We start from the raw sequence: 55210 nt of genomic DNA on the forward strand, positions 1-55210 counted from the left end.
CTGTCGAAAGAGTCTTTGCTCTCTCCAACGCCCCAGTATACGCCATTTAAAAAGGTGATGGCGCTTGTTTTGGTAGCCGTTGCCTCCCGCTCATCGGTGGCCTTTAAGGTATAGGTCTTATTGCTTTTTAAGTTGGCTCCTTCGATGGTTTTGGTCGTCAGGGACTTGTCGATTCCTTCCCCGTCCAGGGTCAGGGTTGTCGGCGTTTTGTTGGTTTTCCAGGTCAGGACTACGGTATTGACAGTGCTGCCCATCTCTACGGTGTTGACGTTGTTGGTAAAGGATATGATCTGGATGGCTTCATACAGGACTTCTTCCATCTGCTCTTTCAAGGCGTCTAAGGCATCTTTTACCGTTCCTTCCTCGTAAGATACCCCATCCGCGGATGTGGCTCCCGGATCCCCTTTTTCTCCTTTTTCTCCTTTCTCTCCAGTATCGCCTTTCGGCCCCTTTAAGGCTGCAAGCTGTTCCTCTGTAAAATCCTCGTAGGTAAATGGATCCCCTTTTGGTCCGATGACGCTCCCTAAATCAATTTCTCTTGCCATATGGTTTCCTCCTTTATTCTTTATAAATGGCTATCAAATGGCCATTTGTCCGGATCTCAAAGTCCGGGGTCTGGCCGTCTTTCCCTTTTAGTTGCTCCAGTAAGACTAAATCCTGCCAGTCGTTACTGTCTGTGTACCGCCACTGGATGGCTGTCCCGTTGTTTTTCAGTTCGATTTCCCGTCCACCGCCCTCCCCGCCGGATGGGAGGCGGATTCTGGTTCCGATTTCCTTTCCTTCCGAAAGAAGGGACAGCATCCCTCCGTCCAGTTTCAGATCATCCGCTTTTGCCCCCAGTTTTTCCAATATCTGCTGGTAAACATCCTGAGAAGGAGGCGCCGGCGTCTCTCCCTCCCGGTAGCCGGAGGCGGCGATGTAGACGCTCTCCTTATTTGCAGTTATGAGGTTCCCGCAGAAGACCGATACCTGGCCGTGGCAGCTCTGGTCTGTGTCCAGAAACTCCCAGGGAACCAGGCAGGCATCCTTTTCTAGAAGCTGCGCCCAGCATTTCCCATCCCGTTCAAACAGGGCAGTCTTGGGATCGGCCCATTCCGGCGTATCAAAGATAAACTCCGCTTTTAGGTAATTCCGGGACTTTGCCACCACCGGGAACCGGTCTGTCCGGGTGATAATCTGGTTTGTAACATGAAAGGTGAGGACTGGATCCATACGTTTCACCTCCTACTTTTCCTCCACATAAAGCCCAATCAGGTCTGCAAGGGCCTGATAAACCGGCTGTCCGGTATCCCGATTACAAAGGTATACTTTTCCGCCCTGGGTGTAGTATGTTCCATTCTCTAATGCCATGTTACCGTTATACGGAATCGGATCCTCCTTCGTCCCGGCGTGGGTTTCGTCAATCACCGCATACAGGCTTTCCGTCCCCTGCCCCGGAACATACTGCTCCTGTATCAGGAGGGTATCCTGTAAGGTCTTATACAGCGTTCCTTCATAGGTAAACTTGTAGCCTCTTTCTATCGTCTGGCCGATCACGGTTTTCCATTCTGGGTACAGGTTCTTCACCGTGATTGCCTGTACATCGGTCAGAGACTGCGCCTGCATCTGCGCCACCAGTACCGCACTTTCGTACATTGACTGGCGTTTCTGGATGGCTTTCACTCCCCTCTCGGCCGGGGTTAAGTCTTCCAGATTATAAACAACAAGCAGCCCTTCGGGAGTTTCCTCCGTCTCTGACTGCTCTGTTATAGATACCCGTTTTACTTTCCGGTTTCCTCGTATCTCCCGGGATTCTCCGCTGACAATTGTGTACTCTTCCAGGTTCTCTTCCGTCATTTTTGTGTGGAAGACTGTAAATGCCTCCATATCTTTCAAATACAGGCTGAAACTGTACTCGGTGGCTCCGGACAGGATTTCCTGTTCTGTCCTGTCTGCAAAAATAATCTTGTTTTCCATTTTCTTTTATCCTCCTTTATATACTCGCTATCCAGGAAGCACGTGGCTGGCATCCACTTCCGGAATCATTAAACACTCGCAAATTAAAGCCAGTTTTTGTTACAGAACCCTCTTCAACCGTCGCTGTAAGCCCTCCATAATTCGCATTTTCGGATTCTGCTGGACATACAATCCCTACCACCACGTTAGGGATCGACGGGAACGCTTTCGGGAAGGTAATCTGAACGATTCCATACGACTGATCGGGGATGTTCTCTTTTCCTGACGCATTGATAAGTCCCGTCTTTCCACTTTGAATCCTGGCGTGTTCCTCATTGATTGCCTCAACCAGATTGTCCTTTCCATCCGTATCCAAATCGCTCAAATCGCCCTGGTTGTCTGCCAACTGTTTTCCCATCGCCGCCGACAGGCCGGAGTCCGTGGAAGTACTGGTAAGATTGTTTACGATGGACGGAATCGTTGGTTTATCCTTTAAATCGCTATAACTCCCAGAAAATGCCACCGTGTGCAGGTCTGCGAAGAATTTCTTAATCTTCCCGAGGATTACTTTCAGGGTGTCCGTTGAAAGAATGTTACTCCGGGTAGATGCCTGGGTAAAATTGACGGTTGCCGTATCCAGGTTTTCAATCTCCCCTGTATCCCCTCTCGGGATCGTGAAATCAAAAACAGCAGCACCGGAAGTTCCCCTGTTGCTTACCTTGGCTTCTGTCCCCGGTTCTCCGGTTGTTACTGTCCCCACGGTGATTGTGGCTGCCGCTCCCGTTGCTCCGGTCGCTCCGGTAGCCCCTTTGATATTTCCCTTTTTTGTCCAGCTCCCGGAAGACTTCTGATAAACGTCATAAGTGCTTGTCCTTAAATAAAAATCCCCGTTCTTTCCGGTACTGGAAGAAGGAACCGAAGTGCCGGATAACCAGGTTGCCCCGTCTTCCCCGGTATCTCCTTTGGGACCATCAAACTCCCCGTTCTCCAGTTTGGTTTTTACCTGGTCAATTAATCCCTCCATGTTGCTTATGGTTGTACGCGCATCTTCTATTAGTTCATCTAAGATGCCGTATTCATTGGCAGACTGTACGGCACTTTCGCTGACAATGTTCCGTTCTACCCGGAACGGGATGAGAAACGTGGCCAGAATGGAGGAGCTCTTTACAATCTGGATCTGCCCCGGATACTCGCCTGTCTCTGCAAACATCTGCGTGGTCGGCTTTACCGTTACCACGTTGTTTTTTAATGTGGCTGTGTTGTAGACCTCCTTCCCGGAGGGCTTTTTTATGTAGATTCTGGCTGTTGCCCCGGAAGGAATTGTGTAATCCATAAAGGAAAACTCCAGGGTTACGGCGTTTGTCCCCTGGACATAGGGTACTGGGAGGAGCATCCTTTTCTGGGTTACCCACAGTTCTCTTTTTATGATTTCCATGTGGTTTTCACCTCCTTATTCTGGTTCCTCAAAATCTTTCCACCAATAATCTACCAAGATCCCATGTACAAAACTTAATCTTGCATATCGGAAGCTTCCGAACACATATCCAATTCCATCCCTCCAGACTGCATTTTTAGGTGCAACGAATTCAAAGGAAGCGTTTTCTACTCCTGTTGAATTATTAATCATTAACTTATCTAAAACAAAACGGATTCCTCTTGCATCTGCCGTCTCTGTATTTCCAATTTCAAGGCCGATTCCATGTCCATTACTGTCTTTTGTTATGTAATATTCCGGCACAACCTTTCCTTCAAATATATGCCCCCCTGAAATATTTGCGTTTTTAATTAAAAGATAATCTCTTTGTACACGGGAAACATTTGTCCCACTAAATACATACTGCGGTGACATAAACCAGGCTTCTCCGTCATAGTCATAACGCACTAAAGTTTCCCAACCACTTGTGTCTCCGTCAAATTTTGAGTCTTTCCATGCCTGGATATAAAAAGTTCCAAGCGATCCTTCTTTATCGTAATCGTAATTCATAATAAGCAACCGTTTCTTTCCATCATCTGAGGTACAGCTGAATCCATTTTTTGTAATTCGGAATCCTCCTATCGTCCCCGCAATGGCCTCCAGTCCTCCGGCATCTATTTTACAGATGGTATTTCCATCTGCGTCTACTACGTGGATGTTGCTTCCGCTTCCTTTTTCAATAGTGAACTGCATGTTCCCACTATTTAAATTCCAGAAATTCTTTCCGGTTTTATCCGAGAGCAGGCCTGCTACAATAATGTCCGCAATAGCTCCTTTTCCGGTAAGGGCCGTCGTCCAATCCCAGTCTTTTCCATCCTCCGTTCTCTGTCCGGCAATCTCAATCCCCTTGGTTCCAATTGCCAGGGCTCCATAGGTTGGGCTATCCGGATCCAGATCTTCAAATAAGATGGCTCTTGTTCCGACTTTTTTCGCTATATTTGCCTGTGCCCTCAGGGAGGTCATTGCCCCGTTGATAAACCCGGCAATCTTCTCCGCCACGAGAGAGCCGTCCGGCCGGATAGCACCGTCAATTCGGTTGACCGCGGAATCCACGTCATTGAAGTAGTTATACTGGAAGTCGCCCAGGACAACAGACTTTACTTTTTTCCGGATACAGTCCCATTCCAGTTCAATGACACGGGCATCCGTCACAATCCCTAAGTGGGAGTTTTTGCAGTGGATGGTATCACCTAAAGAGACGTCCTCTAAGACAGCGTAATCCTTATAGGCCTCTGTATCTTTTAAAAGTACCATGTCCGCTGAGATGGTAACTTTTGGTTTATCCAATCCTGCCCTGTACTGCTCTTCGCAACGTCGTTTCAGGGCTGCATCCAGTTCCGCCTGGGTGTCGCAAAGAATCACTCCGTTTTCCTCATCGTCTTCACTGGCATCCTCTCTCATTTTCACGTCCGAAAAGGTGATGGTTCGGATTTTGATGGTAGGATAGTTGTCAATCAGCGGAGAGTCCACATATCCGTTGTTGGTCATGGTATAACCGTTATAGGCTTTTGGGTAGATTCTGGTTACCACTTCCCGGATGTCCACTTCTTCCGTCAGTCCGTCCTGGGGGATGTTCTTCCCATAACGCAGCTCCACCCCGTAGTCGCCGCCCACCCGTCTATTGATAATAACCGTATAATCATCAAAGAGGATTTCCCCTCCCCACCGGTTGATGAAGCTGTTCTCATCATCCCCGTTGATGGCCTCCATCAGGTTTTTAAACTGGTAATAAGCTGTGGCAGTGTCGACGATGTCCGATTTCCCCTGATACTTACTGTTGGGAGCTGTCATAAGTTTTAAGGCGTCCCAACCGATTTTATTGGTCGGCCGGACGTCTACTAGAAAACAGTCGTCCCTGGAATCGTAAAAGATGGATTCCAGGGTAGCGGAAATGCCGGAATCCCGTTTTTCCTTCCGTTTAATCCTCCACAGTTGGTCTTTCCCATAAAAAGAAGGAAGCTTTACAACCGCTTCCTCCTTGATGTATTTCCATCTTCCTTCTTCATCAATAGGGTGCTCCAAAGTGGCCTCCCAAGTGCTGTTTAAAATAACATGGATATTTGCTTCTGTCGGCAGGAGTGTCATATCCCCGTTTCTTGTAAATCTATCGTCAGACTCACCATTGTCGTAATACACGCCGATGGTAAAGGTCTCATTATGGAAAATACAGTTATCTTCTAAGCCGAATCCAAATGCTATACAGTCTTCGTTTTCCCGAATGGTAGCCCACATCTCGTTTTCCCCGTTTGGCATTGTACTTCCATGTCCTGTGTACCCTGTCCCGTCAGTAATAACTCCAAAATATAACCGGCTGCGTTCGCTTTCTACACTCGCTTTCATGTAATAATTGGTTCCATATTTCTTTTTACTCAAATCGAGTGTAAACATATGAAACACATTGCCTTTATGGGTTCCATCCAGCGTGAATTCTATTCTTCCGTCTTCTTTTATTTTTCGTGTAAACTTGACTCCACTATATTCCTCGGAGAAACCCGAATATTCCGAGGAAGGTATCAGGCATGTTTCCTTTTTTCTTTCATAAACCTGTATCATTATAAGCACCTCCAGTTCGGGATGATTTTCAAGTCAAACCCGGATGTAATCGTAATCGTATTCTCCCCGGGCTGCAGGTACAAATCTTCGTAGTCTCCCGTTACCTGGGTATTCTGCAGGGTCCCGTCTTCCCGGTAGGCCAGCATCCGCCCGGTATCAATGGTCAGGTTCTGGCCTACGTTGGCATTCATGGTCTTCCCATTTACGGTCAGCGTGCAGACGCCTTCCCCTTCTATTAGGTAGATGGGCTCGCACAAAGAATATGGGTTATACAGCACCTCTGCTTTTTCCATTTCTCTCTCCCCACCGGAGATATAGACTCCCGGCTCACATGTAAAGGTAAAGTCAAAGGTGCAATTGTAGTCCGTATCATGGCTGGGTTCTCCTACCTCTACCTTTTTTACTTTGTAAAAATAGTTTTCTGCATCTTTATAGACTACTTTCCGGCTTTTCCGGATCCATTGCACTGCCCGTAAATAAGCCGGATCCAAATCACTTCTTTTGGATACTCTAATCTCCACAGAATTCTGGATAACGGTATCACTGTATATGCCTGTATCTACGGCCAGTGTTCCTTTTCTCCCTGCAATCTCTTTTAGCTCTGTTTGTTTCTGGCCAAGCGTTATCACCGGCAGGGTGGGAAACAAGATTCCGTGATCCGCTGAATTCCCCTGTTCATTTTCAAAATAGTATTTGATGTTTCTCATCCGTTTCCTCCTTTTGACCGTCTCACCGCATACTGGGTACTGGATACCTTCTTAATAACTGCCTTCACAGTTTTTCTTTCCATCTCTTTTCCATCCACCTCAAACACGTTGACAAGCTGTACAGGGATTTCCTCGCCTTCTTTCTCTGGAGTGTTCAAAGATGGGAAAATATTGCGCGTAAGTATTGTTTCTGACTGAATTCCTCTTGTAGCTCTTTCTATATTCATTCCCATTATGGCACGCATGCGTTCAGTAATCCCTTGCATGTTAAATGCGGACAACATTCTGGAGGATAACTGTGTAGATGTCTTTTCAACCTGCCTCTGCCCTTTTTCCATCCCGACAACAAGCCCTTCATCATAAGACAAACCAAACTTTCTTGTCTTTCTTGAAGGGGAATTGATATCTAATTCGTTCTGCGCCGCCGCCAAAGCGGATGCTGCCACGGATACTGCTGCTGAAATTGCCTCTGATTCTCCGGCATAAATGCCATTTGCAAGGCCATAAGAGAAATTTAATCCGTCATTATATGCCTCTCCATAAATATCACGGGATTCCAAACCTCTGACTGCCTGGTTTCCCAACGAATGGCCGGCGCCTTTCACCAGACTGTTTTTCTCTCCGATTCCTTTCGCAAGACCATTACCGAAATTCAGTCCTTCTTTTGTTCCCTTTTGCTGAAGGTTCTGACTTTCCAGTGCTTCGCAGGCTTTTTGGCCCAACATTTTCGCAGCACTTACGGTAACCGCGCGACTGGAATTAATCCCGTTCTTTACGCCTTCTGCAAAACTTTTTCCTTCCGCAGCTCCTGTCTTTGCAAGATCTGCAGATTTTAAAGTATAAATAATGTCATCTGTAAATTTCTTAACGGAAGAAGAAACATCTGAATTACTAACAGAGGTACTGTAAGCATTTCCGAGACTATCTCCAGAAGCTTCCACATTTCCCTTTTGGTTCTCTGTTTCCTGTGCAATATCTGATGCCGTTTGGGAAACGACTTCGGCCCCGGCAGAATTGTCACCGCTTTTCACTCCGCTGTCGTAACTGTCCTTCTGCGTTTTTCCTGCCTGTGCTGTCTGTTCTTTTGTAGCCTCAGCAGTTTCTGTCATTTTATTGGCTGTTTCCTGTACTTCCTGCTGTGCTGCTTCCGGCATACCTGAACTGGAAATTGCAGTTCGCGCCCTGTTCATCCAGGAATCAATTTCTTCCTGTGATGCTCCGGCCGCTTTCGCATACTCTGCCTGGGCAAGATAATAGAGAGCCTCTGCTTTTCCTACGATTTCATCATTAACCCCCTGTGCCCCTTCACTGGCTGCCGCCTTTATTTTTTCATACTCGGTATAAAAAGTATTTACCTGTTTACCTAATGCTTCTTTTGAGGTTGCATCCGCAGTCTGCAACTCTCCACTTAATGCCTGCACGGCTAAAATAGCATCCTGGCTTCCTGATTGTACTGCTCCGTATGCCCATTCATAATTGGCGATTGTGGATTGATATTGCGCCAGTTTTTCCGTGGCTTTTTCATGGCTGTCTTTACACAGCTTTACTTCGTCTCTTGCTAATGCTACTACTTTGGAATAGTTTTCTAAACCTTCTTCGCCTCTTTCAACCGCAGCATTAAAATTTTCCTGTGCCTCATATTCTTTTTCTCTCGCCTCTCTTAAATTATCATAGGCCTTTGCTACATCCTCTACAGCTTCGTCCTGTTTTTTTATTGCCTCTGAATATGCGTCATCATAAGCAGACAGAATCGCCTCTTCTCTTTTCTTCTCAATCAACTGGCTAATGGAATCTTTTAACTTGTCGTATTCTTGGATCACTCCGTCAATGATTTCGATCTCTGTTCCTGTCGCTTCGCTTAAAGTATCGGTAATAAAGGCCGCTCTTTCCTCATAACCTTCTTGGATTTTTCCATTCTGATCGACAATTCCCTGAAGCTCATCCCACAGTTCCTGATAATAGCCATATTCCGATTCAATTCCTTCTACCGATTCCTGCCGGGCCTTTTTCGCATCCTCTAATGCTTCAACCTCTTCGGTTAATTTTTGGTTGAATGCCTCACTGTCAGAAATCGTATCTTCCAGAGTCAAATTATATAAGGCAAGTCCTCCAATGGCTCCTCCTACAACAGCTGCAATCAAACCGATAGGATTTGCTGATGTAACGGTATTTAAAATTGCAGTTTCTGCAGCTGCTTTTTTTACGTATACCCTATATGCGTCCATTGCAACATTGTAAATCTTCTGGGCAGCAGCAGCTGTTTTTACATAACCGTTATAAATAAAGATAGCTGCTGAAATCCCTCCAACCAATCCCGCCAATTCTCCGAGATGGTCACCTGCAAAGTCAAGAGCATCTGTAAATAAAGGAAGAGCCGTTTCCGTAATCTCTTCTACAATATCAAACAGGTTTTCAAACGTATGTACGGTTGTTTCGATCCCTTTTTTCAGTCCTCCGCCTGTAAGGGATTTTGAAATTGCCTCTATTGCCTTTTCCACTGGCTCCTGCAGTTCTTTTGGCAGAAGTTTCACCAGTCCTTTTGCCAGAGCTTCCGCAATCACCCCTGCAGCCTCCAGCAATTCGTCTGCGTTATCTGAGGTGCCGTCTATAAAAGCGTCTATAAATTCAGCCGCCGTATCCACCATATCCGGTGCATATTCCGCCGCTATCACTGCTAAATTTGCAAATTCATTTCCGGCCGCCTCAATGGCACCTTCAATCCCGCCTTCTTCAAAAGCATCTGTAATTGCTTCAATTGCTTTTTCCGCTGGATCCCGTAGTTTTTTTGGAAGAAGCTTCGTCAAACCCTTTGCCAAAGTCTCTGCAATCTCTCCGGCAGCCCCTAATAATTTATTTTTATTTTCGGAGATTCCTTTCATAAAGGACTCTATAAAATCAACTGCCGCGTCTACCATATCCGGCGCATGCTCTGCAGCCATTACTGCCAAATCCGCAAATTCATTTCCGGCCGTTTTAACAGCTTCTTCAATCCCTCCCTCTTTGAAAGCATCTGTAATTGCATTCACGCTATCCGTGACTGTTTCAACCGTATCTTTCAAAGAACCGGAAACACTTTCATAAAATACAATTCCGAAAGTTTCCGCTGAACCTCCAAGCTGTTCAATCGCTCCTGCCAGGTTATCCTGCATGGTATCTGCTGCTGCTTTTGCAGATCCGTCACATGTCTCATAAGATTTTGTTAATTCAGACAGGCTGCCTTCTCCTTCGTTTATCAGAGCCAGCATCCCCGAAGGAGCCTCCTGCCCATAAAGGGTTACCAGATAATTATTTTTCTGTTCATCTGTCATGCCCTCGGTTGCCTGTCTCAGCATTCCTACCTGCTCGGAGAGGGATTTCATCTTTCCATTTGAATCATAAAAAGATATTCCCAGTTCATCCATCGCCTCAACCATATTTTTTGTAGGCTTCGACAATCTGGACAGAGCACCTCTTAATGTGGTTCCTGCCTGACTTCCCTGAATTCCGGCGTTTGCCATAATACCAATAGCAGCGGCAGTTTCCTCCATGCTGATTCCTGATGCCCGCGCCAACGGTGCGATATACTTCATCGCCTCACCGGTTTCCGCTACGGAGGAGTTTGTCCTATTTGCATTTTCCGCAAGGACATCCGCTACATGCCCTGCTTCTGATGCAGCAAGTCCAAATCCGCGGAGTGTTGATGCCGCAATATCAGAACTGCTTGCCAAATCTTCTCCGGAAGCCGCTGCCAAGTCCAAAAGACCGGGCATCGCATCCATAATTTCTGTTGTAGTAAAACCGGCCGCTGCCAGATTCTCCATACCTTCCGCTGCGCTGGATGCTGAGAAAGCGGTATCCGCCCCTAATTGAATTGCCTGGTCTTTTAGTTTTTGGAAGTCTTCTCCTGTTGCTCCTGAAATCGCCTGTACTCTTGACATTTGGGCTTCAAAATCCGAACCTACTTTTATAGCTGCCGTGGCTACCCCGCCTAAAGCAGTTGCAGTTCCAGTAATCGCTCCGGTAATAGCTCCAGTAGTTACTTTAAGCCCTTTAACCGTTAAACTATTTAATTTTGACAGGCCTGTTTTTATCCCGGAATTGTCCAGGGCAGTCTCAATTATTACTTTCCCATCCGCCATTTTTCTCACCTACCTTGTTTCTTTGCAAAGTAGGCTTGGATGCTACTCTTTGGTGCACCTCTGAACTCTTCCCTTTGCCGGATATTCTATCCTATTTATTTTTTTGCAACGCGGACATTTCATCTCCCCTTTTATGAATTCTGCAAAAAGAAGAGTATGTCCACATTTTTCACACTTTATTTTTTCAATCATTATCACCTGCCAACAACGCTGTTATATCTTCCCCACGAAGCAGTGCATCTTCAATTTCTCTGGCCTTTTCGTCCGGCCTTTCTCCTTTACGTTCCAGGCTGTAATATTTCTGCATGGCTTTATAAAAAGTTCTTTCTTCTTTCGTTAAGCCTTTTTTCGTAAGATCCCTGGTTCGGTATTCCATTATTTTAGATAATTTTGTCTCGGCTCCTAAGTTTTCCAACAGTATCATAAACTTCCACCAATGCATGTTTTCCTTCTGCAGGTCAATCTGAAACTGCTGCAAAAAACCCGCATAAATTAATTCGGCATCTACATCAAAATCAAATGGCTGATTGCTGTTGATTCCTGCAACTTTTTTTGGGAATTTCTTAGATGGTTCTTCTCTTCCGCAGGCTAGGAACCAAAACCATTTTTCGATATGTTCTTCTGTGAAAACCCGAACTTCCGGATAAAAGCGCCGCAAAATCTTTAATAACACCTTTTGAGGAATTTCCTTTTTGCACTGATACGGCTTTAGGTTCTGATTACAAGATAAAACGGTACGAAAATCCCAGTTTATCCTGCATTTCGTACCGCCAACTTTTACAGATAAAGGAAATCTTTCTATTAACGGATTCATTTTTTCGAAGTCCCTTTGGAAAGATTTCCTAAGTTTCTCATAATTCCCTTATAACGTTTCTGCTGCCGCATCTGTTCGTTTACCAGACGTTCATAAGCGTCCATGCAAACTAATAAATCGTCCTCTTCTCCACAAATCTTCACGCCGGTCCCGGATCCGAATACAGAGTCAAACATTTTTTTAATTCTTTTACAAAGATATTCCGTTTTCTCCTTTTCGGTTTTATTTGCCTGCATATCCTGCTTAATCGAACGCATTTTTTTCAGCTCTTCAAAATAACGTTCTCTCATCTGTATATTTTTAGAATTGTAAAGAGAAAAATCTAATATAACTCCATGAATTACCATCTAAAGCCCCTCCTTCTTATGCTGATAAACTACTGTTTGGTGTAAAAGTCTTCGTTTTGGTATCAAACTGTCCATATTCCCAGTCTGAAACCGCCAGGAGATTTCCAGATCCCTGAATCTCTCCATCGTTGTCTGAGAACTCAGATACTTCAACGGCCACTCTTCTCTTTTTAGCTTCGTAGGTAGTCGCCTGTTCAGCTACCTGTTTCTCTAAATAGACAATTACATAGTCTGTTTCTGCATCCACACCCGTTTTTTCTTTTTCTCCAATCCCTGCGATATATTCGATGGCTTTTTCTGATCGGATTAAGTCGAACTCCAAAGGAGCCGTCCATTCATAAGATCCAATGGTCTGCGTAGCCGATTTCTGGTTCACATACCGCTTTGAAGTTGTCTGAGCTGATGGAGAATCATCCAGCTGCGTCACCCCAAAGCCCAATAATTCATACTGCGCGCTCTCTTCGCTTGAGGTAATATTTAAATAGCCTGGATGCTGCCATCTGCCAACAACTCCTGTATTTGCTGCTTCTGAAAAAATCTGTAAATTCATCTTCATATTTTTCTACCTCCGTTTATAATAAGTAAATTGACATTGAATCCGATACTGACAGCTTGTTCCCTGATTATCGTATAAATACCCATCTGTAGTTGCACGTATGGATTTGCTTTGCAGCTGCCCGGACAGATTGGGAAGCTTCCTTTCTTTTGTGCATTCTTCCAACCAGTCCGAAAATTTCTCATAAAATTCAGCCGTATTTAAATTTTCAATAGGTCCATACAATTCACGAGAACAAAGTGAAAATACATATTGTCGCAATGTATCTCCATTTGCAAACCTTTTCAAAATAGGTTCTGCCGGCGTGGATTCGATGCTGTACATTGTTGGATCCGCTTCTAATAGGTTCATATTTACAACTGGAAAAGTTGCCTGTTCGAATTCCTCTAGAAATGGACACTGTTCAATAAATTCCTTCACTTTACATGCAATACTCATTTTGATTTTCCTCCGCAATATTCTGCTGTTGCCTGAACAATCTCTTTGCCCCTGTCTATCCACATACGCTCTGTCCATCGTGCTCCCCGCAGGCCATTCCCTTTATTTTCATACCATTGTTTTCTGGCATAGGGAGAATTGTAGGTAATGCTTCCAGGAAGCTCTGTTACATCTGTTTTTAACCTTCCTGTAAGCATGGGCACATACGGATCGGAAAGCCTTTTTATTTCGTGTGTAAAAAATCTCTGCCCTTTTCCGTTTTTATTCAGGTTCCTTTTTAAGAGTATTTTATCGGCAGGATCAAGCTTCAGTCTTACTCTTGCAGGCATCTAATCGCCTCCTCCGATTCTGATATGCGGGGAAGTTCCAATAAAATTTTCTGTATGGTTCAAGACCATTCCCACCACTCCAGAAAACTCTTTTTTCACCTGAGATATTCCCTCTACGAAACTTTTTCCCCACTCCCCTAAAATAAAGAAATCACCGTCTTGTACCGTCCATTCTCTCACTATTCCTGAAAAAGTCTGATAACTAGAAGGCGGTACCCAGTCTTGCTGTGGAAATGGAATTCGGATTTTATATTCATTTGCACTCACCAGAGCTCCTTGTTGTATTTCTGTTTTTCTGCTGCAGTAAAACCACACATCTTCTATTTTGTGAGGAAAATAAAAAACTTTTCTTGTTTGTAAATCCGGCCTTTTGTTAAAAATAGTTATCGTTGCATTTGTTCGCATGACACCTCACCCCTGCATATAAAAGTCCCGAATGGGCCAAATATCTCCGTATCACTCCCGATATTTCTCTGTGTAAAGAACCGGTCTCAGAAACATAGGTAACACTATAGCCATCGGTATTTTCTGACTGTATCTCCCGCCCGCCTGACTGCTGTTTCCGTTGTTCCTCCTGATACAGTATTTCTGCCACTTCACATAGGCAAAGCCATACCTGTTCCTGATGAGTTTCGGATGGATTCTGGTGTATAGCTTCTTTTAAATAACCATCCGCTTTTCTTATCATTCGCTTAAAGCTGGCAGCATCCGGGATGAGCGCTCCTCCATACTCATTTCTATAAAACACAAAATCCACCGGCATCATAAATAACACCTTCTTTATTCTACGATTCCCGCTGCTTTCAGCTTGGAAATCAACACATTAATAGCCGCCTTGTTGGCATTTGCCAGGGAAACTGCGCTTTGAGCCGTTGTTTTGTCATAAGCGTCTTCTGCCGCCGTTGCATCTGCTGCTGATACAGAAGACACTGCCGCTGCCTTTTTTACTCCTCCAAGCGCCGTAGTTGTTGCTGCCGGAAGCACATAGGTTTCCCCGGTCCCTATCCCCGCTTTTATTTCCTCCCAGTTGTCTGCCATATACTGAATCGCTTCTGCAATCTGGTCTGTATCAATATCAGATACCTCACCGCTGCCTTTTATGGCAACGGCAAGATTTTTAACTGCATCTATAACCCGCATTTTTTCCTCCTTTTCAGGCGCCTGCTTTTAAGATAGCAAATGGGCATCTCTTTGTTTTATCTGTCTGAATAGAATTAATTGGGTTCGGAATTTCCCATCCTAAACGCATAACAGCTCTCAAAGCCACCATATCCTGCTGCATTAAGTTGTAGGCGATAGAACCGTCTGTATTCTGCACAACGCCTTCTGTAAACAATTTAAACGTAATATCCTGCCGAATAGAATACACAAGCTGAGAAAAATCTCCTGAAATCATCAGCGCTTTTGATTTATCAAAAGCTCCGTTATTTGGGAAATTCATCGGAGAGCCATCCAGGCTGTATGTAGTTGCCCCCTGCATATCCGACTTAAAAATCAGCTGCCCCACATCGTCTCTCAGCCCTCTTAACTTAGCTCTCATGGAAATATCTGCCATATGACCAGTCACAAAAAAGCCTGAATTTTCTACTTTTGCAATAACACCGTCCTCACCCATAATTTTGTCATATAAGGAGTCAGAACTTCCTAAAGTCACTTCACTTTTTGCTTTTGTAGCGGTCGTTACTAAACCATCTCTCCAGGAGGAGGGCTTATCTTCGTCAAAAAGCACGGCGCCGTCAATTTTCTTGCCAAATGCCTCTTCGACTCGTGGCCTTACTTCTCCCCAGATGTCATAATCCGAATCATCCAATACGGCCTCTGGAATTGGAACAATAACCGCAATTTCCTCTGCCGTAATAAATTTCTTATCCCATGCCATTTTCGTTGTCTTTTTCTGCCCGGAATCCCCGTTTACAAAATAAGCCAGCGGAAGCATGTCCAGTACTGGCATTTTATACGTCCTGCTGGACATATTCGGCAATTTTCTGCCCCTTGACAGAACGGCTGACTGCGTTACCACTCCCTGGATAATCTCTCTGGCCCTTTCTTCCGGGATTAAAGATTCCGCCCCGGTCCTGTCAATAATATTTACATCTGTTTCAAACATCCTAAGATTCATTCTGTTTCTGTTCATCCTTACCTCCCCGCGGCTCTTCTAATGGCCGCATTGATTGAATCATTATCATTTTCTTTTCCGGTTCCTCCGCCGGTCTGTGTGCCTGTGCTTACCACTCGGTAAGGCTGTCCTGCAAACCGTGGATTCTCTTTTAAAAATTTTTCTGCTGCTTTCTTAAAATCAGTCTTATCGTCTACCATTTTCGATACCTTAAACATGACATAATCCAAATCTTCTGCTTTCACGCCTTTTGCACTTAAAATTTTTTCATTTTTCATCTTAGCTACTTCTTCCAGGGCATCATCTCTTTCCTGCTGCAGCTTAGCCGTATTAGGCTGACTGTTTTTTTGCCGTTCCCTGTAATCATTCAGCGCCTGCTGTACCTGTTCCTGAGTCATTCCCTGCTGCTGAAAATAAGATTTTAATGCTGCCTGTTCCGCTCTGTGGGCTCTTGCATTTGCGATTTCTTCTGCCTGTTCAAAGCTGAACGTCGCCTGATTTCCACCGGCATTCCCTCCCTGGCTGCCGTTGCCAGTTCCTGCGTTTCCTCCCTGCCCGCCGGCAGTTCCGGCTCCTGCGCCGTCTTCAAATAGCCTTAAATTCATTCTGTCTTTCATTTTCAATCCCTCCATTTATGAGTGTTTTTCCGATGCTTTTTTCTGTCATCACGTTTCGGACATAAAAATAAGACGCTTCACCCCGCGTCCCATAGGGAGATACCGGATCACCGCCTTTCTATCCTCTTTCAATCTTTATGCTGTTTGGATATTGATTTGCTATGTCTTCAATAGCGATTACCATTGCCTGAAAAAGTTCGCTGCTGCAACACTCCTTCTTTATGTCCCGGATTTCCAAATGGCCATCCTTACGGATCACTTCTCCCCAGTTCCTGTCTTCCACAAAATTTGCCACCATTTGACTAACAGCTGAAATTCCGTGACAGACCACAGGATTCTCTGCATGCCCGTCAAAAATCACTCCATTTTCTTTGTAAGTAATTGTAGTCATAGGCTCTCCTTTCTTAAAAATGGGTATAAAAATACCACTCATCCTCAAAAGAATGAATGGTCTTTCATTAATCATTAATAGTTGTGCCACTGACACTTTCTGCAAATGTCTTTCCAATTTATCTTTCTTTTATATTCATCCGGAAGAGAAGATTCAACAAGCATGCCATCAACGACATCCCTGTTTTCAATACAGTCAATATCTTCTATCTTTCTGTCTACCAAAGGACAGAATACCCACCTGTCATCCATATTTCCTTAACACCTCAATTACTTTTTTTGTAGTTCCTTTTATTTCATCACCCTTATAAGCAGTACGGATTTGAAGGTTATTCTTATTAACATAAGCCACACCATCCAGGCTGTAATATCTCTCAAAACGTCCTTTCCAGACTGTCTCTGAAATACGCGCATTTTCTATAAAGGACTTTGCCTCTTCAAATGAAATGTTATGATTCCTCTGACCGTTAATATGTTTATCATCAAAGCTCAGGGCATCCATATCAATCTTAACTGGTTTTGTATGTATAATGCCTTTTAACCCTGCCTCATGCAGCTCTGACTTCAGTATAGCATCCCTCTCCATTTTTGCAACGGTTTTTCTATATGCTGCCTTCCCCGGCGCGACCCTGCCAAGCCCGTCCATGTAAACCCGTTCCATTTGCTCCGGGATCCTCATTTTCCTAGAAAAATTCTGGTACTGATGAAGCGTATTCAGATATTTAGATTTTGCGGCTAATATATCATCCTGATTGGCTCCTCCCTGCTGCAGCTGACGTACATTTGCTCTCTGACTCCGCATCTTTGTCTCCATTTGCCGCTGCATCTGCGAAGCCTGATAAGGCGTATATTTCTTCCCATTATACAGTCTCGTCTGCTGCTCCTTCGCTTCCAACTCCTGTAACTGTTCTGGCGTATAGGTACGAACAGAAAATCCTTCCACAAACGCCATATAACTATGTCGGCAGTTGGCACCACAAAGCCCCGATACCTCCCCGAGTCCGCAGACGGATACCAACTCCTGTTTCGTGTATACATTTCCGCCCCACCAGTGCGAAGGTCTGTGTCCTGCATGCCAGGTTACTTCATAGGCATCTGTACCTAAATCTTTCGCTATCTTCTCATTGATTTGTGCTGACAGCTGAGAAACCCCTGTCATTACAGCTCTTCTTACTGCGACTGGTACTCTGCTGCTATATCCGGATGCATAATCAATGGATTTAATCCCTGAAGCAGTCATTTCTTTTACTACGCGTCTCAAAACAGTATTATAGTCAAAGGCGCCCGTCACAATATCCATACATGCCCCATCCAGATACTTCTGATAATATTCAGACAAAGGAGTAAAAGCTTTTTTCCCTCCGCCTATATCTACAGTCATACCTAAAGACCGCGTCAGATTCTTAATTTCACTGTTTGTTTGGCTAATTACCGCCTGAGCCCACTGTTGAATCTGTTCATTCTCTTCCAACGGAATAAAATGTCCATTTATTTGTTCATATGCGTTTTTATAACGAACGTATTCCCAATTGCTTACCTTGTCATAAAGTGACCATATTTCCGGATTTGATGCATGAAGCAAGCGCTTTATTTCCTGTTCTACAAATTCCGTACTATTTCCTAAAATCAGCAGCTTATTTATCTGATAGTCTGCTGTACTGGTAATCTCTCCGGTCTTTTTTATTCTCCTGACAATATCCGTGAAAATTCTATCCTGGAGTTCATAAAACAATTTTTCTACTTGAAGAGGAAGGCCTCCTTTTTCTTTTGGGGTCATTTACATCACTCCTCTTCTGGATCCGGATCGCTGATTTCCTGTACAATTCTTTTCGCAGCGTCTTCCTCCGTTTCTCCATACCACTTTGCCCGATACTCTACCAAGCTCATAGCCCCCATACTGACATCCTGTCTGTCGCTCTGCCTTTCTGCCTGTTTATCCTCTATAATTGAATCGTCAAAGTCTATGACTATCTTCGTGTTCGGATCCAGTCCCGTGTTTAATACATTCCCCAACCGGATAATAATTCTGATTAATTCCTCTAAAACAGGCTCTAAAAGAATTTCATGCTTACTTATCGTCCGGTACATATCTGAGTTTTCTGAAATAACCTGCGTTGCTGTCTGAATACTTCCATTTTCAAACTTATAATGATTCTGGCCAAACCCGCATTTCATGGAAAGAATGTTTAAATTATCGTTAATAGCTTTTTCATGCTCTTCTGCACGTATTTCCATATTAACTTCCACGATAGGCTTTCCGCCTGTTTTCTCCAGTGTCCCCTCAGGAAGCTGGTAAAAAACAATATCATTTGGATCAAATATCGGATTCCCCAGAAGATCCGTCCGCAGCATTTCCGGCGCGGTGAAAATCCGCTTCTTTCCTAAAACAAATTCATTTATGTAAGAATCGTAAGCAATGTCTGTTCCCTGTAAAACATCTATCGCATTGGCAAAGATAGATACCCCCATCGGATTGTCTTTTCCATAATTGTTTACGATGTTTAAACGGTCAATAACAAACTGGCGCTCTGTGGAGCCTGTCTGTATTTTGGGCGCCAGATTTTCCAGACCTTTCAAAGATGCCCAGTCTTCCGGATAGATTTCTTTTCCAGTTCCATTCGTACATTCCACGACGTGGTTCTCAATCACATACTGGCCTGATTCCAGTTTGTGAATTTGAATCTGTGCATATTTTTTTGTACTAATGGTTTTATAAAAGACAAAAGCACATTCTGACACATGTCCATTGCTCCAGGATAAGGGAACTTTTTCGTTCAAAAGCAGATCTGCAATATCCTCTGAAACCTTTTTTGCCATTCCCAAACTTAATCTGCGGCAAGCTGTATATTTATTTCCATTGTACACACGGTATCTGTGGAATTTTTTTACGTTGGCCTGATACCAGCTCTCCCAGATGTCAATTAACGTATAAAAGCCATTGTCAAGGGTATCGTACCCTGCCTTCTGCAGATATTTTACAATATTCAATTCTCCTCACCCCTTTCTCCTGCCGGAAGGAAATACTTGATTTTAGACCACAGCCCCATCACCAAATATCTCCACGCATCACAGCAGTGGTCATCTACCTTCATGGGTTTCTCCCTGCCAGATTCAATTGATTTCGGATCATATTCGTATGTTCCGAGTTCCCGGATCAGGTTTTCCTGGCCCTCCGATACCGACATCACCTGATAGGTCATGCATTTCTGCACGCGTTGTATCCCGACTGCGACATCATTCTCCGCATTCTTTATAACAATAGAATATTGATTGCTTTCCACGACAAGACGCTTAATTTCTTCCGCTAAGCCTTCTGCAGACGGGTCTATGAACACATAAAAAACACTGCACGAATACTTTTCATGCAGCGCATCTGTAAATTTTATTAATTCCTTCGCATAATCGGACGGGCTTTTCTGCTTTCCGGATTCCCTTCCTGAGTGGTAAAACTCTCCGAGCCCCTCCATCCTGCGTGTATTGATATTAAGTCCTGCCGCCTGATAAGTCGTCGCATTCTGTTGCCCATAATCAACGCCTACTCCGATCAGTTTGTAATGCTCCGCTTCTGGCTCTTTCCGAAGACTGTCATTGAACATGTAATAAATCAGGTCATCAACACCGATGCATTCTCCAAGCCATACCCACCTGTATAATCGGTAGTCTACGCTTTTCAACAGTTCTGCGGATTCCAGAAGTTTCTTTCCGAGCCAGTTTACAGGGACATCACGGTAATCAATGTGCTTATGTATAGCGTCTTCTCGCAGCTCCATCTTTCTGCACCAGACATTGACCGGTGCATTCGGATTCTTTGGCGGATTGTACAGATAAAGCATCCTGAACGACTCATTATTTCCCCTGACGAACGTTGCTTCGATGTTAGTGAGCTCTTCTTCGCCTTCGCCGACGTCAAAAAACTCTGTCAGCTCATCCAGAATGACAAGTCGGATTGGTTTATCCTCATCAATAATACCTTTCGTGTCGTCTATACTGTCCGAGCCGGAGAAGTAAATGATGTTCCCATTCCTTTTATGCCGAATCTCCATCGGAGAAACACCTATATCAAAATCATCTTTGCTAAGACCGAGACGCCCGATCGCCCGAATGATTTCTTTGTATACAGTCTTTCGCAGCTTATTATGCCGTTTTCTCAATACAACAACTGCTGCAGGTTCATCGGAAATGATCGTTGCTATGCCAAGGATTCCAGCGAAACTCGACTTTGTACCGGCACGACCTGATGTAATGATCTGATGTTCATGCGTCCGGTCATCGAAAACATCCCAAAGTTCCGGTATAATTACATCATATGGATCTTTTGCGCTGTTGCTGCCTTCATTTTCTGTATCTTGTTTCGCCACTTTTTCTTTCTGTGCCTGCATCAACTGTATCTTTGCCATCTGCTCTTCCAGATCCGCATCTGTCTGTCCAGACTGTCCGGCATACTGCGCCACAAAATAAGCAGCCTTCGTGTTGCCTTTCATTGCCTCTTTAATCTGGGCCATTAAAAGAGCCGATTCCAGAGTACACTCAACTCCGAGTGCCTCCAGAACCGGCTTATATTCTTCACTATCTATTTCCGCGGTAAGTAGCAGGTTCAGCGTCTTCCTGAAATCTGCCTTCCGGCGCCTCGCTTCACCGGATGCTTTACCGCCCATAACAGCGATTTCTCGCCGTTCCTTCGCTGTTCGTTCATGAAATCCATGTCCTTTTAAGTTTTCTTCATTCGGCATTTCACCACCTTCCAATCATTTGATTTTTATCTACTAGGACATCTGGGAATCGAACCCAGGGCATCTTGACAAAAAGTCAAGTGCTCTACCACTGAGCTAAAGTCCTAAAAGAAAGGCATCCCGAAGGATGCTCTTTCTAAATGATGATGAGACTTAATTAACATTTTTCTTTATTAATTCCTAGTACCGAAGCAATTGCTTCTTGTAACAATCTTGAATAATTTACACCTTTTTTATCAGCTTCTACACTCATCCAATATGGAATTGTACAGTTCTTTTTCACTGCTTTATTATCAACCCTTCTTCGATACTCTAAAAAATCAATGTCAACTAATGTTAAAATATTATTTTTTTCTACCTCCACCTTTACGCTACCAGGTTCTGGGATTTGTTTTCCATCATCTTCTAAATCAATTCCCATTAATCCAATAGCATCTCTTGCCATTTCCATAGCGTCTACTATAGTTTCACCTTGAGTCCCAATGCCAAAATCGGGAATTTTTACGTAATACCCATCATCCGTTTTTTCCAAAATGATTGGATATGCTCCTTTCTTCATGATAGTCCTCCTTTTTTTCTATAACCAAATAACTTTTTAAGTATTATGAAAATATATCAAGTTTCTGGGGCTACAGCCCCAGTTTCTTGATAATCGCCTGTGCAAGCTTCTCATTGATTTCTGAATGTCTTGGGATAGGTTCTACTCTCTTTCCATCGGTATAAAGATCATGATTACCACCATATCTCTTCAGAAACCATCCATTCTTTTCAAGGCGTTTAATTAAGTCTCGTCTTTTCATAATAACTCCTTAAAATAGTATTATTTCTGGTCATGTTTATATTATACGTATTTAATGCGTATTTGTCAATCCCTATACCTATAATCGCATAAAAAACGCCCCATATTTCTACAGGGCGTTCTTACTTATGAGGGGGAAAATCGACAGTATTTAGGCTACTGCCCTGCCTGATACAGCAGCAAAGCTGTGACACCCTGCTGCCGTTTTACCTTGAAGGAGGTTTTTTATTATTTAACCCAGATACACTATAACACAGGTAGAGTGTGCACTTCTATGCACTCTTTTCTGGGAGACTGAATTTCTCCAATGCAGTACTATGAATATAATGAATCCTTCTCCAGGAATAATCCATCTTCACCGCAATATCCTCCCACTTCATCCCTTTTATGTACCGGTACATCAGCACGTCCTTTTCATTTTCATCTTCCAGACGCTCTATCCGGTCTTTAATCTCCTTGAACCTGCTTACACACTTATATCTGGCCTTTAAAATCTTTCTCTCTAATCTGTCCACCCGCGCTGCATATCCAGATAAGTCTCCTCCACCGGAAGCATGGGGCATACCATCCTGGATAACAGAAGGTAGCATCTTTCCCAATCTCAACTCCACCAGTTCCTCCTCTAAGCGTTGCAGATGCCGCTTTTCCTTCTGGTATCCCCTTAGATACTTCTTCTTTTCCTCATTTTCTTTTTTGATGTCCAACGGCCTTCCCTCCCCAGTGATATTTCTTCCTGCTTTTCTTGTCCAGAATCTGAATCTCTAATAGCTCAAATCCAAGAAAACTTAGCATCTCTTTAATGTGAACGGCAATCTGCCGAACATAACAGTTCTGCTCTTTCGTAAGGTTCCCGATGGCCTCCTGCTCTGTGGGTACCGGATACCCTTCTGCGTTTTTCATCGTCACTTTCTCGCCTCCCAGCTTCTGCAGTCCTCACATCGCTTTTTGCTGCTTACCAGATAGCCCTTTATTCTTGTTGCCCTTGGACAGGATGGTTGTACATAGACTGCAATCTGGCCGCTGCTTATTGCGTGTTTACAGGTCTTATACTTCTGTTTCAATCTTTTTCGGCTCCTTTCTCCGGACGGTACGGCTTTGGCCTTTCTCTCCACGCAATAACACTTTTTGACAAATACTTATTTATCGGATCGCCTCTATAGTTATCGGCCCAATAATGCACGCCGTCTACATAGGTTTGCCTACCAGATAAATGTTGCCCCGCCAAAAACTGCCATGTGCATACTACGCTTTCGCCTTTTCCGTTTATAACAGTCACATCATAAACACCTTCGATTTTCGGCAAACGTTCCTCCGCCGGAATCCAATCGTCATTCATGTGCTTGCGGATGATGTCTTCCACATCCGCGTACTTTAGCAGACATCCATCATCCATATCCGTTATGACTGGTAAATCATCGATCTCTTCCATAATTTTTTCTAACATCTTAATCTCTCCTGTTCTATCCTCTCTAACTGCCGGTTTACTTTATATTCTAACTGCTGCCTTACCTGGTCTTCTTTTCCATGCTGCATCGCAAGCTGCGCGCACATGATTATGACGTCTGCAATCTCTGACCAGGTATTATCCGGCAGATAGACCAAACCTTCATACTCAAATGGATTGGCAGCGTTTTCAAGCTCCTTTAGTAATTCCTTCGCTTCCTCTATGACCTGCAGCCACTGTTTTCTTCTGCTGTAATGCTCTGCTATTTTCCTTATCTTCCCTTCCAGGGTTTCCTGTTCTATTATCTCTATCAAAGACCATACCTCCTAACCAGTTCCTTATATCTTTCGTCAAAATGCAGCTTATCTTTTTTCTCCAGGGATTCCATTAACTCTGTTACGGTTACTTCTCCCTCCTGCCTTTATTTCCCCTTTTCTGAAGCTCCCTGGTAACTGCTAATACAAGCTCTTGGAATAGAACAGATTCATGATGTTTTTTCTCTAATCGTCTCACATCTTCTACATAATTCTCCCAAAATTGGTCTGATTCATCTGGATTGCTATGCGCTCGGAAGAGCTTCCAAGCGTCTGTAAATAGTTCATAATACTGTTTTAATTCAATATTATCCATGCTCCACCTTTCCACAGTTACCAACTGTTACCATTTTTTTAATCCTGTTACCGCTGTATGGTAGCCCTTGAGAACCGCATAAACACTATACTTTTTATGATTTTAAAAACCCGGTTACCAAGTTACCGTCTATTTTGTATATAAAAAATTTTTTCTATTTCTTTTTTGAAAATATAAAATATTTTTTTATTCTATATAGAAAGCGTCTGGTTACCCGGTAACTTTGCCACTTTTTGGTAACCCTTCTACTTAAATGGTAATTCTTCCTGCATACAGTCGTCCACTTTCACGAACCCATTTTCGTCGGTTTTTATACCAGCCTCCGTTCTTAAAAATACACATCTGTAAGCCGTACCATTGATTTTCTTAACCTTTGTCGGCCGGCCGCCTTGTGTTTGGAGCAGCCCCTCCCTATCAGCCCATGAAAGAAAGGATTTCTTTGAAAATCCGCCCGATTTACACAGTTCATCAAAGGCTTGATTGTAAAAGACAATATACTCATTTTCAATCATACCCCATTTCTCACAGCTCGTTCCCATATCAAAGCGCTGTCCATTCATTGCAACCTTGTCCAGAATGTACTGATAGCACCTTTCGTTGTCTGACAGCTCATTTCGGTCTATCAGCAGTTCTTTTGCTTCTTCTATGGAAATATACTGCCCGTCCTTAAATAAATGCTCTGTGGCTATCTTATCGGCTGTCAGGACAAGGGAAACGGAAAGCGCCTGCTTCTGCATTTTGTCTGTATCAAAAAGCTGTCTTTGGAAGTCTTTTTGTATAGCCCTAATTTCTTCTATACCCAACTTTTTAATAATCTCTACAAATCTTCTCCCGGCAAAACCATAATTTTTCTTTACTATGTCAGCGGTCTCTTGCGGGTCTTCATAGACCTTTTCGCCGCACTCCACTTCTACAATTCGGTTAATAGCGCCGCCCTGATTGACGTAGCTGTTTAAAGAACGCTCCCCGTTAACGAGAATACAATTCTGCCAACGGTTTTCCCTGTTTACACCTAATTCTTTGTTAGAACGGCTCTTTCCTTTACCCGAACACAAATCATAGACAACGCCCTCAAAATTATCCCGGATTCTGGCTGATGTCTTGCTTGTATCATCTAAAATCATAGGCAGGTGATTAAGCATATCCGCTTTTGCTTCCAGGGCCACGTCTGTAGTCTTAAAATCCCCTATATACTGACTTTCCCCCGGATTCGCCCAGACAGACGCCGCAACCATAAGCGTTACAGTCTTTCCGCCCTCTGTCTCTCCCCACAAATCCACAAAAAAGGGAAGGCCGCCCAGTATTCCTACTAAAACACTGGCCAAGGACGCCGCCAACATAAATTTAATTTCTTTTTTTCCGGTTTTTCTCAGTTCATAAATATGGCTATACCACTTACTTTCCTTTCCATGCTCCTGTATGGATTCAAACAAATTTTTAAACCTGCTGTCCCCATCAAAAATAATTTCCGTATCGTAGGGAATAAATTTGTCCTTTATCCAACCCAGTTTTCCACTGGAATACCGTACTTCTATATATTCATCATTCAGGTTTTCCACATCTGACAAATACCTTACAAGGTGCTTTGCATTCTCACTTGTTACAGCAATTCCCCTGGCGGACAAAGCAACGATCTTACTCGCAGATGTAATTAACGTTTTCGGTACAACGATTTCTTCCCAACGCCCGGAACGTTTATAGGCAAGCTTTATCTGCTCCTCACCCGTTTCAAGATTTTTTAATCGCTCTATTGGCAATATTGGGTGATAGCAGGCAAGCAGATCAGGCGCCATAGGATTTGGGTTATACTGATAGATTCCATTATCAGACGCAATCCATGTTTTGCATTTCATGTTGTCATATGGCCCTGTAAAATTCGTCCAGTTTTCCAAAAGTGATGGGCTGTATTTTTTTTGTTCCTGCCTCTTTAGGTCCCTTTCGACACGCCTGTAAGCGGATACCAATTCCTTAAACTCTGTTTTCACCCTCAATTCGGACGCCCTCAGCCCCAAAGACGCCAATAATTCCGCCCGGTATAGTTCGTCCTCTTGGTCAAATACCTCCTCTAAAATCTCCCTTGACAAGATTGATTCTGCCGTTAGTTCATTCAAGGGAACCATGTTACCACCTGCTTTCCAATCCGTTTAATTCTGCGTGCCTGTAAAGCTCCAGTTGCAGGGCATTATAACAGTCACACCACACCTCGCTTAACGGTTTTGCTCTCTGCAGATACTCCCTGTATATATCTATCTTTTTTGCATTAAGCAATCGTTTTTGTTTGTCCCGTTCCCTTTGCTTTTCTCGCATTTCTTTTCTTTTGTTTGCCCGGTATATTGCCAGATTAGAAGAGAAAGAAGGTTTCTCATAAATCCCGCCCAATGCCTGAAACGCTTCTTTAAATCCTATCCCGTCCATTTGCTGGATAAAGGCAAAAATATCCCCGTGTGCTCCGCAACCAAAACAATGAAAATCCTTGTCGTAAATTTTCATGGAGGCTTCCCGGTCTCCTTTATGGAACGGACAGGGAATAAAACCTGCCCGGTTTGGATAAAATCCATATCTTGTAACAATTTCACGCATAGAATATGTCTGTTTTATGTCTTCTTTTGTCATTCTCCCAATCCCTGTAAATGCTCTTTCAGCTCTCTGTAAAGGATATCTTTGATGAGTTTCCCACTCGTTTCCTCTTTACAAAAGTCTAATTGCATACCATACCTTGCCCGGAAAGCGTCTATGCTGGCAACCAGAGCCTTTTGATTGTACTGGCTCCGGTACTTACCATTATAAACTTTCTCCCAGCTTCCGCCTTCCACCAAAAGGTAAATTTTGCACCCCGCTTCCTTGGCGCGTTCGAATTCCCGTTCAAATCGTTTCCGTTCCTTACCAAAACACAGGCACAGCTCGTCCAGATTCATTTTTCTTTCGATTGCCACTCTGGAAGAGAAGTCAAGTTCTTCCCCTCCAGGCAGCGTACATTTGCAAGAATAGTCACCCTGTTCCAGCTTCTGTCTCTCATACGGAAGACCTGAGGTTTCTATGCGGGCTTTTAATTTTTGAGTAGGCTGCTCCCTGGTATCTACTAGCAGCACCATACTGTCCAAACATTTTTCTAATTCAAAAGGCGTCATATTGTAAAACCTCTTTAGAATGGAAGCTCTTCGTCAATTCCGTCCGGAATGTTCATAAAGCCGTCTCCCGCTGGCGTGCTTCCTGTTGGATAACCGTTGTCTTCTTTTTCTTTTAGAAGAGTGTCTGCCGGAATCTTAAACTTCCCAGAACGGATTTTTTCTGCCGTCACCAAGCTGTGGCAGTTTGTAAAAAAGCCATGTCTGCAGCCAAATTCATACTCTTTGTTATTAAATAAGGCGCCGATTGCTTTTCCTTTTAGAGTTTGCTCGTCCCAATTCCAATGATAGCCGGAATTTGATTCTTCAAAGTTGGAAATTACCGTCTTAAACCTGCGCATGGTCCAGCTGTCCTGTTCAGAACCATCATCCTTCGGAACCCTAAGCCGATAGGTGCCCTTCCATTTCTTATCTTCCTGATTCTGCGCTCTGTAGTTAGCAGCATAGAAGTCTTTGTATTCTCCTTCTGCTATATCAAAAGAAAGAAGGATTACATCTCCCCAGTTATTTTCCTGGTACTTTACATCTAAAATTTTCAGGACATAGCCCCCTGCCGGCAGCCTTTCCTGTTCCGAATATACCTGTGCCGCTTCATAACCATTTAATTTTTTCATTTAAAAATCCTCCAATGCTTCTATTACTTTTACAATATCGTTTTCGATTTCAAAACTTCCAAAAGCCCCCATAGGACTTTTTGCTGTGCTATTCTTTGCCTGGGTTTCAAAGAGATATTTTCCATCCACGCATTTAGCGATAAGAACCGTAGTAAATTTGCTTTCCAGCACAATCTTGTCCAATTTTTTGCCGGACGTTTTAATCCGCGTGAACATATAACCTGCTTCATCATGGTCTGTCTGGGTATGGGCTGTAAAGATTACCGTTAAATCATCTCGCAATTCATGTGCATAGCATACCAAATCCCAAACACAGGCAGCTAAGTCAACCCATTTATCATAGCCCTTTTCCTTACTCCGGCGCATTTCATCCGCCACCATGAGCCCGTTAAGGGTATCAATTACGACCACTTTTTTATCTTTCCATTCCGTTTCTAATCTTTTCAGCCCAGCAAATACCTGCTGTACAAAATCTGTCCTGATGTAGTTTTTATTCGCAGTGTTGTATTGCTGCTTCCAGCCCTTCCATGACAGCCCCTTTTTATCACAGTCTATGTACAATGTAGTTTTGGGGTCTAAATTCCGCATACTCGTGGTTTTGCCGGAACCGGATTCCCCTGCGATACAAATGACTTTACTCATTCCTTATTCCTCCCTGTCAAATACAATCAAATCATTCTTAATTGCCTGTACAATTATCAGGCTTGCTACCTGCTTTATGCTCATAGTGGATTCGTTTACTACCTCCGCCAACGCTTCACTTGCTTCTTTGGTAAGTTTAATAGTCCCCTGTTCATTTACTGTAACTTTCTTGCCGGGAATGTGGATTTTATTGTCTTTCATGTTACTCCTCCTATCGAATCTGCAAGTTCTGTTTTTCCACCAGCTTAACACCTGGAATTTTGCTCCCGGCTTTCATCTCTTGCTTTGCCAGTGTTTTGTCAACGGTGGGTTCTGCATATTTCAGATACTGCTCCGGTATGTCTCCAATATTTTCAATTTCCACAGCCTCTGATTTTCTGTAGGAAATGCTTACCTTTGGAGTCTTAAACTTCTTCCCTCCTAATGCGCTGGAGAGATATTCCTTCAAAGAAGCCGCTTTATTCTCACAATTCTTCTGTCGTGCTGCCAAAGCGTCTTTTTCCTCTTTAATCGCCTTTGCGTCAGCCAAAAGGTTTTTAACCCAACAGGCGATGCCTTCCACCTTCTCATCAAAAGCAAGCTGCAGCGCTTCCAGTTTTTCCATATCTACAATTTCTCCGGTTTCCAAATCAACACAATTCAAAATTTCATTATTAATTTCATATAATGTAGCCATTATTTTGCCTCCTCCAAAAAATTTTTATATCCTTCTACATCAATTTCGATTGGTTTCATTTGCTTTTCCTCTCACTTTCTGTTAAAATACAGCTAAGGTATTTTGAGAGCACCTTACCTTTGATTCCCGGATGTCCGGCAAGACTATGTCCGGGAATCTTTTTTTGTTGCTTTTTCTTCCATCCAGGCAATCAGACCGGCATATGTAACCGTAAAGACCAAAACGCCTGTAAAGTAGCTCGCTGCCCCTCTCCACATCCAGAAGTCCATCTGACAGGTTAAAAGAGCAGCCAGGACGGAAATAATTAAGTTCTTCATACTTCCTCCATGATTTTAATCTTCTCTTCATGCTTTCTTTGAATTTTCTAAACGTACCGTATAGATACAATTTTCATTCCGATATACGTCATAGATATTTTTGTGTCCATTCTTTCTCCTGTACGCCTGAATACAAGATAATTTTTTCTTCGCTTCTTCCGGCGTGTCATATTCAAAACACATATTTTTCATCTTCCCCAACAGGAAGGATTCAAGCGCAATGATTTCATCACTTTTTACCGCTCCCCGAAAAGATTTTCTTTCTGGAAGCTGTACATTGTACTTGATATTCATATCTTCACCACCTTTAAAATTGATATAAACCAAATTGTCATATGTAACAGTTTCGCCGTAACTTATACCATCTGTCCCTGGTATCACTTCATCCAAGCTGATTGTTTTAATCTGTCTTGACTGCCGTCTCTGTTCGTTCCCGATTGCTGAACGCATAGCATAAAAAGCAACAATTTCAAAATTGTATTTATGTAATTCAGGAATAGCGAACCATCTTTTAACGGAACGCAAATAACGAAAAATAACCACATCATACCATTCATCAAACGGAAGTCTTCTGATATTCAGATACTTACTAATTAAATAGTGGTTATCAATTGCAAACTGTTGTTCCTCGACTGTCAAAGGGGAATTTAAAGAATCATTTTTCATACGCCCCACCGATTAAATTTCAGTCAGGCAAACCAGTCTGACGAATTCAAAGATTTTACTCCTGAAATTAACTTCCTTATGCTGAATTTGAGGCACTAGATATTTACCCCCCCCCTTATATATCTGCGAACTTGTTCACATTGATAAAATAATCCCATCCATCATTCCTCCTTCAAGTCACTTTTCTTCATATCCGTTCTCCTCTTTTTCCAATAACTCTAAAACCCGGTAGGCTCCCGGAAATCCTTTGCCTAAATGGACGTAGAGCCCTCCAACAACTAAAGGCTTATTTCTTGTAATCCGTCTGCTGCGCTTTGCCTGGGCGCCATTCCAGTCTTCCTTTACCACTTTATAGGTGTACATTCTTCTCTCCTTTCCTCTTATATCAAAATCTTAGCCCTTTCTTCCGGCGGCATCTCCAGTCCATCCAGTATCTTCCACAATTCCCCCAGAGTAACCGTTTCCGGGTGGTTAAAACGTTTATTGGTTGTCCCATGCTTCATGCCTATCTTTTTTGCAAGAGCCTTTTGGTCTGTGTTTTGTTCCAGGATTCCGTTTTTTAAAATTTTAGTGGTTCTGGCCTGTCGTTCCTGTTCTTTGGTTAAATATACAGTTGGCATAAACACTCCTCCTTCTTGAATTTTTCTTTGATACCTGTTATCTGCCGTCGCTTTTTTATTCTGCTTATGTGAAGAAATCACAGATATTGAAATACTTCCATTAACAAAATAAACAACATTGCCGCAAATGCTACTGCCTCTGCAACGTTCTCTATCCCTTTTTCTTTTGCAAGAACAATTAAAAGGAATGCCAATGCCATGCAGAGCCACATATATTTCACCTCCTCCTTTCCTGAAACACTGCTTTTGCAGATAGAAATCAAATGTTTCATATTAGCTAAGGAAGTATTCGATAGATACTCCGAAGTAGTCAGCTACCTTTTTGAGTTTCTCAATCGACGGAGAGCATTTATACCAGCTACGGATTGTCCCGTTCCCAAAAGACAGTTTTTTCTCAAGGGATGTAATAGAAATACCGTGCTTTTTTGCAAGCTCTTCGATTTTTTTTAAAATCATAGTTGCCTCCTTTCTTTGAAATATGTAGGCTACATTGAAAATTTTCTATCCTTATGTTATGATTCTTCTATGCCATAAAGGCAGGGAAGGAGCGTGGTCACATTGACCAAACTTTTGACTTTGCCTGTTCCCTTAATATGAGGTCGCCCCTCGTGGCACCAAGGCACGTAAAACTGGGTTAAGGTAGATTACTGATATGGCGTTACTGTGGCATGCACCACGAAAAAATGCTGGGCGATATTCCCGTAAAATATCTCACCATATCAAGTGCTCCTCATAATGCGTCAGCGATTAGGCATGTTGCAGAACCAAAACTGCGAAAGTGACAAAGTACTTCATAGAAGCACTTAGTTGCGTTAGGTGTGGCGAAAGCCTGCAAAGTACATAGGGTAAAAAAATTTGGGTAGAAGCCGATGGAGACGCAACCTCTATCGGCTTTCTACTTTTTCAATGAAGCTTACACATAAAAGTCGAAAATATTCTATTTGTCATTGACTTTGTATAGAAAATATTCTATAATCAGAATAACCACAAACGACGTAGAATTTTTTATATACATCCATCAGTACGTAGAACGTTTTCTACTTCATGTTTGTATTATAACGATTATTTTCTACGTTGTCAACTCTTTTGTAGATTTTTTTCTACACCCAGAAAGGATTGATTATGACGACGTATGACGTAATTGCAGAACTTTGCAAAGAGCGCAATCTTGCTATCACAGCACTTGAGCGCGAACTCGGCTTTGGTCGAGGATCTATTGGTAAATTAAGAACGGGAAGCACAACACTCGAACGGCTTCAAAGAATAGCCGATTACTTCGGAGTTACTGTGGAATATCTTTCAACTGGAAAAGAAGAAAATAAAAAAGAAACCCAACTCAAGCCTAAAGACGAAAAGGACATAAAAGAGATTCTTGCCAGCACCGAACAATTACTCAAACAGGATGGACTCATGTTCGACGGCGATCCAGCATCGCCTGAAGCTATCGAATCCATTCTGTCAGCTATGCAAATCGGCATGGAGATGGCAAAGAAAAAGAATAAGGAGAAATACACTCCAAAAAAGTATAAAAAGGATTGATATGATGAAAATTAAAAGGCTGGCGGATTCTCTGGTCGGGAAGTACAATACACGGAATCCCTTTGAGATTATCAGCAGTCTCAATGTTATAGTTGTCTTTTATCCTCTGCATGGGGTAAAAGGATTTTATCAGTACTTTCAGCGTAACAATATTATCTATATTGATGAAACATTATCCAGCAATGAAAAACTGTTCGTCTGTGCTCACGAACTCGGACATATGCTGTTACATAAAAAGGCGAATGTAATTTTTATGGACTCGAGGACACAACTCAATACAACGAAATATGAGATTGAAGCCGATCGCTTTGCAATGGATTTATTGCTATCCGATGCAGACATAGAGAAGCATCTTGACTTCACTACCGCACAGTTTTCGCGATTGTTCGGATATAGTAAAAAGCTAGTGGAATTGCGCCTGAAAGATTTTGATTAATATGGTATTTCTTGGGGAAACACAAGAGGAAACGCTTTACCATGGTAAAGTGAACGGAGGGAAAGAACATGAAAACTATTAGTCTTATAAACATGAAAGGTGGTGTTGGGAAAACCACTATGGCAGTTAACTTAGCTGATTTTCTTGTAAATAGAGAATCCAAAAATGTACTCTTAGTAGATGTGGATCCTCAGTTTAACGCCACTCAATGTGTATTATCTGGAAAAGATTATATCAATTATATTAAAAACAATGGCTACACTATTGTAGATATTTTTGATAATTCTTCCCATATTGTCACATCAGTTGTTAAAGGAAATAAGGCAAATGCCCCATTAAAATTCTCGGATATTAAACCCATAAAATCTTCTCGCGGATTTTATTATATTCCCGGAGCATTGCAGTTATTTAAATTGGAAATGGCTGCTGGAAGTGGACGAGAAAATAGATTGCGTAATTATCTAAAAACATTAGAAAATAAATTTGATTACGTAATCATTGATTCCCCTCCAACCCCTTCTGTCTGGATGATTAGTGCACTTATTGCGTCTGATTATTATCTTATTCCGGTAAAACCAGACCCGATAAGTATGACAGGTTTAGATTTGTTGCAAGGCATAATTAATGAAAGAGCTGATAATTATGGCTTTGATTGTAAATGTTGTGGTATAGTCTTGACAATGGTCGATTTACGATCTACTTTACACGAAGAAGCACAAAATTACTTCTCATCAAACGCAAGATGGAATAATTTATTGTATGGAAAATTCTTATTAAAACGCACACAAATAGCTCGAGGTCAATTACGTAATCAATTTATTAGAGATCTGGATGACAGCAAATTAAAAATGGATTTTTCAGCAATTGTCAAAGAATTTATCAGGAGGACTGGAAAATGAAACAGGAACGTAATAAATCAAAAAAAGATTTTAATAAGGCAGTAAGTTTTATTGAAGATTTATGCTGGCTATTGGATTCCCAAAAAAATACAAACTATAGCGAAGTGCTAAAAACTATATCAGATTTGAAAGAACAGTCTGTTAAAGCTATAGAACCAAGCACAGATGACTTAATTGGAATACTTCCGCAACTGCTAACAGATAAAGCGTTATTTACTACAAATAAATCTTTAGCACAATTTTCTGATGAAATTCTTGGAATAGAGATTTTAAATTGGCATAAAAGATCTCGTTATGAAATGATAGGTGTTATAATTTGTAAAGTACAAGAATCACCTACCATAGCTACGGGAATATCTAAATATGTACTAACCAACATAATGCTTAATAAAGAACAAATACGTGAATATCAAAAAGAAATTGAAAAATCAAATAATCAATTCCTTTGGAATGAAGCTATTCACAAGATCGTTGAGATGGAGAAAAATGAGTAGACGTATACAACAAGATTTCATTGATTTGATTTCCTATTTTGAAAATTATGACTTAAGTACCGTTTTGTCTGAGGAAAAATTTAAAGAAAATGCAAAATGCATTCATAGAAAATTATATTCTTTTCTTGTTTTATCAGGAGAACTTGAATATCAAAGAATTTTTGAAGGTACACACGATGCCTACAAAAAGTATTTTAATGAAATAGGATCTGATTTAATACTTGCATTTTTTTGCTGGGTAAGCGGAGCGTATAAACCCGCAGAACTACAATTAAGAAGTAGCATTGAAAATTTTATCAAAACTTTTATTTACAACGAAGATCATACCATCATATCAAATAAAAATGTTTATGAAATATTTGAAATTGCTACAAACTCTAATATATTCAGCCCTCCTATTTGCCTGAAACATCTTAATTCATTGAAAATGCAGTATTCAACCCTATGCGCATTTGTACACAGTAGTTCAGAAAAACTTTTTCAAAACAATGCATTATCTTTACTACCTAGATACGATAATACATTAGCATGTGAATTTTGCGCTAATTTTCAAGGAGTTTTAAATAGCATGTTAAGTATTTCTTACTATACTTTTTATGATAACATTTTCCATATGCACGTGGAAAACAGAGAGTTATTCTTACAAGGTCTTTTAAAAAAAGATAAGGTGGAAATTTATAAAAATAAACTAAAATAATTAAAGCATCCCAGCGTTTCATTGCTACTGAGGCAATATAACAGAATAATGTATTTACCGAGGCAGCCGAGGGGCGTGCTGATTCCCGGTCCGAGTCTTGCGGAAAGGGAAAAACTTCTTATGAGTACATATGAAGAATTAAGCTTGATTGTAAGCGTTGCTTTACTGATTGTAGCCATTCTGACTTATACAAATAAGAAATAGCCGCCCTGCTCTCTGGAAAAGAATAGGCGGCTAAATCTTAGCTAAATATTGTACCAGGACGGGGGAGCCTTACCCTCCCTTACTGGCTGTCTTGTTAAGTATATTATATGTCAAGTCTATTTATTTGTCAAATTTAAAAACCGTCCCGATGCGCCAACACCAGGACGGTAAGTGTAATCCGAAGATATACACCGCTATTCAAGTATATTGTATCATCTTCGGAGCAGCCATACAATCCAGAACATTTGTACTGGCTGTTATTTTTGTATTTAAAATTAAGAAAAGGAGATGATTTTATGCCAACCGCAAAGAAATTACCAAGTGGCTCATGGAGGTGCCAGGTGTATAGCCATACCGAGGAGATTATTCAGCCGGATGGAAGAATTAAAAAGAAAAGAATTTATAAGTCTTTCACATCAGATATTCCGGGCCCCAAAGGCAAAAGAATAGCGGAACAAATGGCCACTGAATATGCTGCGAACAAGGAAATTTACGGACGCGGAACTGACATAAGCCTGGGCGAAGCCGTTGACCAGTACATACAGAACCGGGAAGCCGTTTTGTCGCCCCGTACGATTGTCGATTATAAGCGCATCCGCAAAAACGCTCTGCTCCCACTATCTGACATTAAAATCAGCCGGCTTACGCAGGCGGATGTACAAAAGAGTGTAAATCTGTATGCACAGAATCACAGTCCAAAAACTGTGCGTAATATGCATGGGCTTATATCTGCTGTATTACGCCAATATCGCCCGGATTTCACCCTGAATACCTCTCTGCCTAAAAAAGTACGCCCGAACATCTATGTGCCGTCAGATGAGGAAATACAGCGTCTCATAGCATATGTCAGTGGCAGCGTAATGGAACTTCCTATTCTCCTGGCGGCTTTTGGCCCGATGCGCCGGGGTGAAATCAGCGCACTTGATTCCGGCGATATTACCGGGAATGTTGTCCATGTATGTAAGAACATGGTTATGGACCAGAATAATGTCTGGATTATAAAGCAGCCAAAAAGCTATGCCGGAGACCGCTACATACATTACCCGGACTTTGTAGCCGCTAAATGGCAGGGCATTACCGGACGCATTACTCCCCTTGCTCCTAACGTCATCACTGACAGATTTAACCGGATATTAAAGTCTGCCGGCCTCCCTCACTTCCGATTCCATGACCTGCGCCACCCTTATGTCAAGTCCACGACAAAAAAATATTTATTTTTTCTTGTCCCCACAATCCAGCTTTCTTGATAGGAATTTTGCCGCCTCCCGTTTCTGTTCGGCGGCAAAAAACGCATGAAGTCGCTCCTTTTCTTCCGGCAGCATACACCCAAAAGTTGTGCCGCCTTTTCTGCAATAAAACGCAATCCGCATAATCAATCCCTTTCCCTCATTTGTGAGTTGTCAAGCTGTCCCTTATCTTAAAGGCAATATCTACCCGTTTATCAGGATAAACATAAATCTTATCAATCAGAAGATCAACTAATTCCGACGTCAGCCCATCGCTTTCCGTCAGCATCCGGGAAATATCCATCTGCTGGCGCTGGTGCTGCCGTTCTTCCTGTTTGGCTTCAAGACGGGCCATGACAACCGCTTTGGTATTCTGTACTTCCAACAGTTTTTCACTGATCTGCTCTTTTTGATCCTTGTATTCCGGGAGCGGAATCCTGCCGGAAACAAGAGCTTCATACAGTTTCCGCTTTTCTTCCTGCAGTTCAAAAATCTGTCGGTCAAAGTCAGCCTGGCGTATAGCAACGGTATCTATCTTACGGAGATCCTCTAAGCTGTCAATACCGAAAGCTACCTGAAACTGTTTGCATAGCAATTCATATACAAGCTGATTCAGTTCTTTTTCCCGGATATGAATGTTATAGCAGTCAAGTGAAGGAATCGTGCTGGAAAAGCGACACCGGTAAGATGTCCCATTTGCCAGGTGCAGGGCATGTTTACAGCATCCGCAGATAACCTTCCCACGCAGGAGATAGTCGTGTTTTTTCCTATTTGGAATCTTAAAACGCTGAATAGAGGCATTGGCTTTTGAAAAGATTTCCTCATTCACCAGCGGTATATGATGGTCCGGTATTTTGATCCAGTCGCTTTCCGCTTTGCTCCGCATCTTGTGGCCGCCGATTTCTGTAACCTCTCTTTTGCCAATCACATAAGTGCCCATATATCGTTCGTCAGCAAGAATCCGAAGCACCGTAGAATTGCACCACATTCCGTGAGTTCTTGAAACATCGTGTGTCTTAATCCCTTTTCGGGCCTTATGCTCTCCGGGTGTGGGAATCTGCTGACGGGAAAGTTCCCGCGCAATATCGGTTGCGTTCATGCCATTTACGGCATACTCAAAAATTTTCTGTACTACTTCGGAAGTCTCCGGGTCCGGCACCATCCGTCCGTTTTCCCCTTTGCGATAACCGTAAGGGCAAATTTTACTTTGGTATTCGCCCCGCTGGAACTTCAGGTATTTGGCCGTTTTGGTCTTTACCGACATATCACGGCTATAATACTCACTGATTAAATACTTGAAGGCGACTTCCATACCTCCGGTATCACCTTTTAACTTTTGGGTGTCAAAATCATCATTGACAGAGATAAAGCGGGTATGAAACAGCGGAAATACCCGCTCGATAAAATAGCCGGTTTCCAAACTGTTGCGGCCAAACCGAGAAAAATCTTTTACCATGATACAGTCAATCCGATTGGCCCGTACCAGGTCAAGTAATTCCTGCACCGCAGGGCGCTCGAAGTTTGCCCCGCTGTACCCGTTATCTACAAATTCCGTAAGTTCCGCATTAGCATATTCCGGCAGTTCAGAGGCATATTCCCGAAGGATGTTTCTCTGGCTGGAAATACTCATACTGTCTGTTTTTGCGTCCTCCAAAGAGAGACGGATGTAAAGAGCAATCCTGTACTTCTTCATTCTGCCTCCGCCTCCTTAAACGCCTCAAATTCTGCGCGGAACGTGAATTTTACATCTACCTGTTTATCCGGGTAGACTGTGATCCGCTCAATCAACCGCTCAATGAGGGCGGCAGTCAGGACGCCTCCGCTCAAAAGTTCCTGTTCGTCTTTTTCCAGATCTTTGCACTTTTCAGCCTGCTTCTGGCGGACATCAGCCTGCTTTTCGTAAAAAGCAAGCTCCTTTTGCGCTGCCTGTATCTGCTTTTCATAGGTCGCTTTCAAGTCGAAGTATTCTTCACTGTCAATCGCACCGTTCATCAGATTTTCATAAAGAGTCTGCAAAAGCTCACGGCTTTGATTAAACTGCAGCTTTGCCCGGTTGACTTTCTCACGGGAAGCAGCTTCTTTTTCGTGCTTTTGCATGTTGTCTTTCAGAAGCAGCGCGTAATCCCCCAGGACGGCGGCAAGTTCCCTTTTAAGAATATCCAGTATCGTTGCGATCAGCTCGGTTTCGCTGATGGAAACGCCAGTGCATTTATCTTTATGTACCCTGGTAGGGGTCAGGCAGTGGAAGCGATATGAACCATTGCATTGTTGGCGCTGCCGATGCAGGCTTCTCCCGCAGTCTCCACAGAAGATACGCCCCTTAAAAATATTGGGCGTGTATGGGATAACCGGGTGCTTCTTGCTTTCCTCGGCCACTTCTGCCCGGTACTTCTGAACGGCATCGAAAATCTCTTTGGAAACGATAGGCTCATGGGTTCCAGTAACGACAATCAGGTTTTCCTCGCCTGCGGGCACCTGCCGGTGAAGGACCGTTTTTGTTCGCCCTTGCACCATGTCGCCGGTATATTTATCCTCCTTCAAAATCTTGGCAACTGTCCAGGTCTGCCAGTAGCCGCGCCCTGCTAACGCCTGATGGGTGATCTCCCCGGTTTGCATCTTATACATTCCGGGAGAAGGGTAGTTTCCTTCATTGAGCAGAAGCACAATCCGGTTGAGGGGGACTTTTTCATAAGCCCACTGGAAAATCTGGCGTACCACAGGAGCCGCCACCGGATCAATAATCAATTTGTGGCAGTCATCAGGGTCTTTCATATATCCAAATGGCGCCCTGCCACCCACATACTTGCCCTCTTTCATATCTTGACGGGCCTGGGCCTTTATCTTACGTCCTATGTCCAGAGCATAGGCTTCGTTAATCATATTTTTCAGCGGAAGGATAATACCGCCGTGGAGATTATCAGGATTTTCAGAATCAAATTGATCCGTAACGCTGATGAACCGGACATTATGGGAAGGGAAATACCGCTCAATGTAATATCCCGTGTCAATGGCATTGCGTCCCAGGCGTGAAAGGTCTTTGACAATCACACAGCCTACTTTGCCGGATTCAATATCCGAAAGCATCCGTTGGAAGCCGTCACGGTTAAAATTCGTTCCTGTTGCTCCATTGTCGATATAAATGTCATAAAGACGCAGTTCAGGTTTTCCCAATAGGAATTTTTCGAGAACCAGCTTTTGCGTTTCGATAGAATTTCCACGTTTATTGTTATCCTCCACAGACAGCCGGATATACAGCGCCGTGCTGATAAACGGGGAAGCAGGCATGGCAGCCTGCGCCATAGTATGTTTCCTGCTCTTTCTCGCCATTTCAGACCACCATCCTTTCCTGTACCGGCGTAATCAGGGCGAGGGCTTTTTCATATTCGTCCTGATAATTAAATTGAATCTGCAATTCGTCTTTCCCCAGCACTGTAATCACCTGCACAAGTTGGATCACCGCCTTGCGGTCCAGTTCTTCCAGATCGGAAAAACGCCTGAAATTCTCAATCCAGCGATTCCGCTCACTCCGGTTTTCCATTACATCGGTCCGTTTTTCCTTAAGGGCAGCAACCGCCTGTTCCAGTTGGGTGATACGGGCGCTGTAACTGCTTTTGTTATAAAGGAACTCCGACTTGTCCAGAAAGCCGTTTACCATGCTCTCATACAGTTTCATCTTATATTGACGAATCTGCTCCAACTGCTGCTCATTCTGGGCGATCTGCCGCGAATACTCCTTGATAAGTTCACGGTTGATACGGCTCTGGTCTATGCCGGATAAGATTTCATCCAGAGAGACTACATTGGCAATAAACCCTTTCAGGCTGTCCCGCACGCACTCCATCAGCTCATGTTCCTTTACCATGACCGGATGGGCGCAGCCGTTCTTCTTTCCGGTGGGACAATAGTAATAGTGATATTCTTTGTCTTTGTAGCGGTTCGTTTTGCGTACCATCCGGCTGCCGCAGCAACCGCAGACCAGTATGCCGGAAAACAGATAGACTTTATCTTTTTGGGGAGATGTACGGGTGTCCAGGTTGCGAATCCTTTGCACCAGGTCAAAATCGTTCCGATCAACAATGGCTTCGTGAGCATTTTCCACGCGAACCCACTCGGAGGAAGGGCGGCTCTCCATTTCTTTCAGTTTGAAGTGCTGGGAACCCTTTCGGCCCTGGACCAGCGTACCGGTATAGGTTTCATCCTGCAAGATCCGGGTGACAGTATTTGCCGACCACCGGCAATCCTTCCGGTCTGTATAGCCTTTCTTGGCATGGGGAAGGCCATAATACTTTTTATATGCCAAAGGAGAGAGCGTACCCAGCCGGTTCAGCTCATTCGCGATGGCGTAGGGGCTGAATCCTTCCAGGCGCATCCTGAAAATGCTCCGCACCACCTGGGCAGCATATTCGTCTACTACAAGAAGATTATGGTTATCTTCGGATTTACGATAGCCGTAAACCGGGAAAGCTCCAACGAAATCCCCATTCTTACGCTTAGTTTCCAGGGAACTTCTCGTCTTAATGGAAATATCCCGTGCATAGGCTTCATTCATAATGTTCTTTACTGATACAGTCAGGTCATCGCCTGCGCTCTCATTGAGAGTATCGATATTGTCATTGATGGCAATAAACCTCACGCCATAGGCCGGAAAGACACGGCGCATATAGCGGCCAGTCTCAATATACTCACGGCCAAGACGGGAAAGGTCTTTGACGATGACACAGTTAATCTTTCCCTCCATGATGTCATCCATCATTTCTTTAAAAGCCGGACGGTCAAAGATAACCCCGCTGTACCCATCGTCTACCTTTTCGGAAACCAGCTCGATTTCCGGGTGACGGCTCACGAAATCTTCGATCAGCTTTCGTTGATTGCCGACACTGTTGCTTTCATTTGATTTGTCATCCGTATAAGATAAGCGGATATATTTGGCAGCTTTATAAACCTGCATAGAAAAACACTCCTTTCATCACGGAAAAATCCCCGCAATTCAAGGAGTGCAGTCTGCGTATCAGTATTCAATTCCTTTTCCATGTTTATTATAACGCTCCATGCGGGAAAAATCAGCCCCCAAAATAAAAAATATCAATAATTTTCAGCGTAGGATTCCGCGGAGGCATTCTTCCAGGGTAGCGCCTCCCTGGGAAAAACTTGCCCTGACAACAAATCCGCCGCATTTGAAATGATACGGGTCCCGGATCTGCCGGACAAACTCGGCAATCCTTTCTTCCCGCGGCAGGTCCTTATTGACAGATACATCCCGGATGTCGGCAAGTCTGTCTGCTTCCGGGGTATGTATGACCGTATAGGCCGGTGTTTGAGTCATAACAACAGCTCCTTTCTTTTCATACTGGATCATCAAAATCACATGAATAAGGCCGGACACACGAAAAGAGCGGCCCGGCCTCATGGTATCTGATTTCGATTTTATAAGAATCCATGCCGCTGCTCGAAAATCAAAACAACGGCATGGATGTTTTCTTGGTAACTTGCCGTATTTGCCACGCCCCCCGGCAGGCCCTTTTCCGGGCCGGGGATGCCACAGGCTGCGGCCAGCTTTACCGCATCATAGCCCTGCTCGTGCCGTCGCTTCGCCAGAGCTAACGAACACAGAAGGGACTCCCCCCAAGTCTTTGACGGGTCGTGAGAAAGTATCATTATACCCTGTATCAGTCATCGCGTCTGGCCTGCCACAGCCAGATCAATGGATAGCGTAGATCGCTCGGACGGCTGGGCTTCATCACCTCCTTAAAGCCGCCTGTCATCGCGCCGCTCCATTTGCCGCTCGGAATACAGGGAAAGTACCTATGGCACCGTATATGCAGTTTTCAAGGTCCAGATGAAGGATTGGGAGCTTGTCTGCATATACAGGTGGGTGTGGCACCGTTGAAGGTTCTCACTCACCGAAATGGCATTGTCCCAAAAAATTGTCCTTCTATAAGTCGTGACATTTTCGGGGGTACATTTATAGGGGGTTTAGAAATTTTCTTCTAAAATTTTTTCCAGACGCCGAAGTCCGCGCCGAATACTTTCATGGACAGCATGGAGAGAAACACCTTCCATCTTGGCAATATCCATCAGGGTAATGCCGAGAATATAGTGAGCGTACACACGCTGGCGTTGTTTCTCTGGCAATGAAGAAATCGCCTGGTACAGCCGTTCTTCCTCCAGGTGCCTTTCTACGATCTCCTGCAGCGTTGGGGTAAAAAGAACAGCTTCGCGTTCAATATCATCCCCATAATCAAGAGAAAGGAATGCCTTATGCCGGTATGTACGGCGGCGATATGCCACTTCTTTCCGCTGATATTCTACCAGCACATCCACAACCTCATCGGGCAGGCTGATAAACAGATCCGTTTTATATATTTCCGGGTAAAATTCCCGCAGATTGATTTCTTTCATGGTAATCCTCCAATTTCGATTTTTGAGTGGGTTAATGGACAAATCGAAATCAGAGGGGCGGTGATCTACACCGTACAGGTCCGGCGGCAGGCTTGTCCTGCGCCTTATCTGTAAAAAAGAGCGCCCACCGTACAGCGGTAAGCGGCGCCTGTCGTATTCCGTCACCATCTGACGGAGCAGAATGGAAAATGCAAAATCCTGTCGAATGGAAAAACCCCGCAATCCATCGCAGGATTACGGGGTTTAAATCTCTTTTATATGATCGGCTATGTCGAGGCCGGTATTCTGACCTCGGCAGCATTTTCCATGCCCTCCTTTAGTGAAGGAGAGCAGAGTTACCTATTATGTCCACCTCCCTCATTTTGGGGCATTATATAGGGATAAATGCTATAATTCTTCCAGAAGCGTCATGGTTTTACTGAATTTAATCAACAACACATGACAAAATCAGGTATTATCCACACAACAGAAAAAAGAAAACTTAAGGGTGCGGCAGAAATACCGCACCCTTTCTATATTTCAAATTTGTAGCCTACACCATAGACGCTTTTTACATAATCCGGCAAGTCGGGGGCAACCCGGAGTTTCTTTCGCAAGTTGCTTATGTGGTTGTTGATCGCTTTCCGGGAATAGTAGGAATAATCCTCGTGCCATACCAGATCCAGGAGCATTTCATAAGTGAACACCCGCTTTGGATTCAGTATGAGCAAAGCAAAGATTTCAAATTCCTTGACCGTTAGCGGAATTATCTGGCTCCGTACAGTAACAAGGCGCTGCTCTAAGCAGAAATATAAAGCACCTTCCCGGATTTCTGTCAACGGCTGATCTGCCTGCGGAGGAATAAAATACTGGCCTCGAAGAAGTGTTAAGTATGGGACATCAGCCGGAATATTGCCAGCCTCATAGTCACGAACAAACTGAGCCAGCTCCTTCTTTTGACTGGCAGAAAGCAGAGCAAACAGCTTTTCACCGATCTGCTTGCCGGAATCTTGTAAATCCAATACGGCTAATTTCCCATGTTGTCACCACCTCCTTAATTTCTAAACAATAAAAAATGTTCGCTTATTGATACCTTTCATGTTAGGCCGCCAAATTTCACTTAACGCGCCGCCTCTTTTGGTATAAAGATTGCCAGTATAATGTAAAGCATCAGCCCGCTACCATACACCATAATCAATAGGGCGCAGATAATACGCACAATCTTCGGAGAAAGGCCGAAATATTCAGCAATACCCCCACAGACACCGGCAATCCACCGATTATCTCTTGATCTACGAAGTTTATTTGCCATGATATTTTTTCTCCTTTCCGCTGCGTTGGTGACATACCAATATGAGCGCAGCCAAACAGCCGCATAATAGCAACACAAATAGGCTTTCAAACAGATTGGTGGTTGTCGTCTCATAATACCCCGCTACCCCCAGCAAGGCAGTAATGGGATAAAATGTTTTCGTCAGGCTGGACATACTCATAAACAGCCCGGCGAAAGAATAAATTTCTGCCAGCAGCAAAGCCAGCCAATAGCTCTTTTTGGTATAGGACACTAACGCAATAATTGGAGATACCGCTAAAAAGACACCAATGCCCTCTAACAGATAACTCTTAAAAAAGGATAGTACCATTCCCACAGATAGATCGGTATGATGCAATAATAATTCTACGGAAAAGGTAATTGCAAAAAGCAATAAATAAATCAAAATGCTAATTGCAAAGGTCACAATCATTTTTGCTGCGGTCAATGTAGTTTCATTCACGGGGATCAGCAACAATGATTTCAAGGTGTCGTCTTGTTCCTCCCGGCAAATCATATAACTTCCGAGCATTGCAACGATGGCAGGCAGAACAAACATGGTAGCCCACGGTTGTACCATTGTCATGTACCAGCCTGCGTCACTCAAATAAAACCCATCAACGGTTGTTTCCCGTCCCGCTACCAGCACAATGACCGCAATCAATACAGTTGCAAAGACAGTAAGCAAGATGATACTGGAACGGCGAAGTTTTCTCCATTCCGCCCAAAGCATTTTTCGCATCAAATCACCTCACTTTCTCTTGCGAAGCGAAAAAGCAGCAAACAGCACAGACAGCGCATCCCAAATAAAGATACAGAACAACGCCAACGGGACATTGATATTCTGTGCGAAAGCAAGTCCCTGAATATTTCCGCTTCTTGCAATGATAACGGAAATGCTGGACACAGGATGCAGGTACATACTGATTGACGTGATAAAAAAGCCGAGAAATACATAAAGCAGCGTCATGCAAACGGGAAAAATATAGCCCTTTTTTGAAGCGGCAAGGGCTAAAATCGGCATAACAGCAAAAGCGGTCAATACGCCAATCTCCAAACACCTTTCTGCCAAAAATCCAACACTCTGCCACTCAAAAGCGACAAATCCGGGCAAAACACTGAATAGAACCGTAGCCACCGCCGAAATCAGCATGAAAACAATGGAATAGATCAACACAACAATAAACTTGCTGAAAAAATAACCCATTTTACTGACAGGGACAATCCAAAGCTGTTTGAGCATATCATAGCGGTTTTCATCGTGCATCAGCACAACACAAAATACGCCCAGCACAAAGGGAAGGATGATAAAGGGGGTATATCCAAAGGCGGCCAGCTTGTAAAACGCTACCGGGTCAATACCGTTCGCCTCAAAATAGTTGTAATAGATAAAAGAGAAAAACGGCATGATAAACGCAGCCAGCAGCATAAACCAAATCATTTTCTTGCGCCGCAGTTTCAAAAATTCTGTCTGAACCAAATTAAGCAATTCCCTCACCCCCCGTAATTCTTTTGAAATAGTCCTCCAAAGTATCATTACAGAGCTGGGAACTGATAACGGACACATCGTGCATAACAAGAGCTTTGTTGACTGCTCCCATATCCAGAGAAGTGTCATAGATACATAATGTGTGCCCATCGTACATATCAAAATTGGTCACATGAAATTCCTGCTCCAAAATCAGCATGGCCTTTGGCATATCACTTATCCGAAGCAGAACATACTTCCGATTTTTCTTTTCTAACGCTTTCATGGTATTTTCTACCAGCAAGGTTCCGTGGTCGATAATACCAATATCATCCGCCAGAAGCGAAATTTCAGAAAGGATATGACTGGAAATCAAAATCGTTTTTCCACGTTCCGCGCTTAAATGTTTGATAAAGTCCCGCATTTCCGCAATGCCAATGGGGTCAAGTCCGTTGGTCGGTTCATCGAGGATTAAAAGTTCCGGGTCATGCAGAATTGCATTGGCAATGCCGAGCCGCTGCTTCATTCCCAGCGAATACTTGCTGAACAGCTTTTTATCTTTGTATGGTAGTCCCACCACTTTCAAAGCGTTTTTAACGGCGTTGGGGGCAGCAGTACCACGCAGCCTTGCGAAAATTTCAAGGTTCTCTGTTCCGGTTAGATTAGGATAGAACCCCGGCGTTTCAATAATTGCGCCAATGCGGGGATAAATACGTTTCTCATGGCCTTTGATGTTCTGTCCGAACACATCTACCTCGCCGGAAGTAATAGATGTCAGACCTAAAATCATCTTCATAATGGTGGTTTTTCCAGCTCCATTACGTCCCAGCAACCCATATATGCGCCCTTTCTTCACATGAAGATTAACGTCTTTCACGGCAGCCTGATCCCCGTAAGTTTTTGTTAGTTGTTTTGTTTCGATCAGATAATCGCTCATACTTATTTCCTCACTTTCCGGGCTGTAATGCCGCGATATAATACCGGCATCTCCAACCACAAGGCCAGTATAAAACACAAACCTTGCCATAACCTTGCCGAGATAAAATTTTTTCAAAAAAAGCTCTGCGAAATCACAGAGCTTTCGGAAGTATAATGGTAAATGTTGTTCCCGCTTCGGGAATACTGTCTGCTGTGATGGTGCCTTTATGGGCGTTCACCAGTTCTTTTGCAATGGAGAGGCCCAGCCCGTTCCCTCTGGCAGACCTGGAGTGGTCGCATTGATACATCCGTTCAAAGATATGGGGAAGATCTGCGTCAGAAATCCCTTTCCCGTTATCCGCCACCATGATTTTTGCCTGCTGCTCCGTTTCGGTCACGGTCAGGGTCACTTGTCTTGCGCCGCTGTGCGTCAGGATATTTTGCAGCAGATTATTGAGAATACGGGTGTAGGCGGTAGGGTCAACCCTCGTCATGTATTCTGTTTCGGGTATCTCAATTTCATAGGTGAGATCGTGGCTTTCCAGCAGCGGCACCCAGTCGGCCATGATGTCGCGGGAAAGTTCATTCAGGTCGCAGACTTCAAAATGAAAAATCTGTTCCCCGGCGTCCAGCTTCACCCATTCAAACAGGGCGGTCACAAAGTCTTTCAGGTAGTGGGCTTTTTCCATAGCCACCCGGATATATTCTTCTTGCTCGGCCCCTGTCACCATCTTGCTTTCCACGGCCTCCAAATAGCCTACAAGAGAAGCAAGAGGGGTTTTCACATCATGGGAAAGACTTGTCATCAGCCGCTTGTACGCCTGTTCAGACTGCTTTTGCTGGATCAGACGTGATTGGTTACTCATGGCGATCTCGTTGATGTCGTAGCAAATTTGTTTCGTCAGGTCACTTTCCCGTGCCAGCACACGGCGGTTCATGTTTCCGTCCTTTATATCCATCAGGGCATCTTTAATAAGGGAAAGCTGCCCCCGGACACGGTGAAGTTTTGCCAAAAGCCAGCCAATTACCAGCAGGGCAATCAATAGGGCCAGCAGCAGATAAAGATTTAACTCCATGCTCATGCCTCCTTATTGAACCGATACCCCACACCCCGGACGGTTTGGATATAAAACGGCTGTTCTGGATTTGGCTCAATCTTCTTCCGTAGTTTACTGATAAAGGCCATGATATTGTTATCGTCAAAGTCGTATTCTTCCGTCCATACCTGCGTGTAAAGTTGCTTTTTTGTAAATACCCGTCCCTTATTGGACGCCAAAACCAGAAGCAAATCAAATTCCTTGCCGGTTAGCTCTACCGGGATATTTTGGACAGTCACCATCCGATTGACTTTATCAATCACCATATCTTTCAGAAGCATGGTGGCGGCCTCGTTCCCGGTCACGGGATTTAGGGTGGTGTAGCGCCGGATTAGGGAATTGACGCGGGCCATCAGCTCGTTAATGCTGAAAGGTTTTGTCAGGTAATCGTCCGCCCCCAGCCGCAGGCCGGAAACCTTATCTTCCTCGTCGCTTTTGGCGGTCAGCATCAGCACCGGCACATTATTTTTCTCCCGGATTTTCTGCAATACCTGAAAGCCGTCCATACCCGGCATCATCACATCCAGAATAATCAGGCAATAGGTGTCTTTGTTTTCTTTCAGCAGCCGTAAGCCCTCTAAACCGCCATGCGCCACCGCCGCAGACAAATTTTCCTGTTCCACACATTTTTTCATCAAGGCACAAAGTTCCTTATCATCGTCTATAATCAAAACACTATTCATGTTTCAAAGCCCTCCCTTGCTTTGTCCTGCCGTCCACTGGCTTTTTGGCATCTTTGGGGATTAACCATAGTGTTGCCATTTTCAACGCGCCGGGAATACGGCCGTCAACACAGTAATAGTTTATTTGACGGGCCGAAACGCCCCATTTTTCGCTGGCTTCTTTAATCGTCATATAGTCCATACCTTCACCTCCAACATAATTCATTATATTTCTTTCTCTCGAAGAATACAATATGTGGAATGTAAATAATAGCGGATAGGGATAGGTAAAATGGCATACCGGTCAACAATACATGACAAAATCAGGCATTATCCACACAGCAGAAAAAGCGAAAATTTAAGGGTGCGGCAGAAATACCGCACCCTTTCTATACATCAAATTTATAACCTACACCATAGACACTTTTCACATAATCCGGCAAACCAGGCGCAACCCGGAGCTTCTTTCTCAGGTTGCTTATGTGGTTGTTGATTGCTTTCCGGGAATAGTAGGAATAATCCTCATGCCATACCAGATCCAGGAGCATTTCATAAGTGAACACCCGCTTTGGGTTCAGTATGAGCAAAGCGAAGATTTCAAATTCCTTGACCGTCAGCGGAATTACCTGACTCCGCACGGTAACAAGGCGCTGTTCCAAGCAGAAATACAAATCACCTTCCCGGATTTCCGTCAATGGCTGATCTGCCTGCGGAGGGATAAAATACTGGCCTCGAAGAAGTGTTAAGTATGGGACATCAGCCAGAATATTGCCAGCCTCATAGTCACGAACAAACTGAGCCAGCTCCTTCTTTTGGCAGGGAGAAAGCAGAGCAAATAGCTTTTCACCAATCTGCCTGCCGGAATCTTTTAAATCCAGTACGGCTAATTTCCCATGTTATCACCACCTCCTTAGTCCTCTAAAGCATCTTTCAGTTTTTGAAAAGATTCATTGCTAATAACATGTTCAATCCGGCAGGCGTCGGCCTCCGCTGTCCTGGGGTCAACGCCTGCTGCGATAAGCTGCTCGGTAAAAAAGCAATGGCGCTCGTAGATTTTTTCGGCAACCTCGCGGCCAACATCGGTCAGATGGAGAAAATGATCTTCGTCCATCGTGAGAAAGCCGCCGTCCCGCAAGGTAGCCACTGCATGGCACACGCTGGGCTTTGACACCTCCATGTGCCGGGCCACATCTACGGATCGCACCATACCGAGTTTCTTTTGGAGAACAAGGATGGTTTCCAGATAGTCCTCCCCGGACGCATGAAGTTTCATAAATATTTCTCCTAATTGATTTGCCAACCGGCTGTGGTCTGCTGAATATCCCACAAATGCCGATATAGACCATGATTATCCATTAGTTCTTTATGTGTACCTACTTCTTTTACCTCGCCCTGATCCAATACAATGATTTGATCTGCTCCAGCAATCGTTTTCAATTTATGGGCGATCATTACCACAGTACGGTCTTTCACGAGTTCTTCGATGGCTTGCTGAACCTCCACTTCATTTTCCGGATCAAGGGAGGAAGTTGCTTCATCTAACAGCAGCACAGGGGCATCTTTCAAAATTGCGCGGGCGATAGAAATCCGTTGTTTCTCGCCGCCTGACAATGTGGAGCCGCCTTCGCCAACCATTGTGTCATAGCCATCTGGCAGAGCCATAATGAAATCGTGACAATGGGCCAGTTTTGCGGCTGCTTCAATTTCTTCCTGCGTGGCATTTTCCCGGCCATAGCGGATGTTGTTGCCGATGGTATCCTGGAACAAATATACATCCTGAAAGACCACAGATATTTTAGACATCAGTTTTTCCGGGTCAACCGTCTTTTCGTCAACACCTCCAAAACGAACAATACCATTCTGTGGATCATAGAACCGGGCAATCAGCCGTAGCATTGTACTTTTTCCGCTGCCAGAAGGTCCGACAATCGCTGTCATAGTTCCTTTCGGGAAACTCGCATTGACATTGTGAAGGACAACATCCTCCCCATAACCGAAGGTGACATTTTCAAAGATAACATCGTGATCCTTCGGGGCTTCTCCTTCGCCCTGCATGGTTGGTTCTTCCAGTAAATCTACAATGCGCTTTCCCGCCGCAGCCTGATAAGTAAATACAGGGAGCTGAGTAATTGCGCTCACCAACGGATCAAATACACGGGAACCGACTAAAAGGAAGATGATAAACATTGGCAGTTCCAGAGTTCCTCCCAGAAGCAGATAAGTACCGGCCATTGTAATCATGGAAAGCCCGATCTGTAAAAACGCAACTGCTATCAGATAAAACGGGCCAGACACACCTTCCAGCTTAATGCTTTCTTTCATAAAATTGTAGAACGCCCGCTCCAGCTTTTTGAAATTCGCCCCCCGCAGGTTATATGCTTTTATTACCTTCATTCCGGTCAGATATTCCTGCAAGCGGTTCGTTTGTTCAATTCTTGCTTTTGTATGTGCAGCACCGCGCTTGCGGTCAATCACACGGACACCCCAAAGGATTAAGAAGGTCACAGGAAGTCCGGCAAACATAGCCAGTGCCATACGCCAATCAGCAAAAGCCATTCCGAACAAAGCCAGAAATGCGACGATGATACCACTGATAAGCTGCGGCAAAATGTGGGTAACGCCTTCCTCAATCTGGCTAAAATCATTCATCATGGTATTTCCCAATTCGCCGGAGTCCTTGCTCATTAGAAAACCTAAAGGCAATTTGCGGATATGCTCTGCGAGGCGGATACGCCCGTCCGCGCTGGTTGCGTAACCGTCATGGAAGGTAGCATGAGTAGCCTTGCGCTCCAAAAGATATACCACAACGGAAGTCGCTAAAATACCTCCCCATGAAAGCCATAAAGTCTTAATATCCAGCGAACCGGCATCCCCGGCAAAGAAGGAATATATCGTGATAACAAACAGTGCCAGGAACATAAAAGAAAACAGATTTATATTGGTAACAACCGTCCAGATCACCGGCTTTTTCAGTTTCTTTGGATTTCCCGCCGTCACCTGATAAATAGGATTTGTCTTTTTCATGCCTTTGCCACCTCCTTATCTGTTCCTTTTTTCAGTTCCCAATCGGACGAAGCTGTGTAGGCCGCCCACATCTTATGATAGGTTCTTTCATTTGCCAGAAGTTGGTCATGGGTTCCTGTTTCTTCTATTTTTCCATGATTGATGACCATAATCTTATTGGCGTTCCGAATGGTCATCAGCCGGTGAGCAATAATCAATACTGTCTTGTTTTTAATCAGTTCTTGTAATGCCAACTGCATTTGAAATTCATTCTCTGGATCAGCATAGGCGGTTGCTTCATCAAGAATCAGGATCGGAGCATTTTTCAAGATCGCTCTTGCCACAGAAACACGTTGTTCCTCGCCTCCTGATAGATAAACACCGCCTTCCCCGATTAAGGTATCGTAACCCTGGGGCAGCTTCTCAATAAACTCATGGCATTGTGCTGCCCTTGCCGCCGCATAGACTTCTTCTCTTGTAGCGCCGGGTTTTCCTACAGCAATGTTGTTATAGAGCGTATCGGAGAACAGAAAGCAGTCCTGAAATACGAAAGACATGGTATTCATCAAATCTTCCGTTCTCATATCCCGGATGTCTATGCCGCCAATCGTTATGCTGCCTTCCTGTACATCCCAAAACCGTGGAATAAGCTGTGCAATCGTTGATTTACCAGAACCGGAAGGCCCTACAAGAGCCGTTATTGTTCCTTGATCGGCAGTAAAACTCACATGATCTAAGACCTTTGGCCCATCCTCATAAGAAAAAGATACATTGTGAAATTCAATCGTATATTCATTGGGCTTTTTACTGATTTCAGGTTCTTTTACCTCATTTGTGCTTAACACTTCGTCAATGCGCCGCACACCTTCATTGATATTGTTGAAGCTGGAACCGAAGCTGTTAAACTTAAACACAGGTGTTGCAATTCCCGGTGCAAAGATCAAGACGAACAGCAATGTCATGGCAAATGCCATATTCTGCGGATTTCCTGTAAGAAACAACATCCCCACAGGGATGATAAATGCGGAAAGTGAAAGTACAAATACACGGAACAGGACATAACAAGGTTCATAGTTATCCGCATATTTCGTTGTCATATCACGGTAGGCAATAATATCATCATAGAATTTTCGGAAAGAGCGCACAGTCTGACCAAAAATTTTGATGGAAGGCATCCCCCGCACATACTGAACCGATGATGTGTTGATATTTTCCATTGCATCGTAATATTCCTTCAGACCTTCTTTTGCCTTAGAGCCGAACATAAAGGAGAACTGCACAACAAACCCGACAATAATCGGCAGGATGCAGGCAAGGGCCAGCCAGATATTCAGGCTAAACATCACAATGACCATAAATACAATCACAGCAATGGTACTAATCATATCCGGGAACTGATGGGCGATGAAAAGTTCAATCTGTTCCACATCCTGCTCCGCAATCTGCTTTACCTTACCGATAGAGTTACGGCTGAACCACCCCAAAGGCAATCCGCTGATATGTTCGGACAGCTTTACACGGATTCCATAGAGGGTACGATAAGCCGCGATATGACCGATCATGCCGCCTACATACATAAACACATAGCAGATTACCAACCCGACAATTCCGAATAAAGCCCAAAAAGTCATATAGGAAGTGTCCACCTGACTAATATCTGCGGCATTACGCAGAAGCTCCGTCATAACCTTATAAACTGCCAGATAGGGAGCTAACTGAAACAAAGCCGCAATCGTCGAAAGCGAAGCCCCGACAATCATCAGAGTTTTTCGTTGTCCAGCCATCTCCAGCAAACGCGGGATGCCTGTCTTTTGCTTTTTTTCTTTGCTCATAATCCTCACCTCCTTTTTGCCGCCTATTCCGCATTGGAAAGACGTTTTTTTACTATTTTATTTCCCCAAAGCACGCCCAGACAGGTGAGGATAACCGTTGCCACGCACAGCACAATCATGACCGGAACAGAAACGATATTCATGCACCATTCAGCAATTTCCAGAAGGCCGGAATCATCATTCACCAGCATGGAACGATAGGCGTCCTGCATCCAGATGAACGGTATGTATTCACCGAGAGCCAGCCCTACCAAAGCGAAGGAGGAACCTACCATCGTTGCTTTGGTTGTACGCCTCCCCAAAACACTATAAAGGATTTCTCCGATCACACCGCCAGCCACAGTGCAGAAGAACATCATGCCATAAGGGGCCATCGTAAACAGGCAGATACCCAGCAGAAATGAACTGATTAAAATACCACCTGGGATTGTCAGCTTTGATAACATGACAACATAGACAATCCCACCGATAATTCCGAGGACACAGGGAAGAACCAATAAAATTGGTGGAAAAAAACCAATCGTAAAGGCCACCAGGAAGCCAATCACAACCCACAGCGCACTGAAAACGCCAATTCGGATTAAATCCTTCAATCTACGACTTTCTTTTGTTTGATTTCTCATAGCGACACACTCCTTTTTTAGAATGAAATTTGAAAATATTGAGCCAGGTTTTCCGGCTTGTACTTATCAGGGGAAAGATACTGTATCGTACCATCCTCCTGTAAAAGAAGAAGGGAAGAAAAAAGCTCTGCGGCAAATTCATAATCGTGGGTAATGACAAACACACACGCGCCACCTTCAGCCAGCTTTTTTATTTCAGTCTGGACAATCTTCATATTCTCTGCGTCCAGTCCGCTGGTCGGTTCATCAAGGTAGAGAAGCGGTAAACGGTTCATTTCTGCCAATGCAATAGAAAGCCGCTGTTTTTGTCCGCCAGATAAAGCTGTTGGATGTCTTTTCAAGAATTTTCCCAATCCCAAATTCTCTAACTTGCAAATGGCCTGTTCTTTTTCTGCCTCTGTCTTTTTCGTACCCATCAGCATTTCCTCCAATACATTCGGGGCAAATAACTGATAATCTACATCCTGCATGACATAGAAAGATTTTTTTCGCCGCTGCTGCTTGCCGGAATAACTTCCGTTGATAGAAATTTTTCCGGTCTTTTGCTTTTCAAGGCCCATAAGTGTTCGGATCAGTGTGCTTTTCCCGGCTCCGTTCTTTCCAATGATACCGATGATCTCGCCACCATGAGCAGAGAAAGTAACATCATGCCATAACAGGGGTTTCCCTGGATAACCAAAGGATAAATTCTTTATCTGAATGGAGACATCTCCCTTTACAGGGTAGTAGGCTTTTGGTGTAATCAGTGCAAGATCGGATTTTCGCAGGCCATGCCTTGTAAACCATTCCGCTGTCTGCCGGTCAAAATCCCTGCCGTCCATCTCTTTATCAATTTTTCCATCCTTCATAATCAGCACACGATCCGTAAGCCCGTTGAGGTAGTAGAGCTTATGCTCCGAAATGATGATGGTGTTGCCCTGCTCTTTGAGGGATTTTAATACTTGACGAAGCTGCTCTGTACCCTCCGAATCCAGATTGGCCGATGGTTCGTCTAAGACATAAATTCCGACTCCCACCATATAGATGGACGCAATGGCTACCTTCTGCTTTTCGCCGCTGGAAAGGTCAAAAATGCTCTTTCCGAGCAAGCCCTGAATTTGTAAAACGTCCACCGCTTTTTCATATTGCTCCTGCATTTTATCCATAGGTGTTCCCAGATTTTCGCTTGGAAATGGAATTTCCGTTTTAACATGAAGTGTAAAAAACTGAGAACGTGGGTCTTGAAATACCGAACCGACCAGCGGTGAAAACTCACCTGTTTCATGTTCTGCAATATCCATACCGCAAACACGACATTCCCCTGAAAGATCTCCCTCGAAAAAATCCGGGATAAGCCCATTTATGCAGCGGGTCAATGTGGTCTTGCCACAGCCGCTATGTCCTGTCAAAAGGATAAATTCACCCTTACGAATGATGAAATCAATCCCTGTCAGACTTTCTGAGTCAGCATTATGATAGGTAAAACTAAAGTTTGAAAATTCAATGACAGGCTGGTTCATGCTTATGCCTCCTTCCCATCTAAAGTAAAATCACATGATAGTTGATAAATGCTAAACCTGCCGCAAGGAGCGCAACACAAAGCAAGTAGATAGAATCTGTTACCCTTAGTTTCACTTTCGTGCAGCACGTTCGTTTTCTTTTTGTGCTAAGCCCTTTGCAGATTGAAGCGGCAGACAATTCTTCCGAAATTTTTTCGCTGCGATATAAAAGCGGCACAAAAAAGTTTTCTGCATTTTGCATCGGATGGCATACCTTATCCCACATA

The 55210-nt window shown here is 43.7% G+C and carries 69 protein-coding genes and 1 tRNA gene (1 of these 70 cut by a window edge); 6 read left to right on the top strand and 64 right to left on the bottom strand.

Annotated features, from left to right (window positions below):
* From B5F53_RS15160 to B5F53_RS15365, 44 genes are all read right to left on the bottom strand, one after another.
* The coding region (locus B5F53_RS15160) for a hypothetical protein (RefSeq protein ID WP_204246946.1) at positions 1–545 on the bottom strand (545 nt) is incomplete at its 3' end.
* A gap of 13 nt (positions 546–558) precedes the next feature.
* A complete protein-coding gene (locus B5F53_RS15165) occupies positions 559–1212 on the bottom strand; it encodes a hypothetical protein (protein WP_087224947.1) in 654 nt (217 codons plus the stop codon).
* Between the two features lie 12 nt (positions 1213–1224).
* A complete protein-coding gene (locus tag B5F53_RS15170; RefSeq protein ID WP_087224950.1) occupies positions 1225–1956 on the bottom strand; it encodes a hypothetical protein in 732 nt (243 codons plus the stop codon).
* 16 nt (positions 1957–1972) lie between these two features.
* Positions 1973–3370 carry an H-type lectin domain-containing protein gene (locus B5F53_RS20430; protein ID WP_140398252.1) on the bottom strand — a complete coding sequence of 466 codons (1398 nt, stop codon included), beginning with the start codon at positions 3368–3370 and terminating at the stop codon, positions 1973–1975.
* Positions 3371–3385: 15 nt separating this feature from the next.
* Positions 3386–5962, bottom strand: a complete 2577-nt coding sequence (locus tag B5F53_RS15180; RefSeq protein WP_087224953.1) for a phage tail spike protein — start codon at positions 5960–5962, stop codon at positions 3386–3388.
* Entirely contained in the window at positions 5962–6669 is a 708-nt protein-coding gene (locus B5F53_RS15185) for a hypothetical protein (RefSeq protein ID WP_087224956.1), read from the bottom strand. Before B5F53_RS15185 ends, B5F53_RS15180 begins: the two co-directional genes overlap by 1 nt.
* The gene (locus tag B5F53_RS15190; protein WP_087224959.1) at positions 6666–10787 is read right to left on the bottom strand and encodes a phage tail tape measure protein; all 4122 of its coding nucleotides are present in this window, start codon (positions 10785–10787) and stop codon (positions 6666–6668) included. Before B5F53_RS15190 ends, B5F53_RS15185 begins: the two co-directional genes overlap by 4 nt.
* A 184-nt stretch (positions 10788–10971) precedes the next feature.
* The gene (locus B5F53_RS15195; RefSeq protein ID WP_087224962.1) at positions 10972–11601 is read right to left on the bottom strand and encodes a Gp15 family bacteriophage protein; all 630 of its coding nucleotides are present in this window, start codon (positions 11599–11601) and stop codon (positions 10972–10974) included.
* On the bottom strand, positions 11598–11948 hold the full coding sequence (locus tag B5F53_RS15200) for a DUF6673 family protein (protein ID WP_087224965.1): 351 nt from the start codon (positions 11946–11948) through the stop codon (positions 11598–11600). The genes B5F53_RS15195 and B5F53_RS15200 overlap by 4 nt, the downstream gene beginning before the upstream one ends.
* Positions 11949–11964: 16 nt before the next feature.
* Positions 11965–12504, bottom strand: a complete 540-nt coding sequence (locus B5F53_RS15205; protein ID WP_087224968.1) for a hypothetical protein — start codon at positions 12502–12504, stop codon at positions 11965–11967.
* A gap of 6 nt (positions 12505–12510) precedes the next feature.
* On the bottom strand, positions 12511–12942 hold the full coding sequence (locus B5F53_RS15210) for a hypothetical protein (protein WP_087224972.1): 432 nt from the start codon (positions 12940–12942) through the stop codon (positions 12511–12513).
* Positions 12939–13271: a minor capsid protein gene (locus B5F53_RS15215; RefSeq protein ID WP_087224975.1), complete on the bottom strand. Its 333-nt coding sequence runs from the start codon at positions 13269–13271 to the stop codon at positions 12939–12941. Before B5F53_RS15215 ends, B5F53_RS15210 begins: the two co-directional genes overlap by 4 nt.
* Positions 13272–13676, bottom strand: a complete 405-nt coding sequence (locus B5F53_RS15220) for a DUF6751 family protein (protein ID WP_087224978.1) — start codon at positions 13674–13676, stop codon at positions 13272–13274.
* Entirely contained in the window at positions 13645–14037 is a 393-nt protein-coding gene (locus tag B5F53_RS15225) for a hypothetical protein (protein ID WP_087224981.1), read from the bottom strand. Before B5F53_RS15225 ends, B5F53_RS15220 begins: the two co-directional genes overlap by 32 nt.
* 14 nt (positions 14038–14051) lie before the next feature.
* Entirely contained in the window at positions 14052–14411 is a 360-nt protein-coding gene (locus B5F53_RS15230; protein WP_087224984.1) for a head fiber protein, read from the bottom strand.
* 13 nt (positions 14412–14424) lie between these two features.
* The gene (locus B5F53_RS15235) at positions 14425–15405 is read right to left on the bottom strand and encodes a phage major capsid protein (RefSeq protein ID WP_087224987.1); all 981 of its coding nucleotides are present in this window, start codon (positions 15403–15405) and stop codon (positions 14425–14427) included.
* A gap of 2 nt (positions 15406–15407) precedes the next feature.
* Positions 15408–16004 carry a hypothetical protein gene (locus tag B5F53_RS15240; RefSeq protein WP_087224990.1) on the bottom strand — a complete coding sequence of 199 codons (597 nt, stop codon included), beginning with the start codon at positions 16002–16004 and terminating at the stop codon, positions 15408–15410.
* 118 nt (positions 16005–16122) lie between these two features.
* A complete protein-coding gene (locus B5F53_RS15245; RefSeq protein ID WP_162610625.1) occupies positions 16123–16395 on the bottom strand; it encodes a ribosomal-processing cysteine protease Prp in 273 nt (90 codons plus the stop codon).
* Positions 16396–16469: 74 nt separating this feature from the next.
* On the bottom strand, positions 16470–16646 hold the full coding sequence (locus B5F53_RS19950) for a hypothetical protein (RefSeq protein WP_162610626.1): 177 nt from the start codon (positions 16644–16646) through the stop codon (positions 16470–16472).
* Positions 16639–18171: a phage minor capsid protein gene (locus B5F53_RS15250; RefSeq protein WP_087224996.1), complete on the bottom strand. Its 1533-nt coding sequence runs from the start codon at positions 18169–18171 to the stop codon at positions 16639–16641. The genes B5F53_RS19950 and B5F53_RS15250 overlap by 8 nt, the downstream gene beginning before the upstream one ends.
* A gap of 5 nt (positions 18172–18176) precedes the next feature.
* Positions 18177–19382 carry a phage portal protein gene (locus B5F53_RS15255; protein WP_087224999.1) on the bottom strand — a complete coding sequence of 402 codons (1206 nt, stop codon included), beginning with the start codon at positions 19380–19382 and terminating at the stop codon, positions 18177–18179.
* Positions 19379–21124: a PBSX family phage terminase large subunit gene (locus B5F53_RS15260; RefSeq protein WP_087225002.1), complete on the bottom strand. Its 1746-nt coding sequence runs from the start codon at positions 21122–21124 to the stop codon at positions 19379–19381. The genes B5F53_RS15255 and B5F53_RS15260 overlap by 4 nt, the downstream gene beginning before the upstream one ends.
* 34 nt (positions 21125–21158) lie before the next feature.
* Positions 21159–21230 (bottom strand) — tRNA-Lys (locus B5F53_RS15265).
* 51 nt (positions 21231–21281) lie between these two features.
* Positions 21282–21683, bottom strand: coding sequence for a type II toxin-antitoxin system HicB family antitoxin (locus B5F53_RS15270; protein ID WP_087225006.1), 402 nt, complete (start codon positions 21681–21683; stop codon positions 21282–21284).
* A 70-nt stretch (positions 21684–21753) separates the two neighbouring features.
* Positions 21754–21924: a type II toxin-antitoxin system HicA family toxin gene (locus B5F53_RS15275; protein ID WP_087225009.1), complete on the bottom strand. Its 171-nt coding sequence runs from the start codon at positions 21922–21924 to the stop codon at positions 21754–21756.
* Between the two features lie 271 nt (positions 21925–22195).
* Positions 22196–22627, bottom strand: a complete 432-nt coding sequence (locus B5F53_RS15280) for a hypothetical protein (RefSeq protein WP_087225012.1) — start codon at positions 22625–22627, stop codon at positions 22196–22198.
* Entirely contained in the window at positions 22605–22829 is a 225-nt protein-coding gene (locus tag B5F53_RS15285) for a hypothetical protein (RefSeq protein WP_140398255.1), read from the bottom strand. Before B5F53_RS15285 ends, B5F53_RS15280 begins: the two co-directional genes overlap by 23 nt.
* A complete protein-coding gene (locus tag B5F53_RS19955) occupies positions 22826–22984 on the bottom strand; it encodes a hypothetical protein (protein WP_162610627.1) in 159 nt (52 codons plus the stop codon). The genes B5F53_RS15285 and B5F53_RS19955 overlap by 4 nt, the downstream gene beginning before the upstream one ends.
* Entirely contained in the window at positions 22981–23367 is a 387-nt protein-coding gene (locus B5F53_RS15290) for a hypothetical protein (protein ID WP_087225018.1), read from the bottom strand. Before B5F53_RS15290 ends, B5F53_RS19955 begins: the two co-directional genes overlap by 4 nt.
* Positions 23361–23681, bottom strand: a complete 321-nt coding sequence (locus B5F53_RS15295; RefSeq protein WP_087225021.1) for a hypothetical protein — start codon at positions 23679–23681, stop codon at positions 23361–23363. The genes B5F53_RS15290 and B5F53_RS15295 overlap by 7 nt, the downstream gene beginning before the upstream one ends.
* A gap of 88 nt (positions 23682–23769) precedes the next feature.
* Complete coding sequence (locus tag B5F53_RS15300; RefSeq protein ID WP_087225024.1) at positions 23770–23997, bottom strand: hypothetical protein; 228 nt, start codon at positions 23995–23997, stop codon at positions 23770–23772.
* Positions 23998–24242: 245 nt separating this feature from the next.
* Positions 24243–26117 carry a DUF927 domain-containing protein gene (locus tag B5F53_RS15305; protein ID WP_087225028.1) on the bottom strand — a complete coding sequence of 625 codons (1875 nt, stop codon included), beginning with the start codon at positions 26115–26117 and terminating at the stop codon, positions 24243–24245.
* A gap of 1 nt (position 26118) precedes the next feature.
* Entirely contained in the window at positions 26119–26610 is a 492-nt protein-coding gene (locus B5F53_RS15310; RefSeq protein WP_087225031.1) for a CHC2 zinc finger domain-containing protein, read from the bottom strand.
* Positions 26607–27125, bottom strand: a complete 519-nt coding sequence (locus B5F53_RS15315; RefSeq protein ID WP_242970344.1) for an ERCC4 domain-containing protein — start codon at positions 27123–27125, stop codon at positions 26607–26609. The genes B5F53_RS15310 and B5F53_RS15315 overlap by 4 nt, the downstream gene beginning before the upstream one ends.
* A gap of 14 nt (positions 27126–27139) precedes the next feature.
* A complete protein-coding gene (locus B5F53_RS15320; RefSeq protein ID WP_087225034.1) occupies positions 27140–27736 on the bottom strand; it encodes a hypothetical protein in 597 nt (198 codons plus the stop codon).
* Entirely contained in the window at positions 27737–28378 is a 642-nt protein-coding gene (locus B5F53_RS15325) for an ATP-binding protein (protein WP_087225037.1), read from the bottom strand.
* 3 nt (positions 28379–28381) lie between these two features.
* Positions 28382–28579: a hypothetical protein gene (locus tag B5F53_RS15330; protein WP_087225040.1), complete on the bottom strand. Its 198-nt coding sequence runs from the start codon at positions 28577–28579 to the stop codon at positions 28382–28384.
* Positions 28580–28589: 10 nt separating this feature from the next.
* Positions 28590–29054, bottom strand: a complete 465-nt coding sequence (locus B5F53_RS15335; RefSeq protein ID WP_087225043.1) for a siphovirus Gp157 family protein — start codon at positions 29052–29054, stop codon at positions 28590–28592.
* 143 nt (positions 29055–29197) lie between these two features.
* Positions 29198–29371 carry a hypothetical protein gene (locus B5F53_RS19960; RefSeq protein WP_162610628.1) on the bottom strand — a complete coding sequence of 58 codons (174 nt, stop codon included), beginning with the start codon at positions 29369–29371 and terminating at the stop codon, positions 29198–29200.
* 27 nt (positions 29372–29398) lie between these two features.
* Positions 29399–30037, bottom strand: coding sequence for a hypothetical protein (locus B5F53_RS20435; RefSeq protein WP_242970345.1), 639 nt, complete (start codon positions 30035–30037; stop codon positions 29399–29401).
* A 177-nt stretch (positions 30038–30214) separates the two neighbouring features.
* Positions 30215–30400, bottom strand: a complete 186-nt coding sequence (locus B5F53_RS15350) for a hypothetical protein (protein ID WP_087225046.1) — start codon at positions 30398–30400, stop codon at positions 30215–30217.
* A gap of 17 nt (positions 30401–30417) precedes the next feature.
* A complete protein-coding gene (locus B5F53_RS15355) occupies positions 30418–30657 on the bottom strand; it encodes a hypothetical protein (protein ID WP_087225049.1) in 240 nt (79 codons plus the stop codon).
* A 77-nt stretch (positions 30658–30734) separates the two neighbouring features.
* Positions 30735–30878 (bottom strand): hypothetical protein, encoded by a 144-nt coding sequence (locus B5F53_RS19965; protein ID WP_162610629.1) that lies wholly within the window; start codon positions 30876–30878, stop codon positions 30735–30737.
* 52 nt (positions 30879–30930) lie between these two features.
* On the bottom strand, positions 30931–31113 hold the full coding sequence (locus tag B5F53_RS15365) for a helix-turn-helix domain-containing protein (RefSeq protein ID WP_087225055.1): 183 nt from the start codon (positions 31111–31113) through the stop codon (positions 30931–30933).
* A gap of 666 nt (positions 31114–31779) precedes the next feature.
* Here B5F53_RS15365 and B5F53_RS15370 point away from each other — a divergent pair.
* The 6 genes from B5F53_RS15370 (at position 31780) to B5F53_RS15395 (ending at position 36173) form a co-directional block, all read left to right on the top strand.
* Positions 31780–32196: a helix-turn-helix domain-containing protein gene (locus B5F53_RS15370; protein ID WP_087225058.1), complete on the top strand. Its 417-nt coding sequence runs from the start codon at positions 31780–31782 to the stop codon at positions 32194–32196.
* Position 32197: 1 nt separating this feature from the next.
* A complete protein-coding gene (locus B5F53_RS15375; RefSeq protein ID WP_242970346.1) occupies positions 32198–32632 on the top strand; it encodes an ImmA/IrrE family metallo-endopeptidase in 435 nt (144 codons plus the stop codon).
* Positions 32633–32700: 68 nt separating this feature from the next.
* Positions 32701–33531, top strand: coding sequence for a ParA family protein (locus B5F53_RS15380; RefSeq protein WP_087225061.1), 831 nt, complete (start codon positions 32701–32703; stop codon positions 33529–33531).
* Complete coding sequence (locus B5F53_RS15385) at positions 33528–34025, top strand: hypothetical protein (protein ID WP_087225064.1); 498 nt, start codon at positions 33528–33530, stop codon at positions 34023–34025. The genes B5F53_RS15380 and B5F53_RS15385 overlap by 4 nt, the downstream gene beginning before the upstream one ends.
* Positions 34018–34722: a hypothetical protein gene (locus B5F53_RS15390; RefSeq protein WP_087225067.1), complete on the top strand. Its 705-nt coding sequence runs from the start codon at positions 34018–34020 to the stop codon at positions 34720–34722. The genes B5F53_RS15385 and B5F53_RS15390 overlap by 8 nt, the downstream gene beginning before the upstream one ends.
* A gap of 500 nt (positions 34723–35222) precedes the next feature.
* The gene (locus B5F53_RS15395; RefSeq protein WP_140398256.1) at positions 35223–36173 is read left to right on the top strand and encodes a site-specific integrase; all 951 of its coding nucleotides are present in this window, start codon (positions 35223–35225) and stop codon (positions 36171–36173) included.
* Positions 36174–36312: 139 nt separating this feature from the next.
* Here B5F53_RS15395 and B5F53_RS15400 read toward each other — a convergent pair whose 3' ends face one another.
* From B5F53_RS15400 to B5F53_RS15505, 20 genes are all read right to left on the bottom strand, one after another.
* Positions 36313–37845 (bottom strand): recombinase family protein, encoded by a 1533-nt coding sequence (locus tag B5F53_RS15400; RefSeq protein ID WP_087225073.1) that lies wholly within the window; start codon positions 37843–37845, stop codon positions 36313–36315.
* Positions 37842–39479, bottom strand: coding sequence for a recombinase family protein (locus tag B5F53_RS15405; RefSeq protein WP_087225075.1), 1638 nt, complete (start codon positions 39477–39479; stop codon positions 37842–37844). The genes B5F53_RS15400 and B5F53_RS15405 overlap by 4 nt, the downstream gene beginning before the upstream one ends.
* Position 39480: 1 nt before the next feature.
* Positions 39481–41100, bottom strand: coding sequence for a recombinase family protein (locus tag B5F53_RS15410; protein WP_087225078.1), 1620 nt, complete (start codon positions 41098–41100; stop codon positions 39481–39483).
* Positions 41101–41244: 144 nt separating this feature from the next.
* The gene (locus tag B5F53_RS15415) at positions 41245–41475 is read right to left on the bottom strand and encodes a DUF6870 family protein (RefSeq protein WP_087180054.1); all 231 of its coding nucleotides are present in this window, start codon (positions 41473–41475) and stop codon (positions 41245–41247) included.
* A 650-nt stretch (positions 41476–42125) separates the two neighbouring features.
* On the bottom strand, positions 42126–42551 hold the full coding sequence (locus B5F53_RS15425; protein WP_067536939.1) for an RNA polymerase sigma factor: 426 nt from the start codon (positions 42549–42551) through the stop codon (positions 42126–42128).
* A gap of 512 nt (positions 42552–43063) precedes the next feature.
* Complete coding sequence (locus tag B5F53_RS15435) at positions 43064–43552, bottom strand: winged helix-turn-helix domain-containing protein (RefSeq protein WP_140398257.1); 489 nt, start codon at positions 43550–43552, stop codon at positions 43064–43066.
* A 98-nt stretch (positions 43553–43650) separates the two neighbouring features.
* Complete coding sequence (locus B5F53_RS15440) at positions 43651–43842, bottom strand: PspC domain-containing protein (RefSeq protein WP_087168767.1); 192 nt, start codon at positions 43840–43842, stop codon at positions 43651–43653.
* On the bottom strand, positions 43832–44584 hold the full coding sequence (locus B5F53_RS15445) for an ABC transporter permease (protein ID WP_087225087.1): 753 nt from the start codon (positions 44582–44584) through the stop codon (positions 43832–43834). Before B5F53_RS15445 ends, B5F53_RS15440 begins: the two co-directional genes overlap by 11 nt.
* Before the next feature lie 9 nt (positions 44585–44593).
* Positions 44594–45331: an ABC transporter permease gene (locus B5F53_RS15450; RefSeq protein WP_087225090.1), complete on the bottom strand. Its 738-nt coding sequence runs from the start codon at positions 45329–45331 to the stop codon at positions 44594–44596.
* A complete protein-coding gene (locus B5F53_RS15455) occupies positions 45324–46247 on the bottom strand; it encodes an ABC transporter ATP-binding protein (protein WP_087225189.1) in 924 nt (307 codons plus the stop codon). The genes B5F53_RS15450 and B5F53_RS15455 overlap by 8 nt, the downstream gene beginning before the upstream one ends.
* Positions 46248–46380: 133 nt before the next feature.
* Positions 46381–47304 carry a sensor histidine kinase gene (locus B5F53_RS15460; protein WP_087225093.1) on the bottom strand — a complete coding sequence of 308 codons (924 nt, stop codon included), beginning with the start codon at positions 47302–47304 and terminating at the stop codon, positions 46381–46383.
* A gap of 2 nt (positions 47305–47306) precedes the next feature.
* Complete coding sequence (locus B5F53_RS15465; protein ID WP_087225097.1) at positions 47307–48008, bottom strand: response regulator transcription factor; 702 nt, start codon at positions 48006–48008, stop codon at positions 47307–47309.
* Positions 48001–48189, bottom strand: a complete 189-nt coding sequence (locus B5F53_RS15470; RefSeq protein ID WP_087225100.1) for a helix-turn-helix domain-containing protein — start codon at positions 48187–48189, stop codon at positions 48001–48003. Before B5F53_RS15470 ends, B5F53_RS15465 begins: the two co-directional genes overlap by 8 nt.
* A 187-nt stretch (positions 48190–48376) precedes the next feature.
* Positions 48377–48682: a winged helix-turn-helix domain-containing protein gene (locus B5F53_RS15475; protein ID WP_330396220.1), complete on the bottom strand. Its 306-nt coding sequence runs from the start codon at positions 48680–48682 to the stop codon at positions 48377–48379.
* Positions 48683–48897: 215 nt separating this feature from the next.
* Positions 48898–49260 (bottom strand): metal-dependent transcriptional regulator, encoded by a 363-nt coding sequence (locus B5F53_RS15480; RefSeq protein ID WP_087225107.1) that lies wholly within the window; start codon positions 49258–49260, stop codon positions 48898–48900.
* Positions 49261–49271: 11 nt separating this feature from the next.
* Positions 49272–51011, bottom strand: a complete 1740-nt coding sequence (locus B5F53_RS15485; RefSeq protein WP_087225110.1) for an ABC transporter ATP-binding protein — start codon at positions 51009–51011, stop codon at positions 49272–49274.
* On the bottom strand, positions 51008–52822 hold the full coding sequence (locus B5F53_RS15490) for an ABC transporter ATP-binding protein (RefSeq protein WP_087225113.1): 1815 nt from the start codon (positions 52820–52822) through the stop codon (positions 51008–51010). Before B5F53_RS15490 ends, B5F53_RS15485 begins: the two co-directional genes overlap by 4 nt.
* A gap of 23 nt (positions 52823–52845) precedes the next feature.
* Entirely contained in the window at positions 52846–53445 is a 600-nt protein-coding gene (locus tag B5F53_RS15495) for an MptD family putative ECF transporter S component (protein ID WP_087225116.1), read from the bottom strand.
* A gap of 17 nt (positions 53446–53462) precedes the next feature.
* Positions 53463–54944 carry an ABC transporter ATP-binding protein gene (locus tag B5F53_RS15500; protein WP_087225118.1) on the bottom strand — a complete coding sequence of 494 codons (1482 nt, stop codon included), beginning with the start codon at positions 54942–54944 and terminating at the stop codon, positions 53463–53465.
* 19 nt (positions 54945–54963) lie between these two features.
* On the bottom strand, positions 54964–55210 hold the 3' portion of the coding sequence (locus B5F53_RS15505) for an energy-coupling factor transporter transmembrane component T (protein ID WP_087225121.1). The gene runs 476 nt beyond the window's last position; 247 of the gene's 723 nt are visible here — the last part of the coding sequence; the start codon falls outside the window, past its right edge; its stop codon occupies positions 54964–54966.

It is taken from the genome of Blautia sp. An249 (assembly GCF_002159835.1).
Taxonomy (GTDB): domain Bacteria; phylum Bacillota; class Clostridia; order Lachnospirales; family Lachnospiraceae; genus Blautia_A; species Blautia_A avistercoris.

Excerpts from the sequence above, each read along its gene's own strand:
- B5F53_RS15485 (WP_087225110.1), bottom strand. The coding sequence starts at position 51,011 with ATGAAAAAGACAAATCCTATTTATCAGGTGACGGCGGGAAATCCAAAG.
- B5F53_RS15370 (WP_087225058.1), top strand. The coding sequence starts at position 31,780 with ATGACGACGTATGACGTAATTGCAGAACTTTGCAAAGAGCGCAATCTT.
- B5F53_RS20435 (WP_242970345.1), bottom strand. The coding sequence starts at position 30,037 with ATGAAAAATGATTCTTTAAATTCCCCTTTGACAGTCGAGGAACAACAG.
- B5F53_RS15350 (WP_087225046.1), bottom strand. The coding sequence starts at position 30,400 with ATGTACACCTATAAAGTGGTAAAGGAAGACTGGAATGGCGCCCAGGCA.
- B5F53_RS15465 (WP_087225097.1), bottom strand. The coding sequence starts at position 48,008 with ATGAATAGTGTTTTGATTATAGACGATGATAAGGAACTTTGTGCCTTG.
- B5F53_RS15210 (WP_087224972.1), bottom strand. The coding sequence starts at position 12,942 with ATGAGTATTGCATGTAAAGTGAAGGAATTTATTGAACAGTGTCCATTT.
- B5F53_RS15460 (WP_087225093.1), bottom strand. The coding sequence starts at position 47,304 with ATGGAGTTAAATCTTTATCTGCTGCTGGCCCTATTGATTGCCCTGCTG.
- B5F53_RS15315 (WP_242970344.1), bottom strand. The coding sequence starts at position 27,125 with ATGACGCCTTTTGAATTAGAAAAATGTTTGGACAGTATGGTGCTGCTA.
- B5F53_RS15425 (WP_067536939.1), bottom strand. The coding sequence starts at position 42,551 with ATGAAAGAAATCAATCTGCGGGAATTTTACCCGGAAATATATAAAACG.
- B5F53_RS15405 (WP_087225075.1), bottom strand. The coding sequence starts at position 39,479 with ATGGCGAGAAAGAGCAGGAAACATACTATGGCGCAGGCTGCCATGCCT.
- B5F53_RS15215 (WP_087224975.1), bottom strand. The coding sequence starts at position 13,271 with ATGCCTGCAAGAGTAAGACTGAAGCTTGATCCTGCCGATAAAATACTC.
- B5F53_RS15270 (WP_087225006.1), bottom strand. The coding sequence starts at position 21,683 with ATGAAGAAAGGAGCATATCCAATCATTTTGGAAAAAACGGATGATGGG.
- B5F53_RS15200 (WP_087224965.1), bottom strand. The coding sequence starts at position 11,948 with ATGGTAATTCATGGAGTTATATTAGATTTTTCTCTTTACAATTCTAAA.
- B5F53_RS15335 (WP_087225043.1), bottom strand. The coding sequence starts at position 29,054 with ATGGCTACATTATATGAAATTAATAATGAAATTTTGAATTGTGTTGAT.
- B5F53_RS15180 (WP_087224953.1), bottom strand. The coding sequence starts at position 5,962 with ATGATACAGGTTTATGAAAGAAAAAAGGAAACATGCCTGATACCTTCC.
- B5F53_RS15325 (WP_087225037.1), bottom strand. The coding sequence starts at position 28,378 with ATGAGTAAAGTCATTTGTATCGCAGGGGAATCCGGTTCCGGCAAAACC.
- B5F53_RS15470 (WP_087225100.1), bottom strand. The coding sequence starts at position 48,189 with ATGGACTATATGACGATTAAAGAAGCCAGCGAAAAATGGGGCGTTTCG.
- B5F53_RS15310 (WP_087225031.1), bottom strand. The coding sequence starts at position 26,610 with ATGACAAAAGAAGACATAAAACAGACATATTCTATGCGTGAAATTGTT.
- B5F53_RS15480 (WP_087225107.1), bottom strand. The coding sequence starts at position 49,260 with ATGAAACTTCATGCGTCCGGGGAGGACTATCTGGAAACCATCCTTGTT.
- B5F53_RS15290 (WP_087225018.1), bottom strand. The coding sequence starts at position 23,367 with ATGTTAGAAAAAATTATGGAAGAGATCGATGATTTACCAGTCATAACG.
- B5F53_RS15305 (WP_087225028.1), bottom strand. The coding sequence starts at position 26,117 with ATGGTTCCCTTGAATGAACTAACGGCAGAATCAATCTTGTCAAGGGAG.
- B5F53_RS15170 (WP_087224950.1), bottom strand. The coding sequence starts at position 1,956 with ATGGAAAACAAGATTATTTTTGCAGACAGGACAGAACAGGAAATCCTG.
- B5F53_RS15245 (WP_162610625.1), bottom strand. The coding sequence starts at position 16,395 with ATGACTACAATTACTTACAAAGAAAATGGAGTGATTTTTGACGGGCAT.
- B5F53_RS15495 (WP_087225116.1), bottom strand. The coding sequence starts at position 53,445 with ATGAGAAATCAAACAAAAGAAAGTCGTAGATTGAAGGATTTAATCCGA.
- B5F53_RS15205 (WP_087224968.1), bottom strand. The coding sequence starts at position 12,504 with ATGAAGATGAATTTACAGATTTTTTCAGAAGCAGCAAATACAGGAGTT.
- B5F53_RS15440 (WP_087168767.1), bottom strand. The coding sequence starts at position 43,842 with ATGGCAAATAAACTTCGTAGATCAAGAGATAATCGGTGGATTGCCGGT.
- B5F53_RS15250 (WP_087224996.1), bottom strand. The coding sequence starts at position 18,171 with ATGACCCCAAAAGAAAAAGGAGGCCTTCCTCTTCAAGTAGAAAAATTG.
- B5F53_RS15260 (WP_087225002.1), bottom strand. The coding sequence starts at position 21,124 with ATGCCGAATGAAGAAAACTTAAAAGGACATGGATTTCATGAACGAACA.
- B5F53_RS15415 (WP_087180054.1), bottom strand. The coding sequence starts at position 41,475 with ATGACTCAAACACCGGCCTATACGGTCATACATACCCCGGAAGCAGAC.
- B5F53_RS15230 (WP_087224984.1), bottom strand. The coding sequence starts at position 14,411 with ATGCGGGTTATAGATGCAGTTAAAAATCTTGCCGTTGCCATAAAAGGC.
- B5F53_RS15375 (WP_242970346.1), top strand. The coding sequence starts at position 32,198 with ATGATGAAAATTAAAAGGCTGGCGGATTCTCTGGTCGGGAAGTACAAT.
- B5F53_RS15385 (WP_087225064.1), top strand. The coding sequence starts at position 33,528 with ATGAAACAGGAACGTAATAAATCAAAAAAAGATTTTAATAAGGCAGTA.
- B5F53_RS15195 (WP_087224962.1), bottom strand. The coding sequence starts at position 11,601 with ATGAATCCGTTAATAGAAAGATTTCCTTTATCTGTAAAAGTTGGCGGT.
- B5F53_RS15490 (WP_087225113.1), bottom strand. The coding sequence starts at position 52,822 with ATGAGCAAAGAAAAAAAGCAAAAGACAGGCATCCCGCGTTTGCTGGAG.
- B5F53_RS15300 (WP_087225024.1), bottom strand. The coding sequence starts at position 23,997 with ATGGATAATATTGAATTAAAACAGTATTATGAACTATTTACAGACGCT.
- B5F53_RS15410 (WP_087225078.1), bottom strand. The coding sequence starts at position 41,100 with ATGCAGGTTTATAAAGCTGCCAAATATATCCGCTTATCTTATACGGAT.
- B5F53_RS15395 (WP_140398256.1), top strand. The coding sequence starts at position 35,223 with ATGCCAACCGCAAAGAAATTACCAAGTGGCTCATGGAGGTGCCAGGTG.
- B5F53_RS15455 (WP_087225189.1), bottom strand. The coding sequence starts at position 46,247 with ATGAGCGATTATCTGATCGAAACAAAACAACTAACAAAAACTTACGGG.
- B5F53_RS15235 (WP_087224987.1), bottom strand. The coding sequence starts at position 15,405 with ATGAACAGAAACAGAATGAATCTTAGGATGTTTGAAACAGATGTAAAT.
- B5F53_RS15390 (WP_087225067.1), top strand. The coding sequence starts at position 34,018 with ATGAGTAGACGTATACAACAAGATTTCATTGATTTGATTTCCTATTTT.
- B5F53_RS15445 (WP_087225087.1), bottom strand. The coding sequence starts at position 44,584 with ATGCGAAAAATGCTTTGGGCGGAATGGAGAAAACTTCGCCGTTCCAGT.
- B5F53_RS19950 (WP_162610626.1), bottom strand. The coding sequence starts at position 16,646 with ATGGATGACAGGTGGGTATTCTGTCCTTTGGTAGACAGAAAGATAGAA.
- B5F53_RS15185 (WP_087224956.1), bottom strand. The coding sequence starts at position 6,669 with ATGAGAAACATCAAATACTATTTTGAAAATGAACAGGGGAATTCAGCG.
- B5F53_RS19960 (WP_162610628.1), bottom strand. The coding sequence starts at position 29,371 with ATGAAGAACTTAATTATTTCCGTCCTGGCTGCTCTTTTAACCTGTCAG.
- B5F53_RS15220 (WP_087224978.1), bottom strand. The coding sequence starts at position 13,676 with ATGCGAACAAATGCAACGATAACTATTTTTAACAAAAGGCCGGATTTA.
- B5F53_RS15400 (WP_087225073.1), bottom strand. The coding sequence starts at position 37,845 with ATGAAGAAGTACAGGATTGCTCTTTACATCCGTCTCTCTTTGGAGGAC.
- B5F53_RS15165 (WP_087224947.1), bottom strand. The coding sequence starts at position 1,212 with ATGGATCCAGTCCTCACCTTTCATGTTACAAACCAGATTATCACCCGG.
- B5F53_RS15275 (WP_087225009.1), bottom strand. The coding sequence starts at position 21,924 with ATGAAAAGACGAGACTTAATTAAACGCCTTGAAAAGAATGGATGGTTT.
- B5F53_RS15380 (WP_087225061.1), top strand. The coding sequence starts at position 32,701 with ATGAAAACTATTAGTCTTATAAACATGAAAGGTGGTGTTGGGAAAACC.
- B5F53_RS15190 (WP_087224959.1), bottom strand. The coding sequence starts at position 10,787 with ATGGCGGATGGGAAAGTAATAATTGAGACTGCCCTGGACAATTCCGGG.
- B5F53_RS15225 (WP_087224981.1), bottom strand. The coding sequence starts at position 14,037 with ATGATGCCGGTGGATTTTGTGTTTTATAGAAATGAGTATGGAGGAGCG.
- B5F53_RS15330 (WP_087225040.1), bottom strand. The coding sequence starts at position 28,579 with ATGAAAGACAATAAAATCCACATTCCCGGCAAGAAAGTTACAGTAAAT.
- B5F53_RS15365 (WP_087225055.1), bottom strand. The coding sequence starts at position 31,113 with ATGATTTTAAAAAAAATCGAAGAGCTTGCAAAAAAGCACGGTATTTCT.
- B5F53_RS15240 (WP_087224990.1), bottom strand. The coding sequence starts at position 16,004 with ATGAAAGACAGAATGAATTTAAGGCTATTTGAAGACGGCGCAGGAGCC.
- B5F53_RS15320 (WP_087225034.1), bottom strand. The coding sequence starts at position 27,736 with ATGAAAAAATTAAATGGTTATGAAGCGGCACAGGTATATTCGGAACAG.
- B5F53_RS20430 (WP_140398252.1), bottom strand. The coding sequence starts at position 3,370 with ATGGAAATCATAAAAAGAGAACTGTGGGTAACCCAGAAAAGGATGCTC.
- B5F53_RS15500 (WP_087225118.1), bottom strand. The coding sequence starts at position 54,944 with ATGAACCAGCCTGTCATTGAATTTTCAAACTTTAGTTTTACCTATCAT.
- B5F53_RS15355 (WP_087225049.1), bottom strand. The coding sequence starts at position 30,657 with ATGCCAACTGTATATTTAACCAAAGAACAGGAACGACAGGCCAGAACC.